Raw genomic sequence first — 56981 nt, 5'->3', positions numbered from 1 at the left:
TCAGGAAGTCAGAAGGGAGCGTGTCTGTACCAAGGAAGATGAATAAGGCTACGTGGGACAAAGATTATAGAGCAAAAGTTCTCTTTACATCAGCTTAACAAAGTACGTTCGCGCCCTTAGTGTCTACTGCGGTTTGTACTGCTGATCAGGGCAGTAACATAACCGACAAGCAAATTTGTTTTAATGGTGCCAATGGCCCTACATATCGAAACGCGATCTGTTCTGGTGATTCCGGAGGCCCGATTTATGTGAGCCGCTCAGGTGGGCCGCAAAGTCAAGTCGGTATTGCGAGCTTTGGTTATACCGTGTGTGGTTTAAATTCTACTAACACGACAACGTCAGTCTTTACTGAAGTTTATGACTACAAAGCTTGGATCGATAACGTCATTGCTGATAATGCAACGCCAGCTTACGAAGTTAAGCTTGTGAATGGTTCTCGGACGTTGATTAATAACAATACAGTAGCTCAAGATAGCTCAGGCGACTCAGGAGGCAGTTTTTCTGTCAATTCTTTGTTAAGTCTTTTGTTTGTATCTTTTTTGGTACGTTTGCGTCGCAAAGCAGCATTGGGTAAAAAGTAAACCTCTGAGTTCTCATAATTAAGATGTGCAATATAACGCCATGAAAATATTAAGTTTTCATGGCGTTTTTTATTTTATGTGATCTGAGGTTAGGTTGACTAATTGTATCTAAACGATAGTTTTAAATGACAACAACAAAGTTGAGCTGGAGAACGTAAAGAAATGACCAATAACGACACCTACCATATAACCTTACTGTCTGATGTCAGTATGCAATCGAAATTATTTAAAGATTCTTTAGAGCGAGGAATTCAACTCGATGTCGAAATAGTGTCGCTCGATGACTTGAGAAACGGGCGGGGTGATGAATCGAGTTTAGGTGATTTTGTTCTAATTGATTTTAGCTACTTAGATGATAGTAATTTTGAACTATATAACCAAGCTAAGTCTGTAAGCGGTTTGAATGCTAAAGAGATTGTCATCAACTGCCCGAAAGATGTTGCCTCTACCCATTTGTTCAAATGGCGCAATTTAGTCGGCGTATTTTATGTTGATGATGACATCAGCCTGCTACTGAAAGGCATGGAAAAAATCATGCAAGATGAGATGTGGCTGTCGCGCAAAGTGGCACAAGACTATATCGAGCATTTTCGCTGCGCCAACTCGGTGACCACATCACAGGTGTACGCAAATCTGACTAAGCGAGAAAAAGAGATCATGCGCTTGCTTGGTCATGGTGCATCAAACTTGCAAATCGCTGATGAGCTGTTTGTAAGTGAAAACACCGTAAAGACCCACCTACATAATATTTTTAAGAAAATTAACGCCAAAAATAGGCTACAAGCGCTGCTTTGGGCCAATAATAATATCGCGCTAGAAGAGCGCGTATAGGCACATTTTCCTATTCCAATAATTAGCTGTTGTTGTCACTAAAAAGGGAGCCTGATGGCTCCCTTGTTACTTTGGATTGATCTCACGACCAAAGACTATACGTTGAACTGGCCAAGCTTTTGTTTTTGCTCTTCTGCGAGGTTAGATAACTCTTGGCTTGCTGTAGCCGCTTGAGTAATACCAGTGACGTTTTGGCTAACCAATTCATAAATGTTGGTCAGGTTATTATTGATGTCAGCAGTCACTTGGCCTTGCTCTTCCGATGCAACTGCAACTTGAGCGTTGATAGAAGTGAGTTCAGAGATAGATAAACTAATCGCGCTAATGGCATCGCGCACGGTTTCGGCTTGCTCTTGTGTTTCAGAAAGCATAGCCAAGCTAGAGTTCATCCCCTCATTAGCGCTGTTTGATTGGCGCTGTAACTCTTCGATTATGGTTTGAATTTCTTTGGTCGACTCTTGGGTGCGAGCAGCTAACATGCGTACTTCATCAGCGACGACCGCAAAACCTCGACCACTTTCGCCTGCGCGTGCGGCTTCAATCGCGGCATTTAGCGCCAGCAGGTTGGTTTGCTCGGAGATACCTTCAATAACCTCAATCACTTTGCCAATCTGCTCCGATTGATCTTGTAGCGAGTTGACCATTTGCGCAGCGTTGGTCATTTGAATCGCCATCTTTTCACTTGATTGTTTGTTTTGCTCAAACATTTCAAGGCTCTGTTTTGCTAGCTTATCCGCTTCTAGGGATGCACCATCGGCACTGGTCGCGTTTTGGGTGACTTCTTTGGCTGTGCTTTCCAGTTCGTTGATTGCTGAGGCGACTTGCTCAACTTGATTGCGCTCTTGATCTGAGTTGGCACTGGACTGAGTCATAACCGCAGCAAGCTCGGTTGAGGCGGATGCCACGTCCACGCTGATTCTAACGAGTGCGCCCACCGTGCTTTGTAACTGAGTAACCGTGTCATTGAAGTCACGTGAAAGCGCAGTAATTTCGTTATTGCCTTCTTCTTTTACGTGCACAAGTAAATCACCCGTAGCGACCTTTTTCATCGCAATTTGGATTTCTTTTACTGGCTTGACGATGATTCCTGCCAACAACCAGCTAAACAGTGCCGCTAGTGACAACACCGCAGCTAAGCCGAGCATGCTGTTTGTGATCACCGATGAATGCACGTCACCGTTGTGTTTCACTTCATTGAGACTCAGTTGATTGAGCTGGCTCGTTAAATTTTCAATCGCCACTACCATCTTGTTGCCTGCTTCTCGGTACTCAATGGATGCTTTCGCATACTCCGCTTCAAATTGGTTGTCAGTGGTTGTGATTGAATGCTTGCGGTTTAGCAGCGGGATCATGACCTGTTGAGAGTAAGCAACGTAGCCCTCGATCGCGATACGCATGGCTTGAACTTCATCTTCAAGGCCAGAAATCTTGTTTAGAGAATCCAATAACACATCGGTTTCAGTCTGCTTTTCGATAAGCAACTCTGATAGTTGATCGACATCCTGAGGGTTAAATAGGCTGTAGATCGCTTTGATTCGCATACCGTAAGTATTGTCGATGATGTTTGTCACCATCTCTTTATGTTCAACCAAATTCTGGGTTGATTGGTCAACTTGGCTAAAGACGTCTTCTAAGGAGTTTTTACTGTAAGAGATACCTGCTATGAGCAATAAGATAGTGAAAAGCACAGGCACCATGACCTGTAACTTGATGGAAAGGCCATTGAGAAGTTGGCGCATTGTGAGTCCTCTTTTAACTACAAGTGAGAATGGTAATTATTATAATGATTGGTTGCTCAGGTTATTCTAGAGAGCAAAGGAGATAATTCAACAAGAAAATTAACAAATTTATCAATTTTTAGAAAGAGTGAAACCTGTTGAATTTGAGAGTGAATTCAAATAGTTAAGTTGAAGTTTATAAATTTATTAGTCCTTGGGCGAGTTCCAATGAGGCGGAGTTTAGAAGGGTGGTTATTTATAGAAAGAAAGGAAAAGTTCATCAAATTGAAATGTCATATAGGCTTCAAGTAAGTGAAACACAACTGTCATATTCGCCCCCTAAAGTAACCAGCGTTCAAGACACACAACGGCAATAAAGCCATTCAAAGGAAATTGTGATGAAAAAGACAGTTATCGGTGCACTTGCACTACTTGGCGCTCTAACAGTGAATACAGCTTCAGCTAAAGAAACTATCTCTGTAGTTGGCTCTAACAGTGCATCTCCACTGGTTGAAGTTTTTGCAGAAACATACATGAACAAAGGCGAACCAGTATTTATCGAAATCCAAGCACCGGGTTCTTCTGCTGGTATCAAGGCGGCAAAAAATGGAAGTGCTGACCTAGGTATCTCTTCTCGTAACCTTAAAGCATCTGAAAAGTCTTCAGACCTGAAAGAGCTAGTCATTGCTCGTGATGGTATCGCTGTGGTTGTAAACCCAAGCAACAAAGTAACTTCACTAACGGCTGACCAAATTACACGCATTTACAAAGGCGAAATCACCAACTGGAAAGAAGTTGGCGGTGAAAGCAAACCTATCGTAGCGATCACTCGTGATACCGCTTCTGGTACTCGTGGTGCATTTGAAGACATCATGAAACTAAAAATGAAAATCTCTGGCAAAAAAGTATCAGCGATTTCTCAACGTGCTCAAGTTGCAAACGGTAACGGTGCACTGAAAGTATCAGTAGCAAATAACCCGTACGCAATTGGCTTTATCTCACTAGGTACTGTTGATAACACGGTTCAAGCTCTAGAAATCGATGGCGCAGCAGCAACAGTTGAAAACGTGAAGAACGGCTCTTACAAAGTGGCTCGTCCATTCCTTGTTCTTTACAAAGATGGCGCTCCATCAGCTGAAACTCAAAAATTCCTAGACTGGATGGTTGCAGACGAAGCGCAAGCTATCTCAGCTAAGAAAGGTTACATCACAGTAAACTAATCTGTGACTTCAACAATGATTACCCTTGCTCAGCCCGCTTTGGGCTGAGCCTTTTCTCACGTTCTACGCGGTGAGTACGCTGCAAAGAATGGAAGAGTTTTTATGACCATCGCAACAAATAGTGAAAAGATTATGACAACGGAAACGACGCAACTGTCAAAGCCGAGCCTACGTGCTAAGAAAGCCGTAGACTGGAAAGAGCGTTTCTTTCACGGTTTATTCTTAACCAGTGCTGTTATCGGCATTGTTTCCCTAGCAGTCATTGCTTACTTTATTTTCAAAGAGTCTATCCCTGCGTTCCAAGAAGCTGGCGTTGTCGGCATTGTGACGGGTACACATTGGCTACCGCCGGCGCTATACGGTGTTGCAACCATGATTGTTGCTTCTATCGTTTCGACATTGGGTGCGGTTATCGTTGGTGTACCAGTTGGTGTGTTAACGGCAGTATTTATTGCTGAGATTGCGCCAAAGCGTGTGGCAGATATTATTCGCCCAGCAGTTGAACTGTTAGCGGGTATCCCATCAGTGGTGTACGGCTTCTTTGGCCTAGTGATTATCGTACCGCTTATTCAAAACGTATTTGAAGTGCCAGCGGGTAACACCATTCTTGCGGGTATCATCGTGCTTGGCGTGATGATTCTTCCAACGGTTATTACCGTATCGGAAACGTCTATTCGCGCAGTGCCAAGAACATATAAAGAAGGCTCTTTAGCATTAGGCGCATCAAAGATCTTCACCATCTTTAAACTGTTAGTTCCAGCTGCTCGAAGCGGCATAATGACCGGTGTCATCCTTGGTATTGGTCGTGCTTTAGGTGAGACAATGGCGATTATCATGGTAATGGGTAATGCCCCAGCGATGCCAAGTGGCATTCTTGATTCCGCTCGCACACTGACAGCGAACATTGCAATTGAAATGTCTTACGCAAGTGGCGTTCACGCTAATGCTCTATACGCAACGGGTGTGGTTCTTCTTGTCTTTATTATGATGTTGAATGCGGCGCTGCTGTATTTAAATCGCGTAAAAGCGAAATAATGTGAGTGGATGGGACTAACATGAATTACGCAAAACTTAAAAAATCTCGCCAAAACAAAGATAATATTCTCAATGCATTTGTTTGGGCGGCAGCGGCTCTAACCGTTGGCTTTCTATTCTGGATCATCTGGTACATCCTGTCTAACGGCCTACAGCACGTAGATTGGAATTTCATCACCGACAACTACACACGCACTGGTGAAGAGCACGGTATCTTCCCGATGATCATCGCAACCATTTATATGGTGATAGCTTCCATTGCAGTTGCGGCGCCATTAGGCATCATGACCGCGATTTACCTCACTGAGTATGCCAAAGTGGGCAGTCGTTTAGTGAAAGTGATTCGCTTCTGTACTGAATCTCTAGCGGGTATTCCATCGATCATCTTTGGTCTATTCGGTATGACTTTCTTCGTAGCAATTCTTGGCCTTGGCTTCTCGATACTATCGGGTGCATTGACGCTGAGTATTCTGATTCTTCCTGTGATTATTCGTACCACGGAAGAAGCACTGATGGCAGTACCTCAAGCTTATCGTGAAGGTTCTTATGCCCTAGGGTCTTCAAAAATTTACACTATCTGGCGCTTGATTCTGCCAAGTGCAATGCCAGGTATCTTAACTTCGGTCATTCTAAGTATTGGTCGTGTAATTGGTGAGTCAGCACCGGTATTTCTTACCGCAGGTATGGTGGCGCGTGTACCGGAATCTCTATTCGATTCGGGTCGTACGTTAACCGTTCACCTATATAAGCTGACAACAGAGCTCTTCACCATCGATGAGTGGAACCAAGCCTACGGTACAGCGACAGTGCTGATTGTAGTGGTACTTCTTATCAACATGGTGACCAAACTTATTGCTAAGCGTTTCAATACAGCAACTTACTAATTTGACTCATGCTGACGCATTAGCAACACGATTAAGAACAGAATTTAAGAGATTAAGAACATGAACAAATTTGATATTAAAGAACTAGACCTATTCTACGGTGAAAACCAAGCACTGAAATCGATCAACTTGCCTATTCCAACCAAGCAAGTAACAGCATTAATTGGCCCTTCTGGTTGCGGTAAATCAACGCTTTTGCGCTGTTTGAATCGCATGAATGACTTGATTGAAGGGGTGAAGATCACTGGTACTCTTGATATGGATGGCACAGACATTTATGGCAATATTGATGTTGCTGACCTTCGTATTAAGGTGGGCATGGTATTCCAAAAGCCAAACCCATTCCCAATGAGTATTTATGAAAACGTGGCCTATGGTCTGCGTGCTCAAGGCATCAAAGATAAAAAGCACATTGATGAAGTGGTAGAGCGCTCTCTACGTGGTGCTGCACTTTGGGATGAAGTAAAAGACCGTCTTAAATCTCATGCATTTGGCCTTTCAGGTGGTCAGCAGCAGCGTTTGTGTATTGCTCGTACTATCGCGATGGAGCCAGACGTTATCCTAATGGATGAGCCAACCTCAGCACTTGACCCAATTGCAACTCATAAAATCGAAGAGCTGATGGAAGAGCTAAAGAAAAACTACACCATTGTTATCGTAACTCACTCCATGCAGCAAGCACGCCGTATTTCGGATCGCACCGCATTCTTCCTGATGGGGGAGTTGGTTGAGCATGATGATACTCAAGTGATATTCAGCCAGCCAAAAGATGACCGCACTCAAGGCTACGTAAATGGTGACTTTGGTTAATTAATTTTACTGGCATAAGATTATAACTATAAGCGATGGTAACCTTTGCCCCTCATATTTGAGGGGCTTTTTTATGCCAGTAACTAAGCATTTAATATGTGTGTTAATTTCCCTTTATTTATAGTGGGATTTTAAGGGGAGGATATTCTAATCAAATCTGACTCAAAATTAATTAAACAACAGTACTGTAAATCAGTATTACATTCCTCCAGAGTTTAGAATAGCTATTAATACTTTGGTTTATAACCACAAAATAAAAGAGGAATAAAGTGCTAAGTTTATAGTTAGATACGTTGCCTTTTCTTTTAACTGTCTGTGTTATATGGCTTATTCGATATTCAAACTACGATCCCTATCACGCCCTTCTCATATCTAAGAAATATTGCATTCTCATATTATAGATCTCAGTAAATAAGCCTCTAATACTAGTTTGTTTTTAGCGAAAAAAAATTCAGACTATGTGCTCGCAGAAAGTAGTCGCACAAAAATAATTATTAGAAGTCAGCTCAGGTATCCAATTGGTGAAGGCCATTGGAGAAATTCATCGGCAAGGAAAGTCTGTCATGAGAGACATAGGATTAATCAAAAGTCACGGCGAAGAGTTTATTATTGCTTATCGCGTGCTCGACATCGTGATCATCGCGGCAACGGTTTTGATCGCAACGAGCTTATATGTAGGTGATTGGGGAATATATTACGTACTGGCAACCTGTGTGGCAGTTGTCTGTTTTAGCATAATGGCAGAGTTGCTTGGCGTTTATAATGCGGCGTTTGTCTCTTCATTTAGGCAAACATTTGCTCCCATTTTATTATCATGGTTTTGTGCGATTGGCTTAGTTCTAATACTGGCCTTTGGTTTAAAGATAACTGACCACTTTTCTCGTGTAGCGGTAACCATTTGGTTTGTAGCTACCCCTGTTTTCTTATCAGTGTATCGACTTGCTTCCAATAAAGTCCGCCACTCTGGCCGATCGAACTCCTATACGCAAAAAAGCATTATCATTGGTGCGACACCTGCGGGTTTAGCGTTAGCTGAAGAAATACGTTCAAGCCAACATCACGGCATGAGCTTGGTTGGTATTTTTGATGACCGTAGCAGTGATCGTTTACCAACCGAAGAGCTTTCTGATCCAGTATGTGGGTCAATCAATGATGCGCTGGCTATGGCGAAAGAGCGTAACTTCCGACATGTATACGTCGCGCTACCCATGCAGGCGTCTGAGCGAATCAAACAGGTGATCAATTACTTCTCTGATAGTACGGCGCGTGTCTATATTGTGCCTGACTTCTTTACCTATGATTTGATTCAATCACGTTGGCGCAACGTCGGTAGTGTACCGACATTAAGCATCCATGATACGCCGTTTTATGGCATGTCTACATTCGTAAAACGCCTGGAAGATATTGTTGTCGCTTCGCTAATTCTACTCATGATAAGCCCTGTGCTACTTGCTGTAGCCATAGGGGTTAAACTCTCTTCACCAGGGCCGATTATTTTCAAGCAAGATCGCTACGGCATGGATGGTAAGAAAATCAAAGTGTGGAAGTTCCGCTCGATGAAGGTGATGGATAACGGCGGTGTGGTTAAACAGGCCACCAAAGGCGATCCGCGAGTCACTAAATTTGGTAACTTCATTCGTCGTACTTCTCTGGATGAACTACCGCAGTTTTTCAATGTTATTCAAGGTCGAATGTCTATTGTTGGCCCGCGTCCACACGCCGTTTCGCACAACGAAGAATATCGCCAAATTGTCGATAAATACATGTTACGTCATAAGGTCAAACCGGGGATTACGGGCTGGGCGCAAATCAATGGCTACCGTGGAGAAACCGATACCCTAGATAAGATGGAAAAGCGCGTCGAGTACGATTTGAACTACATCCGTGATTGGTCACTTTGGTTAGACGTGAAGATTATCTTCTTAACCATATTCAAAGGCTTTGTCGGTAAAACGGCGTACTAGTTAGGCAAAATGGCAGGAAACGAAGTGAAAAAACAGATATTGAAAGTTGTACTGTTAGTAATGGCATTTTGGGTAACAAGCGCAGCACAAGCGAACCCTTTATACAAATTGGCCGCCGGTGATGTGATTAGCATTAAGGTCTATGGCGAAGAAAATCTCTCCATTGCAGAGCAAAAAATCGATAACCGTGAAGTGATTGATTATCCCTATCTCGGCGAAGTTAAACTCGGTGGAAAAACGCTTGAACAAGTGCAATCAGAATTGGTTGCAGGTTTGAAAGGGGACTATTTAGTTAACCCTAAAGTCAACGTTGCCATCGTTCGCTATCGCAATGTTTATATTAATGGCTTGGTGAATAAACCTGGTGGATACGAATATGAGCCGGGGCTGACGGTACAAAAAGCCATCTCTCTGGCAGGTGGGGTGATGAGTAAGTATCGCCGCAGCGCGAAAGCCTACAGAACCAAATCAAGTGAATCGAATAAATACCAAAATTTGACCGCAGATCAGTTATCACGAGAGTTCGAAAAAAACACTGAAATCGAAGCGGAGCTATATCAAGTGATTCAGCCTGGAGACACTATTCATGTAGTGGCTTCTTTTTGGTAACTGCGGTGTCAACGCACGAAGTATTGACGTTTAGGGATAATATGAAGTTATTAAGTGAAGAGCAGAACGCCGCAGCGAGCGAGTCTGTAGATTTTGGTAAGTATATTGTCTTACTGAAAAAGAACTGGTTGAAAATCGCTTTGTTTACCGGTTTGGCGACCATATTGTCAGTGTTGTTTGCGCTGTCGATTAAGCCGACCTATGAGGCGACAGCCACATTGCTGATTGAGTCCGAAGCCAGTAATGCTGTTTCTATTGATGAAGTGGTTGGAATCGATTCAACGCAAAAAGAGTACTATCAAACCCAATTTGAAATTCTCAAATCACGCACAATCGCAGAGCGAGTGGTTGATAGACTCAATCTAATCGAAGTACCTGAGTTTAACCCGTATCTAGAGCCAAAGCAGTCGCTGTTAGGTTCTTTGAAGCAAAGTATAAAATCGTTACCGATCTTTAAATCTGAAGAAGTGGTGGTGCAGCTTTCAGAGCAAGAGCAGGCAGTTAAAGTCAGACAGGCTGTGGTTAGAAAGTTTCAAGGTCGCTTGTCGATATCACCTATTCGTAAAACTCAGTTAGTACGAATTACTTTTGAATCCCTAGACGCGCAACTTGCGGCAGATGTTGCTAATGCGGTTGGCGAAGCTTATATCGATGCAGGTTTAGAGGCGAGACTAAGTGCAACTGAACATGCTTCGAGCTGGATCTCAGGTCGTATGCAGCAATTGCAAGAGCAGCTCAAACAATCTGAAAATGCGCTGATTGAATTTCTTGCTAAAGAAAAGTTAGTCGATGACAGTGGCATTGATGTGCAAGCCAGTACGGTGATCAATGACTTGATTCTACGCTTGAGTGAAGCTACCGATCGCCGAATTCAACTGGAATCCGCATACAGCACCTTAAGTAGTGGCGGATCGCTTGCTACCAGTGATGTTTCGTCTGTACCGGAAATCTCTAAACACCCACAAGTCGTTAATCTACGTAGTTTGTTAGCGGATGCGAACCGTGAGTTTACTGAATTTTCTAAAACCTACGGGCCAAAACATGAAAAGATGTTGGCGGTTTCGGCTAAGAAAAATAATATCACTCAGCAACTTGATCAATTGATCGCTCAACTTGTTGGTGGCATAGGTAAAGAGCTCCAAGCGGTTCGTTCGCAAGAGCGTTTAATCTCACGTGAGTTAGAAAAGCAGAAGCAGGCGTTCCAAAGCCTAACGGTTAAAAAACGCCAATATGAAGCGCTTGTGCGTGAAGAGGAGACCAACCGTAATATTCTTAATATCTTCTTGAATCGCCAAAAAGAGACCACAGCAACCAGCGATTTTGAATCGCGCAATGCTCGTTTTACTGACACCGCTATTGCTCCTCATAGCCCGAGTAAACCGCGTAAAAAACTGATTGTAGGTTTTGCCATGATTGCTTCCATGCTGGTCGCGGTTTCTGTGGTGCTTCTGCTCGATGTATTCAATAACACCATTATCTCAGTGAAACACTGTGAGGAGAAACTCGGTTTAATCCCACTTGGTGGCATTCCTAAGCTGAAAAAGTTTAAGAATAAATCGGTGAGTAGTGACGTCTTCTTCGATGATAAATATATGACGTTTAATGAATCGATACGTTCGGCGCGAACGACAATTGCACTTAATAATCGCGATTCTAAATTCGTTACGATCTCTTCTTCACTTCCAAATGAAGGCAAAACCACCTGCGCAGTTAACCTTGCAATGGCATTTGCTAAAGTCGGTAAGACCTTGCTGATTGATTGTGATTTACGTAAGTCTTCTGTGGCGGAGCGCTTTGGACATAAGCGGTATAAGCCGGGTTTGACCAACCATCTACTTATGAATACTGAGTTAGAAGATTGCTTGTTTGAAGATGAAAAGTCGGGTCTAACAGTACTAGCGGCTGGCATGCCGACACCAAATCCGCAAGAGCTTTTAAGCTCAGAGCGGTTTGAGAAACTGCTTCACCAATTAGCAGGCCAGTTTGATAAGGTGATCATCGATACGCCACCAGCTCTGTCTGTCAGTGATTGCATGATTGTCAGTAAGATCACAGGCAAGGTAGTGGTGGTACTTAAAGCGTCGAGTACGCGAGTGACGTCACTGCGCAACACCATCTCTCGTTTTATGACTCATGATGTTCAATTAGACGGCGTACTACTTAATCAGATTCTCGATAGCAAAGATCACCAAGAATATGTGTATGGCGATTACATCTACCATATCGATGATCATTCTGAATTAAAAAAGACAGCTTAGTGGGGCGTTCAGGATGAAATTCAAATATGGGATTGTCGTGCCGCACTTTAACAGCTTAGAGGGATTAACTCGGCTGCTTAACTCACTACCTGAACGATCAGATATTCAGGTAGTGATTGTCGATGATAAAAGTGCTCAGCCTCCGTGTGAAGAAACCTTGCATGCTGCTTTCCCTCATTTGGCTTTGCAGCTGTTTGATAACGACTCTGGCACGAAAGGAGCAGGGGCTGCACGTAACATTGCACTGCAATATATCGACGCGACTTACACCTTGTTTGCCGACGCGGATGATTTTTTTACTCAACAAGCCTTTGAGCAAATGGATGAGAAGCTAGCACAGCATGACATTACGTTTTTCTCTCCCATCAGCCAGTGCGATCTAACCGGTGAGCCTTCAGATAGACATCATTTGTACGCCAATCTGGTCAGTGAGTATTTAGCTAAGGGGGATGAGGAGATTCGCTATCATTTCTCAGTGCCATGGAGCAAAGTGTATCTCAGCGACTTTATTCGTCGTGAGTCGCTCTATTTTGATGCGGTCATTGCTTCGAATGATGTCATGTTCTCGCTCGTTGCGGGGTATAAGGCGCAATCTATTGCCGTACATCAGAACAGCATCTACTGCGTGACTCGTGGTCAAGGCACTTTAACGGTCAACTTTAATCCTAAAGTGACTCGCTCAAGGTTTGATGTCGCGATGCGTCGTATTGATTATCTATCGAATAAGCAGATTCAGACTGAAACCGCTTCGCTTTACAAATTAGTGCGAGATTTTCGCGCGGTGTTGGGCACGAGTGAGCTCAAGCATCTGTTCAAATTGTTGGTACAACGAAAAATCACTCTAATGCCGAAAAGAACGTGGTTTTACTTACGAAACCCGCAGCAAATCATCACTAAGTTGGCCAAGCGTAAACAGTCATTGAGCAGCGCCAAATATCAAGTCTAGTGGCGTACCAAAATCGGATTTTAAATTATTTAATATGGATTCAGTTATGAAAATTACCGTTGTAGGAACAGGTTACGTTGGCCTTTCAAATGCGATTTTATTGTCTCAGCAGCATGAAGTTGTGGCACTCGACATTGATGCGGATAAAGTAGCTAACATTAATCAGCGTATCTCACCAATTTCTGATCATGAAATCGAACTCTACCTTGCTGAGAAGTCATTAAATTTGACTGCAACGATCGATAAAACTCACGCCTATCAGGATGCTGATTTTGTAATTGTCGCGACGCCAACTAATTACGACCCCGTGACTAACTTCTTTGATACCAGTTCGGTAGAGTCAGTCATTCGCGATGTAAAACAGTTCACGCCAAGCAGCACGGTTATTATTAAATCAACTATCCCAGTGGGCTATACCGAGCGTGTTAAGCAGGAATTAGAGTTTGATAATATTGTCTTCTCTCCTGAGTTTTTACGAGAAGGCAAAGCCTTATACGATAACTTACACCCGTCTCGCATTATCGTCGGTGAGTACTCAGAGCGAGCTGAGACGTTTGCTCAATTGTTAGTGGAAGGCGCGGAAAAAACCGATATTCCGGTGCTATTCACCAATTCAACTGAAGCGGAAGCAGTAAAACTGTTTTCAAATACCTATTTGGCTATGCGCGTGGCCTACTTTAATGAGTTAGATTCTTACGCAGAAAGCCATGGCTTGGATTCGCGTCAGATTATTCAAGGGGTTGGCTTAGATCCTCGTATTGGCTCACACTATAACAATCCTTCGTTTGGTTACGGCGGTTACTGTTTGCCAAAAGACACCAAGCAGCTTTTAGCAAACTACCAAGATGTGCCGAACAACATCATTCGCGCGATTGTTGACTCAAATACCACCCGCAAAGACTTCATCGCTGATTCGATTATCGCTAAGCAGCCGAGAGTGGTGGGTGTTTATCGACTTATCATGAAGTCTGGCTCAGATAACTTTAGAGCCTCAAGTATTCAAGGCATCATGAAACGTATCAAGGCCAAAGGTATTCAGGTTGTGATCCACGAACCTTTGCTTGAAGATGCGACATTCTTTAATTCGGAAGTTGTTAACGACTTTGAAGCGTTTAAGCAGATTAGTGATGTGATCGTTAGCAACCGAATGGTCGAAGAGCTGCAAGACGTAGCGGATAAAGTGTACACCCGTGATTTGTTTGGTAGCGACTAACGTTTCAAGGAATAGTATCGATGAAATTAGTCACTATTAACCCGCAAAAATCGACCACTATGGGTGGGGTGGAAACCCTTATTCGTAGCTTGCATGGCTTGTTCCAATGTGAAAACTACGAATTGTATGAACATTCTCCAAGTAGCGAACATTATCCAGAGAGTGGGCATATCAACTATATCCAATACGGGCAGCCAGGTAAGTTGGCATCCAAGTTGAGCCAAATTAGCTCAGTGCGTAACTTGCATCTAAGCTCGCAAGATGTGGTGATCTTGTTTCACCCTAATGACCTACTGTACTTACCTTCTGAAGTACAAAAGAAAGCCAAAATTGTGCTGGTGCAAACTAATAAGTTTTCGGTGTTCTTTAAGCCGTTTTCTAAGTTGGTAATGACGCTACTGCATAGAAAGGTCGATGTCTTTACCGTCTATACCGAGCAAGATAAGCATGCATTGTCCGGATTGTTTCCTAAGCTAGCGCGTAAGATTAAGGTTATTCCTCGCGGTTGTAAGCTCGACACTGCCAATACACATAAGCAGGTTAGCAAGAAGCTAGTCACCATTGCCCGTATTGATGAAGGGCAGAAAAACTTTTCCGGCATGATGGACATTATGGCCAAGTTGCCTGCTGGCTACCATTTGGACATATACGGTGATGGAAGTGAGCAAGAACTCAGTGCTTTAAAGCAGCGCGTTAGCCAATTGAGTAATGTGACGTTTCAAGGGGCGACCAGTGATGTGGCAGCTACGTTGAAAAACTATGCTGTGTTTCTTATGACCTCGCGCTACGAAGGCTTTGGCCAAACCCTCATTGAAGCGCGCAGTCAAGGGCTGCCGATTATCGCCTATCACACCTTTGATGCACTTGCTTGGATTGTTGAAGAGGGCGTTAATGGTTACAAAATTGATGACGGTGATAGTGAACAGTTTGCTCAACGAATTATCCAACTTTGTGAAAATGAACAGCTGTACAGTTTGCTATCGACTAAAGCACTCGATAAAGCGCAAGAAACGGAATCTAGCGTGGTTAATCGTTTATGGCAGGAGGCCGTAGCATGAAGTACTCAGTGATCGTTCCGATTTATAATACCTTTGATTACGCGAAGAAAATCATTGAATGGTTTGAGGCTGAGCAATACCGCCGCGAGGCTGATGACATTGAGTTGTTGCTAATTGACGACGGCTCACAAACTGGCCCAGATTATCAAATTGCTTCTCCTTCGATACACATGTATCGCAAAGAGAACGGTGGCGTATCGAGTGCAAGAAATCATGGTATCGATAAAGCCAATGGCGACTACATTTTGTTTTTGGACTCCGATGATGCATATGAAGCGGGGCTATTTAGTCATCTAGATCAGTGCCTGGCGCAAAATGATATCGATTCGGTATTATTTTCATTTAAGAAAATCTCGGATCATCAAATTGATGAGGCACATAATCGAGCAGAAACAGTCAGCGGCCAAATGGCACTGTCTAAGTTTTTGACCAAAGATATTCGCGTTCATATTTGTAGCATGATGCTCTCTAAATCGGTTTTAGAAGCGCATCAATTGCGATTTGATGAATCATTGCACTTTAGTGAAGATGTTCTGTTTATTATTGATTACTTATCGGTAGCTAAGTCGAGCTATATCACCGATCTATTTTTGTATAACCATATTATGCGCAGCGGCAGTGCTATCAATAGTCCATTAACCGGTAAAGATACCACTCACATTGATGCGTTTGATCGGATATCTCTGCAAGCAAAGAAAGTGGCTGCGGATAAAGAAGTTAACTTTTTTATCTCTACTTGCTACATCAACCTCATTAAGTTTTTGATCAAAAACAAGACCCAAGATGAGCAAGTGTTTAGCAAGATCATCGCTCACCGCCATTTTTTGTTTGGTTCGATTGAGCCCAAGTTAAACAAATACTCTCTGATTGTCTTAATACTTCGCATGGCATTTAAGGTGGATGGCCTGATCAACTATCGCTTGCTGCGTAAATTGAGCGTGGTGGCTTAGGCATGAAATCACTCAATATTGCAGAAACCACCCAAGGCGGAATTGAAACGTACTTTGAGTCGCTATCTCGTTCAACATTAATGCAAAACGATTTCTTAGCGGTTAATTATCATCGTTCGCTATTACCTTTGGCAGCGAAAGGTTTTCGTCCACTGAATGTATTGATACTGCTCTACACCATCTATTTTAAGGTCGGTATTAGTCGCTATGATGTGATTTTTTTGCACAGTTCATTTGCCGGTTTACTGCGCCCATTTTTGTGGCCGCTTGCGAAATGGCACAAGATTAAATTGGTCTACTGTAGCCATGGTTGGGCGTTTGATATTCACTACAACCAAGCATGGAAAAATAGAGTCTATAAGTCGATCTACGTTTGGGCCGAAAAACTGCTGACCCTTTTCACCGACCAAGTGTATTGCATCTCAAAATATGAGTACTCATCGGGGCTCGCCATCGGTCTACCAGAGCGAAAACTCACCATGGTTTGGAATGGAGTTCAAGGCAGCGAGCTTGCGCGGGTTGATGCAAAGGAAGACGACAGCGTAATCCGGTTATTATTTGTCGGCCGTTTAGATAAGCAAAAAGGGCTGGATAAATTTCTGAGCGCACTGACTCAGTTGCCGAGCATTTCTACTCAAGTTGAGCTCTCCGTGATTGGTGAACCAGTCAGAAATGATTGCCCAGAATTAGCTGAATTGCTGACCAAGCCCATTACCAATGTTCGGGTTCGTTCTTTAGGGTGGGTTGCCAACAATCAACTCGACCAATACTTTGCTCAAGCGGATGTCGTTATCGTGCCGTCATTGTGGGAAGGGTTTGGTTTGATTGTGGCCGAATCTCTAAGAAATGGCACACCAGTTCTAGCATCTAATGTCGGTTCACTGTCTGATATGGTGACAGAGAAAACGGGTTGGATATTCGATTATCAACAAGCTAACTCGCTTGAGATGTTGCTTGATAACGTGATCAATCAAAGGCAGTACCAAACGATTGATCGTGCGGAGTGTATTAAGCACTTTGAACAGAACTTCCATGAAGATGTAATGAACGGACACTATTTTGATTCGTTAAGGCAGTTAGGGTAGGTAAGGTGAAAAAAGGACTGTTTCTCCTCTTTTGTTTTATGGTGCCGTTTGAAAATACCGCTCTGGCATCCATTGCTGGTGTGTTCACCGCGCCGCTTGGTATTACAGTTATTCCACTGCTTGGTTTGATGATCGTGCTGTCGTACGCCAATTTAAGCAAAGTTGAAATTGGGGCGCTTAAATTACTGTTTGGCTTTTTCGTCTACTCATTTGTGCTGCTAGCGCTTTTCTATGGTGATTATGACAAAACTTTCTTGCTTGATAGAGGGCTGAGATTTGTCTTGTTGATCATTCCTTTGATTGTGGTGTTCTTAACCGTTGCTCGACAGGATGAAAAGCTAGTCTATCAAGGTGCGATGGTCATTGCTGGCGTAGTGATTTTCGCCTTTGTGCTTAATTTGGCGGCGCGTGGTTTTATCAATAGCCCATCGTTCATTCAGCAAAATTCAGCCTTATCGCCACACCGAATGCGCGGCTTTACGTTGGAAGCCAGTACCTTTGGCTTTCAGTTTGTGTTGGCTGTGCTTATGCTCGCAGCGATCTTCCGTATCAATCTATTCTTCATTTCTTTGGCGGTTATCCCGTGCTTATTAATGATCACCTCCAAAGGAACGCTGGTTTGTTTCTTGATCACCCTGTTTTTGACCTTTGTGGTGTTTAGCCGAATAAACCTGTTCCACAAAGGGCTTGGCGCTGTGGTGTTGTTAGTCATAGGCTCCGCGTTTTTATATAGCTCGCTGGGAGATTCGGTCATCAACGATGTTGAACGATACAGCAGTATTGCTACTCGGGGAACTGCAATCATGACCGCTATATTCGCGGTTATTTATAATCCTTTAGGTGGTGGCTTCTTCGGTTATTTCCCTTCGATATACGAGTATGGCGCAGTAGCGTTGGAGTTTGTCGACAGTTTGGCGCCGGGCTTACTTAACTTTAGAGAGTTTTCCTTATATCTAGTGGTTGGGGAAACTAAAAATGTCTCGACTAAATCGTTCTTTTTCGATTGGCTGATTTATGGCGGGGTGTTTTTTTTGTTCATTTACGTGAAGTATATGGCTCGATTGTTCCGCAGTATGGTGGCGCATCGAATGCATTATGACTTCGCTCTATTGGTTTTTCTAATTTTAGGGACCACCTTCTTCATGTCGATAGAGGTGCGTTATATCGCGCCGTTTGTGTTGGGCTTTGTTTACCTTCGCTATCAAATAGTGTCGAAACGAGAAGCGAATACGTCACCGGTTAAGCAGAATAGGAAGTCGCTGAATGAACTCGCAATTTAAGCTTTATCTCTGTGCTGCTGCAATTTCGGTTCTACTGCTGCTATCTGTGGCTAAAGGGTTGGATGATATGGCTCAACTCTCTTTGCAAAATCAGCTAACAGAGATTAAGCGCAACACGGTAAAACATGGCCCAACGGATGCGAAGTTAAATCATCATTATCAACCTGTTTCAGCAACACCATTTGATGATAACAGCACCTTAGCGCTCTATTTTTCATGGCTTGCCTATCAAGAACGGTCTGATCAGATTCAATCACAACGCTTTTCTCAACGAGCGCAGGATTTATACACTGCGCAGTTAAAACTGAGACCATTAGACGCGAGTTTAGTTGTGCAGCGAGCGAATGAGAAATGGCGCTCAGGCGGCACGTTTGAAAGTACATTAGCGGATTTTCATCTTGCTCAAGAGTTAGGCCATTTCGAGCGTTTTACTCTAATGCACACATTGACCTATTTTCTTGCTCATTGGCCACAACTTAGTTTGGATGATAAGAAAACAGCGATTGCTTATCTGCTTGAGCATGATAAGTACGCGATGAAGTTGTGGCAGTATGATTCTTTGCTGCAAAAGCCAGTGGCAGGTGAGAGAGCGTGTTCGATCTTCAAGTTCAATGGCATTACGCCTTACTTTTGTCGTCGCTAAGTTGAGACTTAAAGAGATTTAATTAAGTAGATGATTGCTTCAATAAATAGCCTAGGCTAGCGTTGATGAAAAGCTCAACAAATATAGCTACTGAAGATATAAATAATTAAATTAGACGAAGAGAAAGATATGCGTAAACTACATCGTTGGATGCTCGCAGGAGCGATTTTCATCTCGCCTATAGCGGCAGCCGAAAGCCTAACCTCAGAGCAGTGGGGGGAGCTGTTTGCAAATTCAGAGACATCTGCGCAGTTGGTTGATGGTTTTGCTCAATATACTTTTGCCGACAACGTGGCGGAATTTTTAAGTGAAGTGGCACTAACTCGTCCTGAACAATTGCTCGAAGTACTCACATTGCTTTATCTCCAATTTCCAGATCAAGTGACTCTACTCACAGAGATCGCGCGTACGCTCGGGTTAGAAAACCAAGCCATTACGATTGCCGCCATCGAGGCTGGTATTGACCCTACCGCTATTGCTGAAGCGACCGCAGCAGGTGAAGAGAGTATTGCCGCTGCTGATCCCGTTCCAAATGCCCCCACCCGAAAAGATCCTGTTTCCGCCAACTAAGACTCTCAGGCCTTGATTAACAAGGCCTGATTTTATTTTATCAACTCGTAGCTAATGACATAAAGCAAATCGGTGCTTGGGTAGATTTTCCTGATTAGGGTTTTGAGCTCATCCAGTGGCAGATATTCTTGTTCTGCGTGGAACTGATTGATGTCGTTATAGTGCAATGGCTCAACCGACAGGATCTTTATGTCACATACTTTTTGATCTGTCTCTAGGGTGAACACTTCCACTTCTGTGCCGGGAACATAGTGATTTTCAGATTCATCACGAATGGTGATGGTTTTCTTTCCAGAAGCAATCAGCGGTGTTAACACCTCAAAGAAGGTGATTTTGGTTGGTGCGGAAGTCATGGTGTTTTGCCTCAAATAGCCAAGTTATGCTGTATAGGGTTCTACTCTGGCGAATAAGCGCATGCTCGGTCAAAGTTTTGCTAATTCTATACTCAGTTCACTATCGCGAGTAGCAGAATATTGGTTATAAAGAGCGAATAATTGGCTAAACGGTGAATCACATGACAATCAGCGAAAAACAAAAGATGTTAGCGGGCGAGCCTTACGACGCGTGGGATGAAGAGTTATATGCGGAGCGCATAGCTTGTCGAAAAATACTTCAACGGCTGAATAACGCCATTCCTAACTCGCCTGAATGGCAAAATGCACAGGCAGAGCTGATCCCTGATGCTGTCAATCCTCACTTAGAGCCGCCTTTTCGCTGTGATTACGGTAGCAACATCAAGTTAGGCAAGAACTTCTACGCCAATTTCAACTGTGTCATTTTGGATGTGGCTGAAGTGAAGATTGGCGATAACGTTCTATTTGGTCCAAGCGTTCAGTTGTATGCTGCCGGACATCCGTTAGACGTTGAATCTAGAGTGGAGCAGGGGATAGAGTTTGGAGCGCCGATTGTTATTGGTAATAATGTATGGATTGGTGGTGGCGCGATTGTGTGTCCTGGAGTGAAGATTGGTAACAACAGCGTGATCGGCGCAGGAAGCGTGGTGACGAAAGATGTTCCCGATAATGTCGTGGCGGCAGGTAACCCTTGCCGAGTCATTAAGTCGCTAGAGAAAGCGACAGATTAACGTAACGTGTAGTTAATGGTACAAATCTGGTTTCGGCCAGATTTTTTTGCTTTATACAACTGTTCGTCTGCAACGGTAAAGAGCGAAGCAAATGGGTGATCAGAATGACTGATATGAGTGAAGTTTGCTGCGCCAATGGATAGTGTCACGTATTGGTTGCACTGCGATAGAGGGTTTCTTAACGCAAGCTGTTTTACACCGTTACTTAGTTGCTGTAGCTTAGTCTCTAATTGCACTTGGCTTAGCCCTGAGCATAAGATCAAAAATTCATCGCCACCGTAGCGAAATAGGTAATTGTTCTCCTGAGAAAAAACTCTCGTCATCTGCTCTGCGACAGCTTGCAACGCAAGATCACCTTTATGGTGGCCGTGGAAGTCGTTGTAGCCTTTGTAATAATCGATATCCAACACGATAACCGCAAGGTTACTTTTTGCTTGAGTCGAGTGATCAATAAGCTCGGGCGTAATATGATCAAGTTGATAGCGGTTATACAAGCCAGTCAACGGATCGGTCTTCGACATGGTATCCAGTTTCAAATTGGCTTGCTGCAAGTGTTGGCGCTGTACGTGGTTTTCTAGTGCGATGGCAATAAAGCTCGCCAACTGCTCGAATAAGTTGCAATGGTACTGATGGTATTGATCGGTCAAATGGTGCTGCAGTGACAATACTCCGAGAACTTTATCTCCCAAGCATATTGGTGCGAGAATCAGCGATTGAATCTGCTTTTCAGGAATAAAGTGAACGCAGTCTTTTTCTTGTCGTTTATCAGCCGAAACAAACGCGTTAATTGACGATTCATCAATGCGATTGAGGTGCACGGTACGCTTGTGTTTGACTACGTAGCTGCCCATCGATTCTTCATGAGCACAATCGACTTTATAATTAGGTACAGGCCCATCGTAGTCGTAGAAATAACAGTAATCGAGCCACTGAGTTTCTTCATTGTACAGCGCAATACCAAACTCATCTGTTGGGAAAATAGAACAAACTTTTTCGTATATCACAGCCAAGTTGTCGGTCAGATTGGCTGAGGTCGCAATGTATTGGCCTACCTCGGTCACGACTCCCATATGTTGCTGGATTTTTTTCGCGACCAACTGATGATTATCGGTGGTGGCCTGCTCGATTTGCTTTAAGAACGTTAGGTTTTGTTTTTGCTTAATGGCGTTCAAATGAGCTTTGCTTGCTTGCAGGTATTGCTGCTGAACGTAACTGAGGCGCTGCCATGCTTGCTGCTGTTGTAGCAGACGTACTAAGCTTTCACATAGCTTGGCGTATAGTCCATAGTTATCGTCTGGTGCCAACTGTTCAAACCAATATTCTGCGCGGTTGAGCGCCAACTCTTGATTGCCGTGCTGGCTGATAAACTCGATGTAGTAAACTTGGTTTTCGCTGCGGTTATGGCTGTCGAATAGCGATTCATACAGGTGTTCCGCTTGTTCGAATAGGTCGATGATTTCTTGTGGGTTGCCACCCTCAAAGTGACTCGCTTTAATTTGCGCCATATAACCGTAGGCGATCGCCTGAACACGCACATAACCAAATTCTAAACCCAGTTCGAGCGCTTGCTGACAATGGGAAATGGCTTGCTGCTGCTGTTTCAAGTGACCAAGGGCATAGCCCATGTTTAATAGGCAAATTGCTTGATTAGCTCGATGAGATACCTTATCCGCGCACTCTGTGCCTAGGCGGCCGATTTCGAGGGCTTGTTGGTATTGCTCAAGGCAGAGGTGAAAATCACTGATGTTGGTATAAGCAAGAGAGCGATAGTTGTCGTCTAGGCAATGAATATTGTCCAATAACTCTTTATACACTTCGTGGGCGCGGTAGTATTCTTCGCGATCAGTGTAGAGAGAGCCTAGCAACGATAAGATGTGCAGCTTTTGCACCATGTCGTCGTCGCAATGGTCGATCGCCGCTTGAAATAGCTCAATGGCTCTTTCGAGTTGATCGTTGCGGTCACACTTGGTGGCTTGTAGGAAAAGTCGCTGAGCTGCGGGAAGGGTGTAATCAAACTCTTTACATACTAGAGCGATTTTTTGTTCAGCCGCTTCAATACCTTCAACCCCTTGAAATAGGGGCATTTGAGCAAGAATAGCTTTTATTTTTCTTTGGGCTTCTGAACTCATAACCTTCCCCTATAAACTGCAAATCATTATACAGCACGCCTTACGGTTCTGAAAAGAGAGCTAAGCCAAATATCGCATAAATTTGATAGTGTATTAGCTCTATTTTCGTGCGTATTTTTGCAAACTTATCTTATTTTTCAATAGGCTTAGAACTCGACATTCGCGTGGAATTTCAGATGCTTTTTACTGTATGGATGGTCAAACTCCAATTGCTCCGCATGTAGGTGGAGTCGATCACTTTTTTCACCATATAGGCCGTCGCCCACCATAGGTATATTTAGGCCTAGATGGTGCGCGCAGTGCACGCGCAATTGATGGGTGCGGCCTGTTCTTGGATACATATGAAGCTTACTTTTCCCATCCACGACTTGGATCAGTTCCCAATCTGTATGCGCAGGCTTACCATGTTCGTAGCAGACCAATTGGCGAGGTCTATCGTCTGGATCACCGCGCATCGGCAGCTCAATAGAGCCTTGCTGCTCTGTTACAATGCCGTCAATCAATGCCACGTAACGCTTTTGAACTTGGCGAGTAATAAACTGCTTTTGTAAGTGTTTATTGGCGCGGCGGGTAAGAGCAAACACAAGTAACCCCGAGGTCGCCATATCTAACCTGTGCAACACAAATGGGCCTTCAACGTCAGGGAAAAGCGTTTGCAAACGGGTATAGGCCGAGTCTTTGATTGTTTTGCCCGGAACGGACAGTAGCCCGGATGGTTTATTAACAACCACGATGGCTTCATCCTGATAGATGATTTCTAACGGTTTATTTTCACCCCAGTTATCTTCTAGCGGATTTGGTTCAACGTCTAAGCCTTGCAGCATATGGCCAAGGATGGGTTGGCATTTGCTATGGCAAGATGGGTAAAACTGTTTATGTTGGCGAATTTCTGATTTCGGCGAAGACCCCCACCAAAATTCAGCTAAAGCCAATGGTTGATACCCATGCAGGTAAGCGTAGTGCAGTAGCTTAGGCGCGGCACATTCGCCAGCACCCGCTGGTGGAGTAGGCGTTGATGTTTGGGCAAAAATGGCCTTGAGCGATTTGTTTTGACCATCGGCGTTTAAGAAGCAATATTGCTCAAAGAGCTTGTTTTGCAAGCGGTTTGAGAGTGTTTTTCGTTGCTGTTTCGCGTTGGTAATCTCATGGTTAATTGCGTTGAGTTGGGTTTCTAATGTCGCAATTTTTTCATCCCATTCAAGCTTGAGATATTTGAGTCGATTCTTATCGGCAACGCTCTGTTTGGCCAATTGGTCCAACACATTCTTTATTTGGTCACCACTGAATGTGCTATGTGCTGATTCTCGTTCTGATTTGCGTGCAGCGCGATTTTCAATCAGCTGCTGACGCAGGGTTTGTTCAAGATGTTTATATTCGGTTTTGCTCTGTTTAAGCTGCTCGCTTAACTGCGCTTTTTTCGGGTTTGCGCTTAGCGTTGATACTTGATGGTTTAGCTGGGTAATTTCATCCAGTTCTGTGCGAAAGAAGCATTCTTCGGCCAGCATGTCGAACACAGGCGGAACGAATCCAGCATGCAGGTTTTGATCGGCTATCTTGCCTGAGAACGCGCTGAAATAACCAATATCCCCCTGCGGTGAGCGAACCAGCAATACGCCAAACATCTTACCTGTGCCTGCGTGACTATCATCCAAACCAAAGTCATGCTGCCACTGAACATTGTTGGTCAATTGCTGTTGAAGTTGCTGTGCGGCCTCAACACAAAAAGGGTGCGGCTGATAATAAAAAGGGAAGGTAAACGCTTTTGGCAGTTGTTGGGGATTAACTGATAAAGGTTGAAACAGTTGTTCTGGCTTGTGCATGTAAATTCTAGCGAGCAGTGAGCGAAGCGGAGATTTTACCTGTTTGGTCAATGAATGCCACCATACAATAAGGTGGCATTGATGGGGTTGAGCTTTTTAGCGCTACTTTAAGTATCTTGCTTCTATGCTGATTAACCAATGTTCAAAAGTGCCGTCACTTTTTTCTATCCAAAGATCGTTACGAAAACTCTCGATACGTCCGTTAATGGTCAATGCGAGTGTGTTGTCTTTAACTGTTTTAATACGTAAGAACTGATCTGAGGTGGTTAAGAAAGGCTCTGCTTGCTTTACATCGCTGCCATTGGCAATCAGAAAGTATTGGTTGAGTTTGTCGAGCTTGCGCTCGGTCGAGTAACTTTTGAAGCCGACCAGAGTGAGGTTGTCTCCCACTGGTAACGACAATACCTGCTTACCTAGCGTGGTATGAACCGGGATAAATACGTAAGCTGCAACAGCAGAGCAGATAAGAATTAGGGCGATAAAAGCTATTTTAATTTTAGACATAATGACAAGCGATTTGTTAAACAGTCTATAGAATAGCACGCTCGCCCTAATATTCTCACGTGAAGATGATGTGGCTACGCGAATAAATGCTTAGCGTGAAAACGCAGATGATCTTCGATAAAGCTAGCGATGAAATAGTAGCTATGATCGTAACCAGGCTGCATGCGCAGCGTTAAGTTGGCTTGTTGTGACTCAGCGGCTTGCTGCAGCGTATTGGGCATTAGCTGCTCGTCCATAAAATTGTCAGCGTCCCCTTGGTCAACCAACATAGGTAAGTGACAAGCGCCTTTCTTTAGTAACAAGCAAGTATCATAATCTACCCAGTCTTCGCGGTTGCTGCCAAGATAAGCAGTGAAAGCCTTTTGTCCCCAAGGAGCTTGCGTTGGGTTACTGATAGGGCTGAAAGCTGAGATAGAGCGATAGCTATCAGCGTGCTTTAAACCAATGGTAAGTGCGCCGTGCCCACCCATACTGTGTCCAGAAATCGCCTTGATATTGGATACTGGGAAGTTAGCTTCGATCAGTTTTGGCAATTCTTGCTGCACGTAATCATACATGTGGTAATGCTTTGCCCAAGGTTGTTGAGTCGCATTTAAATAGAAGCCTGCGCCTTGGCCAAGGTCGTAGTTTTCATCGTCAGCGACACCTTCACCACGCGGGCTTGTATCTGGTGCAACAATAGCGATGCCAAGCTCAGCGGCAACTCGAAATGCGCCCGCTTTTTGCATGAAATTCTCATCGGTACAGGTTAAACCTGAAAGCCAATACAGCACAGGTACAGGGTTTGATGGTGTGGCGTTGGGTGGCAGAAAAATCGCAAAGCGCATAGTGCAATTAACGCTTGTTGAAACGTGGCTATATTGTTTGTGCCAACCGCCAAATGTTTTTGTTTGGCTCACTAATTCGAGGCTCATGGTTTTCCTTTCAATCAATCTTCGTTATTGCAAGCTGCCCACTTAAATTGACTCTAAGTGGGCATAGTTGTTAAGTGTGTATCGTTATTTTAAATGGACATTGCTAATTAGGCAGTGGATTAGTATTAGCGGTCCATGTGAATAACGGTACGGATACTTTCACCTTTGTGCATTAAATCGAAAGCTTCGTTTACTTCACCTAATGACATAGTGTGAGTAATGAACTCTTGTAAGCCAAATTCGCCCGCCATGTAGCGTTCTACGATTTCTGGTAGCTCTGAACGGCCTTTTACACCACCGAATGCAGAGCCACGCCATACGCGACCAGTAACCAATTGGAACGGACGAGTTGAGATCTCTTGGCCTGCACCTGCAACACCAATGATGACTGACTCACCCCAACCTTTATGGCAACACTCAAGCGCTTGACGCATTACGTTAACGTTACCGATACACTCGAATGAGTAATCCACGCCGCCATCTGTCATCTCAACAATCACTTCTTGGATTGGCTTATCGAATGTTTGTGGGTTGATGCAGTCAGTTGCGCCTAGCTGTTTTGCTAGTTCGAATTTGCTCTCATTGATATCAACACCGATGATGCGGCTAGCACCAGCCATGCGAGCGCCAATGATTGCAGATAGACCGATACCACCAAGGCCAAAGATTGCAACAGTATCACCTTGTTTCACTTTAGCAGTGTTAAGTACCGCACCCATACCAGTAGTAACGCCACAGCCTAGTAGGCATACTTCTTCAAGAGGCGCTTCTTTGCTTACTTTTGCTAATGAAATTTCTGGTAGCACTGTGTATTCAGAGAAAGTTGAGCAACCCATGTAGTGGAAGATCGGCTGACCATCTTTGTAAAAACGCGTTGTGCCATCTGGCATTAGGCCTTTACCCTGTGTTTCACGTACTGCTTGGCATAGGTTGGTTTTGCCTGATTTACAGAACTTACATTCGCCACATTCAGCTGTGTAAAGTGGGATAACGTGGTCGCCGACTTCAACGCTTGTTACGCCTTCGCCAACCATTTCTACAATACCACCACCTTCATGACCAAGGATTGAAGGGAAGATACCTTCTGGATCGTCACCTGATAGTGTGAATGCATCAGTGTGGCAAACGCCTGTCGCAACGATACGAACTAATACTTCACCTTTTTTTGGAAGTTGTACGTCCACTTCTTCCATTTTTAGAGGTTCGCCTGCTGCCCATGCGACAGCCGCTTTAGATTTGATAAATTCTTGACCAGGTTTGATTTCTAGTGCCATTGGATTGCCCTTTTTATTGCCTCGTATCGCTTCAGTGTACGAGTGTTTTTAATACCATTAAGCGTAGTCGTTATTGCTTGTTGAGCGAGTCGATTTACGCCGTTGTTTCGATGAGGTGTATTCTAGGTATTTCCCAAAAAATGATAATCCTGTTAAATTGAAAATGATTTTTACGTATTTGTAATAATGGCTAAGTTGGAAGAGGTAGCTAGTGGCAAGTTGGGAAGGGGTGACAGAGTTTGTGGCGGTGGCAGAAACCATGAGTTTTACTGCAGCCGCAAAAAGGTTGGATACGTCCGTGGCTCAAGTCAGCCGCAGAGTCTCCGCTCTTGAAGAAAGACTAGCGGTGAAGCTGCTAAATAGAACGACTCGAAAAGTCACCTTAAGCGAGGCTGGGCAGCTCTATTTTCAGCAATGTAAAGCATTGGTTGAAGGTTTAGAGCAGGCTGAACTGGCGGTGACGCAAATGCAGGCGGAGCCTAAAGGTAAGCTTAAAATTACCGCGCCAGTGACTTACGGTGAGATGCATATTGCTCCGTTACTGAATCAGTTTTTACTGCAATACCCTAAATTAGACTTGGAGCTAAGCTTAACCAACCAAACGGTTGATTTGATTGAAACAGGCTGCGATGTGGCTATTCGTTTAGGCCGATTGCAAGATTCAACTTTGATAGCAAAAAAGCTGTCTAGTAGACAACTGTTTGTCTGTGCCAGTGAGCACTATCTATCCCGTTTTGGTGTGCCCCATACGTTGTCTGAAATTCATCATCACCAATGTTTAGTCGGTTCTATTGATTACTGGCATTTCCGTGAGCAAGGCAAGGAGCGCTCGATTCGAGTATCAGGTCGGATTCGATGTAATTCGGGGTACGCGTTGCTCGATGCGGCAAAGCAGGGTTTAGGACTTGTTCAATTGCCCGATTATTATGTTCAACAAGCAATGCAGCAGGGAGAGTTAGTCGAAGTATTAGCGGATTATCGAGATGAGCGAGAAGGGATATGGGCGCTGTATCCGCAGAATCGAAACTTGTCGCCTAAGGTAAGATTGTTGATTGATTTCTTAGCTGAGAAATTAAACGAAGCCTAATAGTAAGGAGAGCCGAGGCTCTCCTTAATGATTGAATTAGCTATTTTCTTCAGCGTCTTGACGCTTAATGACTTTATGCCCGTCTTCCGAAACGCCTTTTTTCCAGTAACTGCTTAGATAAAGGTTATCTTTCAATACTTCTTTTTCATTGCGGAAGTATTGGCGAAGTTGTCGCATCGAATCAAATTCACACGCGCACCATACTGCAGCATGGCCTTCGTACCATTCTAAGCTACGTGCCTTATCCGCTAGCCCTTCAGTTATCCAATGGACCTCGATGCCATCAGGCGCCTGCAGTTTTTGTTTATCTTCAAGCGATTCAACTTGAATTACGGCGTAGCCTTTTGCGTTTTCGGGTAGCTGCTTAATTTTTGCTGACAGCGCAGGCAGTGAGGTCATATCTGCAGTGAGGAAAAACCAATCAGCCGCGGTGTTCAAGTTGGCAATAATTCCAGGGCCGCGCAGGCTAATGGTATTGCCAACTTGTGCGTTCATAGCCCAACGAGAAGCAAAACCACATTGGTTGTCTTGAGTAATATGACGCACAAAGTCAACTTCGATCGCCTGTTGCTCTGCTAAAAATCGACGAATGGTATAGGTACGCATTACTGGGCGATTATTCTCATCCAAGCCAGTTAAATCAGTACCACCAACCGCGTTGAAAAGCAGTTTGATATAGCCCCCTTCGCAATCGCTTGGAAATTCTGCTAGGCCTTGCCCTGCGAGAGTTAAGCGCTGCATATTGGGAGTGATCTGTTGAGTTGAGATAACCGAAACGGTTTGAAAGGCTGGTTTTTGCATGTGTCTACTCGATAAATATTATTCTTCTCATTTAGAAGTAAGACTATCAGCATATCTCTTTAGCAGATAGTCAATTTAACTAAATTTACAATTGATACTTAGAGCATTGTCCCTTTTAAAGAATAGGTATCTCTTAAAGTGTAGTTGTCTGTTAAAGCATCGGTATTGTTGACCCAACCAGCAATAATGCCATTGACCAATTAAACACGGTGATGCGTTTAGGGTTAGTTAGAAAGCGCTGTAATTGCTGGCCAGCGACAGTCCAAAAGGATGCAGAAGGGACATTAGATAGCGCATAGATGACAGCAATTGCGGCTAATCCGATTAAACTATTCGATGGGTTGTAAACAGAGACCGCCGTGAGTGCCATTGACCACCCCTTAGGGTTCACCCACTGAAAAGCCGCCGCGCCAATAAAGCTCATCGGCTGGTACTGCTCGGTGCGAGTGTCCGGTGATTTGCTGGTGGCGATTCGATAAGCAAGCCAGAGTAAATAGCTGAGGCTAGCGAATTTAAGAATTTGATGAATGATAGGGAAGGTGTCGAACACGCCTACCAATCCAAAACCAACGAGTAATACCATTAACGGGAAACCTAACGTGATGCCAAGCATATGTGGAATGGTTCTAATAAACCCGACGTTTGCTCCTGATGTCATCAGCATTAGGTTGTTTGGACCGGGGGTAAAAGTAGACACAAAGGCAAATAGTGCCAACGCCGTAAGTTGTTCCCATTGCATAGTAATATCCTCGTCATTTGTATTTGTTAGATGATGTTGGTGACCGGTCAATGACAGTTTACGTAGCAAATGATTAAATTTTATGCTTTTATTGAGCTAAATGAAATCAATATGGCAATAAAATTCACTTATGGATAAGTTTGACGAAAGAATATTGCGCGAGCTAAAGGTGGACGGCAGAATCTCCAATGTTGAGCTTGCTCAGCGAATAGGCCTTTCCCCCTCGGCAACACTGCGACGAGTGCAAGATCTAGAACGCGCGAATGTCATTACTGGCTACAGCGCCAAGCTCAATGCTAGTCAACTAGGTATTGGCTTTATCGCTTATGTCTCTATTGGTCTATCGAATCACAGAAAGCAGTCACAGCTTGAGTTTGAACAACATGTTCAGTTTATCGATGAGGTTGTGGAGTGTCATAACATCACAGGTTCAACCGAGTACCTGTTACGAGTAGAAACCAAAGATCTCATCAGCTATAAAAAGTTTCACGCCGATGTGCTGGGTGAATGTGCTCATGTCGATTCAATTACCACTATGGTGGTGATGGGGTCACCAAAAGATCAACGTTAGTGAATACTTACTGGCAACAATTCACTTGTGAATAAGCAGTATTTTGCCTGTATAGGTAATAATTGACCGAAATTTGCGCGTAAAACGGGTTTTTAGGGTAGGAACGCTTCTTGCTGCTAAGTTTGTGAGTCAGTGTCGCAAAACTGTGTCGCGATACTTAATGAGTTTGTAAAGTTAAGGAGATTTCATGGGTAATCGAGTTGTTGTTGGTGATATTGGCACGGCGCATGACGGTTTTCCACCTACACCAGTGGTTGCTGGTTCTGGCACTGTCAAAATGGATGGTATCCCTACAGCGCGAGTCGGTGATCCTTTAGTGGCTCATGCTAAACCTAAGCATCCACCTCATGGTCGCTCCATTGCCGTTGGCTCTGGCACGGTATTTGCCGATGGAAAACCAGTCGCTCGAACCGGTGATGCTGTCTCTTGTGGCGGTGTTGTGGTTGGTGGTGGCACGGTAAATGTAGGGTGATTCCTATGTGAAATTAATCTTAAGTTATTGATTTTTAGAAAACCTTCCTCTGTCTCACTTATGTTACAAAGCCGCATTAGTAAAGAGTGCTTTTGATCGGCTCACTTCAAACTTTTTTTTCGCGGCGAATGATTTATTAGCCCATCTCTCTAGACTGCATCCCATCAAATTAATCCCCCAAAGTTACATCGCAATGCACGATAGGGGGCTTACGTCAGAATGAATCTATTCGCGGTGAATTCCGCATGAAGTGAATCGTGGTTATGGCTTTCGCTATAGCGGCATTTTTTAACTATGGCATAGGTGATCGAGGACATTTGCATGTCAAAAGAAGGTAGTGTAGCGCCTAAAGAGCGTATTAATATCAAATATATCCCAGCAACGGGTGACCAGCAGGAAGAGGTCGAACTTCCACTGAAAACCCTAGTCGTTGGTGATTTTGTTGGTGGTGACAATGATCAACCGATTGAAGAGCGTGAAGCGGTTTCAATCAATAAAGATAATTTCGAATCCGTAATGGGCGAAAGCAATCTTCACATCACAACAAGTGTACCGAACAAACTGGGTGAACAAGAAGGCGTAGACTTACCTGTTGAGCTTAAATTTCAAACCCTAGCCGATTTTTCTCCTGATGCCATTGCAGAACAAGTGCCTGAACTGAAAAAGTTAGTTGAGCTGCGCGAAGCGCTAGTTGCACTTAAAGGCCCACTTGGCAACATCCCTGCATTTGGTGATCGCCTACAAAGCCTACTAGCGGATGATGAGTCACGTAAGAAGCTTCTCGAAGAGCTCGATCTTGTTGGTGACAAGAAATAATTTAGTAGAAATGTTGACTAATAACATTTGTTATTTTTTAAGGGAATGAAATCATGTCCACTACAGAAACCGTATTGGAGAAGCAATCCGCTGAGCAAGGTAACTTGCTTGATGAAATTATGGCGCAAACTCGCATGGCGCCAGCGGATGAAGGTTATGAAGTTGCAAAGCGTGGTGTGTCTGCGTTTATCGAAAATCTTGTTGGTTCAAGTCGTGAATCTCAACAAGTAAATAAAAGTCTGGTTGACCAAATGTTGGTTGAACTGGATAAAAAAATTAGTGCGCAGATGGATGAAATTCTGCACAACGATCAGTTCCAGAAGCTTGAGTCTTCTTGGCGTAGTTTAAAGCTACTCATTGATCGTACTGATTTCCGTGAGAACAACAAAATTGAATTGCTTCACGCAACTCAAGAAGAGTTGCTCGAAGATTTTGAGTACTCTCCAGAGATCTCTCAATCGGGTTTATATAAACACGTTTATTCTTCTGGCTACGGTCAATTTGGTGGTGAACCCGTTGGTGCGATCATTGGTAACTTTGCCTTTACGCCTTCTACGCCAGATATGAAGCTACTTCAGTATCTTGGTAATGTTGGTGCAATGGCTCACGCGCCATTCCTCTCTTCTGTTGGTCCAGAGTTCTTTGGTATCGATTCGTTTGAAGAACTGCCTTACGTTAAAGATCTCAAGTCGATTTTTGAAAGCCCGAAATACACTAAGTGGCGTAGCCTTCGCGAATCAGAAGATGCGCGTTACCTTGGTTTAACCGCACCACGTTTTCTTTTGCGTGTGCCTTATGACCCAACAGAAAACCCAATCAAGTCGTTTAACTATGAAGAACGCGTTAGTGCTTCTCATGACCACTACTTGTGGGGTAATACAGCGTTTGCATTTGCAACTCGTTTGACTGACAGTTTTGCGAAATACCGCTGGTGTCCGAACGTGATTGGCCCGCAAAGCGGTGGTGCAGTGGAAGACCTTCCTGTACACGTATTTGAGTCAATGGGTGCACTGCAAGCTAAGATCCCTACAGAGGTCTTAGTGACTGACCGTAAAGAGTTTGAATTGTCAGAAGAAGGTTTCATTGCACTTACTATGCGTAAAGGCAGTGATAACGCCGCATTCTTCTCGGCTAACTCGATTCAAAAGCCGAAAATCTTCCCTAACACTAAAGAAGGTAAGATGGCTGAGACCAACTACAAGCTTGGTACTCAAATCCCGTACATGATGATTGTTAACCGTCTAGCACACTACATCAAAGTGCTGCAGCGTGAGCAAATTGGTTCTTGGAAAGAGCGTCAAGATCTTGAGCGCGAGCTTAATGGTTGGATTCGTCAATACGTCGCTGACCAAGAGAACCCACCAGCGGACGTTCGTAGTCGACGCCCATTGCGCGCAGCGCGCATTGAAGTGAGTGATGTTGAAGGTAACCCTGGCTGGTACAAGGTTTCTATGGCAGTACGTCCTCACTTTAAATACATGGGTGCGAACTTTGAACTGTCACTAGTTGGCCGATTGGATCAAAGCTAATGACTTACATTGCTCCAGAAGAAAGCACTTTTGGAGTAAGTTTCTTTGAAAGATTGGGTTCGAGCGACAAAACCTTTTCAGTAACCCAAGGGCCTGATTTGGTGGACGTGCTCAACTCAATCAAGAGAAACGTATCCAATGTGCTTAATACGCGGATGGGTGAATCATTAAGCTCTCCAGAACTCGGACTTATCGATTTTAACGACGCGACATTAGAGTCTCTCGATCTATCACTCAAGATAAAAAGAGCGATTACTCATTGCCTAGAACGTTATGAACCTAGGCTAGCTAATGTCAGAGTGAACGTGATGCGTGAAAGCATCAGCACGCTTTCGTTGAAGTTTCAGATCGATGCTGAGCTCAATAGTGAAATGCTTCACCGTAAAGTCCAACTTCAGCTGATGCTGGATCAGAACAAGCAGTACAGGGTGTATTCTTAGATGGCTCAAGATAAGTATTTTCGGGAAGAGCTTTCGTTCTTAAAAGAACAAGGAAAGCAGTTTACCCAAATACATCCCCAGCTTTCACGCTATTTGCAGGGTCAGCATGCTGACCCTGACGTTGAGCGTCTACTTGAAGGCTTTGCGTTTTTAACTGCTCGCTTAAGGCAGAAAGTTGAAGACCAGTTCCCTGAGTTAACCCACTCGATGATCAACATGCTGTGGCCGAACTATTTGCGTCCTATCCCAAGTACAACGGTCATGCGCTTTACGCCCGACCGTAGCTTGAGTGAGCGCCAAGTGATTAAAAAAGGCACTCAGCTTGATAGCAATGCTGTTTTCGGTACTTCTTGTCACTTCCGTACTTGTCGTGATGTTGAGATTTATCCTCTCGTTTGCGAGGACGTGATTACCCATCGAAGTCGCAAAGCGACCACCATCAATATTGAGTTAAATCTTTTAGGTGGCGTTACTTTTGGTGAAGCGGGAATCGACAATCTAGGCTTTTATCTAGGTGGCGATGCGTTTAGCGCGCAAATGATCTACTTCTGGATCAATCACTACTTAGAATCGATTGAAGTGGACGTGCAAGGAACTAGCTTTAATATTCCTGTGCATGGTATGGGCGTGCTTGGCTTTGATTCGCAAGACAGTGTGCTTCCTTACACCAAAAATGCCCACGAAGGCTATCGAATTCTCCAAGAGTACTTGTCATACCCTGACTTGTTCAACTTTGTGAAAATCAATGGTCTAAGCAAGTCTGTGGCAAAAGGGGTCACTGGCAATTTTACCCTCAAGCTACATTTTAATAAGACGATCCCAAGCAATATTTATGTTTCTGATGAGCAGTTTCAGCTGTATTGCGTGCCTGCAATCAACTTGTTTGAACATGATGCTGATCCGATTGATTTGAGTGGTAAGAAAGCGGAATACAAGTTGATTCCATCAAGCCGCACACCTTCGCATTATGAAGTGTTTAGTGTCGACCAAGTGTTTAGTTGGCAAGACTCCAAAGATTCGAAGGCTCGTCATCGTGGTCAACGTAGAGATTACAAAGCATTTGAGAGTTTTCAACATGAGATTGAACGTGTGCAAAGCCGTCAGTCGCTTTACTACCGAGTGCGAGTAAAAGATTCGATCAGAAGTGATGGTTTTGACCATTTTATCTCATTCGTTCGCGCGGACGAGACATACGCGGTCGATATGGATGAATCAGTGTCGCTGAAGCTGACTTGTACCAATCGTCAACTACCGATGGAGTTGGGTATTGGTGATATTTGTCAGCCGACAGATACATCACCGCCGTATGCAACCTTTGAGAACATCACACGGCCAACGCAAACACTGCGCCCAATGCTTGATGGTAGTTTGCAGTGGATGCTGATCAGTAATTTATCGCTCAACTATCTATCACTGCAAAGTAAGGAAGCATTGAGCAGTATTTTGCAAGTGTACGATTTCAAAGCGCTGGTGGATAGACAAGCTGAAAAGGTTGCGAACTTACGTTTGGCGAGCATCTTAAAAGTCGAGTCTCAGCCTGTTGATCGAATTGTAAAAGGCTTATCTGTGCGCGGGCTTAAAACCATATTGGTGCTTGATCCTAAGTGCTTTGTCTCTGAGGGAGAGTTGTATCTATTTGGTACGGTGCTAAATCACTTTTTCGCACTGTACGCCAGTATTAACTCTTTCCATCAATTAGAGATTGTGAATTCGCAAAATCAAGAGAGATACACATGGGATATCCGTCAGGGTCAACAACCACTTCTGTAAACGGTGCGTTGGTCCAACAGGAGTGGCCAAGTAACGTTAAGGATTACAGCTTTTATCAGTTGGTTGAATTGTTACATCGCTTGGAGGGGATCAATCCTGAGTGTCATGAATGGGAAAAACGTTGTCAGTTGGTGTTTAGTGCCAATCCAAGCTTAGGTTTTTCACCTTCAGATATCTCAAGTATTGGCCGTAATCAAGCCAACAATCTGTATCTAGAAACCAATTTTTTTGGTTTGTGTGGCGCCGAGTCGCCATTACCTGGGTTTATGTTGGAGCAGATTGCCACGGAAGGCACTCAAGGGTTCAAGCGTCCGTTTCTTGATTTTTTTAACAATCGATTGATCAGCTTGGCGTATCGAGTGTGGCGAAAATATCGCTACTACATTCGTTTTCAAGAAGACGCGCAAGACAGTTTCTCAGCCCAGTTGTTTGCGCTAGTAGGTTTGGGCGATCCATACCTGCGAGGTGAGACACCAATCAACTGGTGCAAAATGCTGGCTTACTCAGGTTTGCTTGCCGGGAAAAGTCGCTCACCTCAAGTGGTGGCGGGGATCATTGCTCACTATTTTGATTTACCACAGGTGTCGATTAAGCAGTGGCAAGTGCGCAGAACTCCGATCGTCACTGAGCAACAACAGCAACTTGGTCAGCGTAATGCGCAGTTGGGTGTCGATACCATGCTCGGCAGCAAGATTCGAGATGCAAGCAGCAAGTTTGTCATTGTGATCTCTGGACTATCACGCCAGAGATATCGTGATTTCTTGCCATCAGGGGAAGAGTTTCACCCTCTGTGCAAACTGGTGGAACACGCACTCAGAGAGCAATTTGCATATGACATCGAGCTGTCAATGACGGAAGAAGAACGACCGCAGTTAACACTTTGTTCAGACAATTTAGTCGCGTTGGGGTGGGATTCATTTTTAGGTGAAACGCCAGTGAAAGATAGCGTCACTATTCAAGTGAGGCAGTAAGGTCAGATAAGGCAGTAGGGATTAGAGGTAAGGCCGTAGGTATGAATACCATTCAATTTTCTGTATCGAACCCGTTTCAATTGAAACCTGGCGTTCATGTTCAACATCAGTTTACTCGTAGTGGGGGAACCATAGGTTCGACTGCCAATGCGGGGTGGCTGCTTAATGATATGGCTAACAGTATCGAGCCGATTCATTGCGAAATTATTTGGGTTTCTCAGCAGTTTTGTTTGCGAGATAGCAGTAACCAAACGCGCATTAATGGCAATAAAGTGCCATTAGGTAGCAGCCGTTTGATCGCATTGAACGATCTTGACGAAATTCAGTTAGGTGAAGTGAACATTCGTGTTCATTTTAGCTTCGCGACCATGTGGCAGTTTAGAGACGAAAACCTTACTCTGATTGATTCCTATGAAGGGCAAGGGACACCACATCAAGAGGAAGCGGTCTCATTTCAGATAGAGCCGGTTGATCAATTGATAGAAAACCGTGACCACAGTTTGTTGGAAAATCCGGTCGTCTCGACGACAAATAATGGAGCAGCACAGCAAGCCTTGATTAAAGGCGATTGCTCAGACTCAAGAATTTCAGAATCCGAGTTTATGGAAGATACGCAGTATATGGAGCTGCCCAATGTGCCTAAGCCTACACATTCAACAAACGAACAAGGTGAGAAACACAACGATCACATTCTAACGGGGCCAATGTTTCAAGGCTTAGGCGTCGAGTTAGATCAGAGCAAGAATGTTGACCAATTACATTTGCTATCTCAAGAGCTCGGCCAATGTATGCAAAATGCCATTCGAGGCCTGCAAGATGTGCATCAGCAGCTTAATCAAGGACGCTTTAAGGTCGCCAGCCGAAACCTGCGTCCAATTGAAGATAACCCGATCAAACTCGGGCTCGATTATTCCGAAACAGTTAAAACGCTGTTCGATAGTCAAAAGAGTTTTGTTCATTTATCGGCGCCAGCTGCGGTTGAGGAAAGCTTACAAAATGTCATTGAGCATAACGACGCAACGCAACATGCCATTTCAGAGGCTTTGTCGCAGCTGTTAGTCGCTTTATCACCACCAGTGCTTCATCGCCGCTTTCAGCGTTACCAAGGTGGTAAGTATCAACACGATAATCAGTTAGGTGATAACGCGGCCGATGCTTGGTCTTGGCAGATGTATCAGCACTACCACCAAGAGTTAACCGCCAACCATCAACAAGGTTTTGAAAAACTGTTTTGGGAAATATTTGAACAAGCGTACGACAAAAAAATCCGTACCCAACAAGTGGAGAGTAAATTGTGAAAGGATATCTATTAATTTTGGCTAGCGCGCTCGCGCTTGTTGGTTGTTCATCTTCAGAGCCGGTCGCGCCGCATGAAGGGCCAACGACGGTCAGCTTTAGCCTTGTTAGCGATGATGGCGTGAACCCTAATGTAATGGGAGAAGCCGCACCCATCGAAGTGCGAGTGTTTGAACTAGAAGATGACTCAATGTTTATGTCTGCTGACTATGACCTTATCTCTCGTAGTCCATCTAAAGCGCTAAAAAGTAACTACGTAGAAAACTACGATTACATGCTTGTTCCAGGGCAGTTCAAATTTATCAATTCGTTTGAAATCAGCGAAGACACCAATTACATCGGTGTGATGGCCCATTTCTCCGAGCCAGAACTGAGTGATTGGAAGAAAGTGGTCAAAGTGGTGAAAACCGGGCGTCAATATCACCTATTGATGTTGTTCAAAGATTATGACGTTAAGTTAGAACGAGTGGAGTAACCGATGTTTGGTCGTAGTCGCGTAGTTTGGAATGAAGGACTGTTCATTAAGCCACAGCATTTCCAGCAGCAACAGCGCTTTCTTGAATATCATATTGAAGAGCGAATTGCCTCAGGAAACCCATTTCAATATGGGTTAACAGAGCTGTCTATTAATCTTGAGTACTTAGCCTTTGGACGCATTGCCATTGAAAGGGCAACGGGTGTTATGCCTGATGGTTCGGTATTCCGAATTCCTCAAGAAGACACCATGCCAGAGCCTCTTGATATAGAAGATGCGTCGTTGGTCAATCAGATCATCTATTTGGCGGTTCCGCTTCGCAGTCATGCTTTAAGAGAAGTGGATTGGCCAAGTGAGCCAGGTACGTCTCGTTTTGAATCACATCGATTAGAAGTACGTGATGTTCACACTTTAGAGGGTGATAGCGCACAGATTGATGTCTCGCCCTTGAAAATGCAATTACTGCTAGAGCGAGAAGATCGCAGCGCATTTGCGTCGGTAGCCATTGCCAAAATTATAGAGAAGCGACCTGACGGTAGCATCGTGCTAGATGAAGAGTTCATTCCTTGTATGTTGGATGTTGGTTGTCATGGCTCACTGCACCGCTTTGTCAATGAAATTGCAGGCTTGATGAGTGAGCGAGCAAAAAACATTGCGCAGAGAATGGCAGCGCCCGCGCAAGGCGGGGTCGCTGAAGTGTCAGACTTTATGTTGTTACAAGCACTCAATCGCTGGCAACCCAAATTGAAGCACTTGTCTGAGATGCGACGCCTTCACCCAGAGCGTCTATTCGAAAACCTGATCAGTCTGAGCGGCGAGTTGACCACGTTTACAGATGAAAGCCGCTTACCCGTGACGATGCCGAACTATGACCATGCTCACCCTAATTTGGCGTTTGGTCCGGTCATTCGCGTACTGCGCCAAAGCTTGTCAATTGTGTTGCAGCCAAAAGCGATCTCGATTCAGTTGGACGTACAGAAGTATGGCTTACGTGTCGCACCTATTTTGGACTCGCAATTGATCAAAGAAGCGGAGTTCATTGTCGCAGTCAAAGCAAAAATGCCAAGCGAAGAGTTGCAACGTCTCTTTATTCAGCAGACCAAAGTCTCTTCGGCGGAAAAAATTCGCGATTTGGTTTCATTGCAGCTACCGGGTGTTCCGCTATTGCCTATTCCGGTTGCGCCGAGGCAACTGCCTTATCACGCAGGGTTTAGTTATTACAAGCTGGATAAAAACAGCCCAGCGTGGGAGCAATTATCCGGTGCTAGCGGTTTAGCGTTCCACATCGCGGGTGAATTTGAAGGTTTAGATATGCAGTTCTGGGCAATTAGGAGTTAATCATGAGTTCGTTTGATTCAACACAACACTACCAAGATTTGCTGTTCGATAGCGTTGAAAGCATAGAGCAAGACCAACAATATTGGTTTCAAATCAATGGCGATCATCCTAACAGTCTGATTGATGCCGCAATCCCTTTGTTAGGGCTTGCGACCCGTGTTCGTACTTTATCGGATTGTTATAACGTCGATGACGTTTATCAGCAGGTGGTAGAAGAAATCCAAGCGATTGATGCCGAGCTTGAAGGTAAATATGAAGAGGCTCAGTTAAACGCCTATCGCTATGTCTTGTGCGCCACATTAGATGAGTCGATTTTAAGTACCCCTTGGGGTGGCCATAGCTGTTGGTCGCAACAATCGTTGCTTGCCAAGTTTTTTAACGAAACATGGAGTGGCGAAAAGGTTTACCAGATTCTTGAACGCCTCTCTAGTGAGCCTGAAAAATACCGCACATTACTTGAGTTTATCCACCTCTGTTTAGCGCTTGGCTTTGAAGGTAAATATCGAGTCATAGAAAACGGCCAAGCAGAGCGCGATAAAGTGATCGCTCATCTACACAAGCTACTGGGCTTTGATGAGTTGCAACACAGCTTATCGCCGTTGGTTGCAAACCCGAAACACAGTGCAAATGTGCCGATCAAATTGAAGCGCCGTCTCTCAACATGGCAAGTGTTGTTCTTAATTGGCGGCGTTGTATCTGCGGCGTATGTGACGTACTCACATCTACTCGCGATGAACACAGACCACGTATTACAACAACTTCAACAATTACTTTAATTAGCTAGGTGACTATCGTGATTCGTATTGAATTACCCACATTGATTTCAAAACTGAACGAGCAGAGCAAGCTTGCGCTTGAGCAAGCAGCTTCGCTTTGTATTGAGCAGCAGCAGCCAGAAGTAACGCTCGCTCATTACATGGATGTATTGCTTGATAATCCTCTGTCTGATCTGCGTACCATTCTTCAACATGCCAATATCGACCACAATGCTCTCAAAGCGGCGATTAAAGAAGACTATACTCGCGAACATACACTAGACACATACCCACCATTCTCTCCATTGTTGGTAGAAGCGCTGCAAGAAGCGTGGCTGATTTCAACTACAGAGCTAAATCAGCATGAGCTGCGTTCTGGCGCCATTTTTGTTATTGCGCTCGCAAGCAAAGAGCGTTACCTCAATCTTGCCGTTAGACGTTTACTTGAGCCACTAACCGCGGAAGCGCTTAAGCGTGAGTTCGAGCTTGTGGTGGCCAATTCATCGGAAACGCCAGTCGTATCTGATGATAAATCAGTCAAGCAGCCGATATTGGCAAGTGGTCAGCAATCTCTAGAGAAGTACTGTAAAAACATTACTCAAGATGCGGAGCAAGGAGAACTTGACCCAGTTCTGTGCCGAGATAACGAAATCAATTTAATGATTGATATTTTATGCCGTCGCCGTAAAAACAACCCTATTGTTGTTGGTGAAGCTGGGGTAGGTAAAAGTGCGCTAATTGAAGGATTAGCTCAGCGTATCGTAAGTGACAATGTGCCAGAAAGGCTCAAAAAAGTGACGATTATGTCGCTTGACCTTGGGTTACTGCAAGCTGGTGCATCGGTGAAAGGCGAGTTTGAGAAACGCCTAAAAGGAGTGATTGAAGAGGTGAAACAATCACCTCAACCGATCATCTTGTTTATCGATGAAGCGCATAGTTTAGTCGGTGCTGGTGGAGACAATGATGCAGCGAACTTACTCAAGCCAGCCTTAGCTCGTGGTGAAATTAGCACAATCGCGGCGACGACATGGAAAGAATACAAAAAATACTTTGAAAAAGATGCCGCGTTAACGCGCCGTTTTGAAGTCGTGAAAGTGGATGAACCATCGGTTGAACAAACCATTGATATTTTGCGCGGCCTGCATCATGTATATGAAAAATCTCATACAGTTCTAATTTCTGAAACTGCGCTACAAGCAGCTTCACAGTTATCAGCGCGTTACCTTTCAGGCCGTCAACTTCCAGATAAAGCGATTGATGTACTTGATACAGCATGTGCTCGAATTGCGATTAACCTTTCATCTCCACCCAAGCGTTTAGCGCAGTTGGAAACTCAAAGTGTTCAGCGTCAACGAGAAATCGATATGTTGGAGCGCGCTAAGCTGCTCGGTGAAGATGTTGATGGTGTTCGCTTAGATGAATTGCAAACATTGCACGATGTTGAAAGCGACGAATATCAATCGCTTCATGACGCATGGCTGCATCAACAAGAGATGGTACAAGGCATCATTGAAGCGCGACAAACTATCTTAGGTTTTGATAGTGATACTGACGAAGAAGAAACGCTGTTAGAAGCCCAGCAGACATTGCGTGATTTAACCCATGAGTTTGAAGTGCTGTCGGCCAAAGAGACTTTGATTCACCCACAGGTGGATGAAGAACAAATCGCCGAAGTCATCGTTGACTGGACGGGTGTCCCGATTGATCAGATGAAGTCTGATGAACTCAATAAAATTACCCAACTGGCTGATACCCTGCGTGAAACCATCAAAGGTCAAGACATCGCGATTGAGCGTGTACATAAAAACCTACTTACTGCGCGAGCAGATCTACGCCGTGCTGGTCGCCCTAAAGGGGCGTTCTTATTGGTGGGTCCAAGCGGCGTCGGTAAAACCGAGACGGTTGTTCAGCTTGCGAATCAACTGTATGGCGGCAAGCAGTTCCTGACCACGATCAACATGTCTGAATACCAAGAGAAACACACGGTATCGCGTTTAATCGGCTCGCCTCCAGGTTACGTCGGTTACGGTGAAGGTGGTGTGCTAACGGAGGCCATTCGTAAAAAGCCTTATTCAGTGGTGTTATTGGATGAGGTTGAAAAAGCTCACCCAGAAGTTCTGAACTTGTTCTATCAAGCTTTTGATAAAGGCGAGTTAGCCGATGGTGAAGGCCGTCTAATTGACTGCCAAAACATCGTGTTCTTCTTAACCTCTAACTTGGGTTATCAAGCCATTGTTCAGCACAGCGAACAGCCAGAAGTGCTGGATGAAGCGCTCTACCCGATCCTTGCTGATTTCTTCAAACCTGCGCTTTTGGCGCGTATGGAGACCATTCCATATCTACCATTAGACAAGGGCGTTCTGGCAGAAATTGTTGCTGGCAAACTATCGCGTCTCGAACAGATTTTCAGCCAGCGTTATGGCGCAGAAGTGATTATCGAAGAGAGTGTTATTGAATTGATTCTTCAGCGAGCAAATCGCTCAGAAAATGGCGCTCGTATGCTTGAAGCGATCATTGATGGCCAAGTGTTACCGCCTATCTCATTGGCATTGTTGACGCGCTTGGCAAACCAAGAGTTGGTCAATCAAGTCACGATTCGTGTCGAAGATGATGAATTTGTCGGAGAGGTGAAATAGATGAAAGGCTGGATGGAACACAGTGTAGAGATTGTAGCAAAGCGAGACCGTCAGACTCTGACTGCCAGCTTTTTAGATTCGATTTCTCAGCAACTAGCGCTTGAAAAAGCGTTTGTACTGACTCCCAATGCGGAAGGGCGTACTTTGTCTTCCACCGGCCTTAATCCACCTTTGGTTTGGTCGGTGAATGATTTCAACGTTCCTTTTAGCCATGTGATCAATAAATCCGAAGTAAAAATACTGACCAGTGATGAACTTATCTATTGGCAAAATGATGCTCAGTTTAGTCAGCTAGCACAAAACGTTGGCATGTTCTCTAGTATGGCGATTTACCCCCTACCGCTGAAAGAGAACAAGGTCGCCAATCTATTGGTGATGGTCGGAGATAGCGACAAGCTTATGGCTTTGCGCTCCGACCGAGCTTTTCTCCAATATTTAGATTTGTTCTCAAATCAGTTTGCCCTTCTTGATGAGATGGCATCAAGTAAGCTCAATCAGCAGGTGCTGTCTGATTCACTGCAGCAAGCAGAGACGCGCTGTCAGCGTCAACGTATGCAAACAGACATCAGTAAAAATCTCGTTGGGGCAAGTGGCGCTATGCAGCGCCTGCGTGAAAAAATCGTCAGTGCTGCAAGCTCACATTTGGCAGTGATGGTGCAGGGCGAGACAGGCACGGGCAAAGAGCTTGTCGCGCAGGCTATTCACCAAGCATCAAATCGCAGCAATGAAGCGTTGATTGCCATTAACTGTGCCGCGATCCCGGAAAATCTACTGGAAAGCGAACTGTTTGGTTACTGCAAAGGTGCGTTTTCTGGCGCGGATGGAGATCGCAAAGGACTCATTGCTCAAGCGGATGGCGGCACATTATTTTTGGACGAAATCGGCGATATGCCGCTAGGCTTGCAGGCCAAATTGTTGCGAGTACTAGAGACTAAAAAGTTTCGACCTCTAGGCGGAAAAGAAGAGCAATATTCTGATTTTCGCCTTGTATGCGCCACGCACGTCAATCTCATTCAGCAAGTGAGAGAGCGACAGTTCCGACAAGACTTGTACTATCGTTTATGTCAGTTCCCATTATCAATCCCAACGCTTAGTCAGCGCATTGAAGATGTGGATGAACTGGCTCATGGCTTTATTAGGCAATACAACCGAGAGCATCACGCCAATATTGCGGGAATCGACTCGTTGGCGATTGATCGCTTAAAACAGTATGCCTTCCCCGGTAATGTTCGCGAGTTAAAGCATTTAATTGAGTTTGGTTGTGCGCAAACCATGCATGGTCAGCCGATTTCGCTCAATAGTGTTAAAGACAGGCTGCATATTTTAGCCAATCTTGGTGAGCCAACCTTCCCATCAGCCACCCTTAATGAGCATACGCCATCGACCACTCAAGAAATTGAAGCGATTGATGACCTCAAGCATGCCATCCGCTGTTATGAAGCGTCCATTATTCAAGCTCGTTTAGATAAATATCGTGGTGATCGCGCCAAAGCAGCGCGTAGCTTAGGCATTCCTAAACGCACGTTGGCGTATAAGTGTCAGAAGTTGGAGCTAATAGGATGAAACTATCACTCTTGGGCTTGTTAATTGGCTTAGTTGCTTTGCCAAGTTATGCCAGTGATCAACTACGAGACGCGTATCAATGCGCTGAAATTACCACTGCAAACCAAAGACTGACTTGCTTTGATCGTGTGTTTGATTCAGCCAAAATTAGCTCGGGTGAAAAGCCTTTGTCCTGGCTGTTAGTCAATCAAATCGAGCAGCAACGTATTGCCGGCGATGTTGCGCCGCGAGTGGAAGTCGATGAAGAAAATAAGCGTGCGCTAATTACTTTGCCATCACAGCAAAAAGGTAAAGTATTGGTGATGAGTTGTATCGACAACATTTCGCGTGTTGAGCTTTACCTGCCCGCTCCCGTTCCTGCGGCTCGAGTATCGATTTCTATGTTAAATGGTGAACGTCAGGCGTGGCGAAGTGATGATTCTGGAATGATCTTTGAGGCATCTCGAGGGCTCCCCGCGATTTCACTAATGAAGCGCTTAATGAGCCGAGACAGTATTACGCTGCGTTCAAGCGCACGTGGGTTTGATGGATTAAGGTTTGATACTAGTCAGGTTGCCGGTGTGATTGATGCACTGCGCGATCCGTGTCGTTGGTAGGAGCAGATAATGGATATTGCGGATTTTCGTCAAAAAGTTACTTCTGCGATCAGTGAGCAATCACCCGCAGGCGTTCGACTCGAAGACGATGCAGAGTTCGAGTTCATCGAACAAGAGATGATGAAGTATGGCACGCTTAATCACACTGACATTAAGTGGAGTGACGTAGAGAGCTTATGTCTCAATATTTTAGCTACGAAGAGTAAAGATATTCGTGTGTTGGGTTTTCTACAGCTTTGTTTGCAAAATCATGCAGGGCTTGATCACTACCTTATTTCGATGCGGGTTTGGGTCGATTTTGTCAGCCATTTTTGGGAAAGTTGCTTTCCCGCGCCAGGCGGAAAAGGTAAGCGTATTCGATCTAAGTATGCGCAATTGCAACTGCAGCGCTTTGAGCAGGCCATTGATAAGCTTAACTTTGATGAGCTAAATGAATCGCGTCATCATAATTTTACTCACGCCCTTGAGCCTTGGGGACAAGCATTAGAAACGATAGAGCTTGCTGAACAAGATAAAGTGACGCCGCTGCTTAAAAGTCGTTTGAACCAATGGCAAGAAAGAAAAGCAGCGGAAAGCGAACAGAAAACTCAACCAATTCCTAAGCCGCTCACTACTTCATCTGCTCGTTCGGGTGACAAGAATTTAAAGCAAACGCTACAAGAGATTGCCGAAGAAGTCGCCCAGCAAGAGATGGGCGCTTTGTTGGCTATTTCGATGCGTCGCTATGCCGTTTGGCATGGGATTACGTCTGCGCCAGATCATGATGGTGAAGGGGCAACAGCGCTGCGCTTTATGTCAACGGAGCGAGCTCAAGAATATCAAGAGCGAATGAGCGCCCCAGATTTAGCACTTTGGCAGCAAGTTGAAAATAGCTTGTTGATTGCCCCTTATTGGTTTGAAGGACATTACATGAGTGCGCAAATCGCCCTCAAACTAGGCCATCGAGATTGGGCAGATTGTATCGCCAGAGAAGCGAACGCTTTTTTGGAGCGATTACCCATTATCAGTGACTTGTCGTTTAAATCTGGAGAGCCATTTGTCCCAACTAAGGTTCAGCAGTGGTTGCAAAGCGCCAATACTTCTACTTCTGGAAATACCGCCAATACATCGATTGCGCAGTCAGTGACTGAAAATGATGATTTTGAGCTTGCTATGGCTGAGCTTGATAAAGGCTTAGCGTCGGCAAGAGAGCTTAGAGAGCAATCATATTGGCGCTATCAAATGGCGGAGCTACTTAGCCGGTCAAAACTTTCTTCTTTGGCTCGGTCCCATAGTCAGGATCTGGTCGAAAAAATAAAACACGTGACGGTAGAAGAATGGGAGCCGTCATTGATTAAAAAACTACAAAACTTATCAACGTCGTAGGACAAAGGAAAAACACATGTTGACGTCACTAAGTCGAATTTTAATGCCGATCAGAATGTTGTGGTCAGCGTCAAAACCTACTTTATTCTTGTTATTGTTTCTGTTTCCCATCTTTGCCGTTTGGTGGTGGGGGCCAGAATGGACACTCGATGGCGAGCAGCCGCTAAAAACGACTACGTCGCGAATCTTTTGCACGGTAGCCTATTTATTATCGTGGATTTTAGTCTTCTGGGCATGGCAGTGGCGAAAACTGCGCGTCACCATGCAAGCGGATCAGCCCGCTAAACCCGATCCGAAAGAGATAAAAAAAGCGGAGCAAGAGCAGCAGCGTTGGTATGAGCGTTTCCATTTTCAACTTGATGGTGCAATGGAGTCTGTGCGCTCTTCTTCAAAACAGAGCCAGTTCCCATATCAGACGCCTTGGTATTTATGTCTTGGCGCTTCTGAATCAGGCAAAAGTAGTTTGGTAAATCGCAGTGGCGAAACCTTTAAGCGCCAGAGAATTACGACTGACGGCCATGAGGTAGATCTTGATTGTTGGGTGGGTGAAAACTCAATGATTTGGGAGCCGAGCAGTGATTTACTCAACGCAGAGTTAGAGAATAACGGCGCGGAAGAAAAGGGGACGCAGCAAATTTGGCAAAGCTATTTGCAGTGGCTAGCACAATATCGTCAGCGTCAGCCTCTTAATGGTGTCATTATTGGTGTTGATGCTGCCAGTCTGATTACCCGTTCAGAAACAGAGCGCAAGGCGCAAGCGGCACTTATTCAAGCGCGTTTAGTTGAAATCAATCAAACGCTTTCTAGCCGTGTACCTGTCTATTTAGTCGTGACAAAACTCGATTTACTAGAAGGCTTTGAACATACGTTCGCTTCTTTGTCAGCGAAAGAGCGTGCTGATGCGCTAGGCTTTAGCGTCGATATTTCATCTCAAGATGCGAAAACGACCATAGCTTCGATTGAGTCTCAGTTTGACCACTGGGCGAAAGATCTCGCTTATCGCGCCAGTGCCGGAATGGGCGAGTCGCGTATTGCAGAGCGTGGTCAACAACTGTTTGCCTTCAGCCGTCAAATGAAAGGCCTGAATGAAATGGTGATGAGGCTGCTCAGCGAAACCTTTACTGGTGAGGTAGCGCCAACAGACCTGGGTTTGCGTGGGGTATTTCTAACCTCCGCTTTTCAGCAAGGGGTGATGGTTAATGCGTTTTCTGATGCAACGTCGCGCCGCTACGAAATTGATAATCCGATTGGTAAAACGGTTCGCAGTAAATTGTCACAAGCGTACTTCATTGAGCAACTGTTTCAATCGGTACTCTATAAAGAGGCCGGTTTAGCGTCAGGAAATCTAAGTTCATTGAAAAAGGCGAGCCGTAAAACCCGAGTGATTGGCGGGTTAGGTATCGCAGCGGCAGCAGCCATGATAGGCATTTGGCATATTAACTATCAGCAAAATATTGAGCGCTCTAACAGCGTAGTGGCAAGAGCAAATACGTACCAACAGATCAATCAAGTTTCATCATCCACTTCGCTTCGTTTCACCATCCAAGCGCTTAATGAGTTACGCGACTCAGCTAAAGTGTTTGGCGACTACAAAGGCGACATGGCCGCGGTAAAAGATTTTGCGCTCTACCAAGGCCATAAAATTGCGCCAGAAATTGAGCAGACTTATCACGAAGTATTGCAGAAGCGTTTTGTACCACTGCTGCTTGAGCAAGTGGTCTACGAACTCAAACATGCGAAAAACGATGAGCAAAAACTCGAAGCCCTTCGCGTGTATAAGATGGTAGTTGATAGAAGCGGCCGCATTACGCCAATGGTAGAAGAGTATTTCTCGCAGCTATGGCAGGAATATTACGTGGGCCGCGCTGCGATGCAAAACGATCTGATGGATCACTTGCTGGTGGCAATGGAAACTTCAGATCTTGAAACGGCCAAAGGTGACGCCGACGTTGATGCCATTATGGCGCTCTACCCGCATGATGTGACCATTAAACATGCTCAGTATCAGCTTGGTAAATTACCGATTGAACAGAGGGTGTATCAAGGCTTGCGCCGAAATTCTCAATTTGTTCTAGGGCCAGCGCTTCATCTTGATAACCTTATCGGGCCAAGTTTTGCGTTGGTGTTTGATGAGCAGCGCGCTGCCAATCGAGTCTTTACTGTGCCGCAACTGTTTACCCCGAAAGGTTTAAATGAATATTTTATTCCTAAATTGGAAAGTGTCTCTGAGCTGGCTTTAATCGACAGTTGGGTTTTAGGAGAGACGGAATCAACCCAGTTTAGTGACGCAGACGTGCAAGCGCTGCGTGGTATGTTGCTTGACCTCTACATTACGGATTACGCCCGCTCATGGACAGATGTGCTTGATAAGCTCGATATGCGTTACTTCACTACTCTGAGTGAAAGCACCCAAGTGCTCGAAAATCTAGTGGCCAATGCAGAACCACTGATGCGTTTACTGCGTGTTGTCGAAGAGAACACCCAAATTGGCGGTGATAATCTGATTGACCAAGCGGTATCCATCACATGGCAAGCGCAATCGCGTGAGAAGGTGAATCTAGGGTTGAAACGCCATTTTGGTGAGCTTAACGATATGCTCACGCCAGTTGGTGAAAAGCCGCCGTATGTTCACCAAGTGATCGATTCAATCGATACTTTGCATCAATATTTGGTTGCGATGGAGAAAGCACCAAGCCAAGGTGGCGCAGCATTGGATGCAATCAAAGACAAGCTCTTGTCTCAACGTGACGATCCAATTGATGCGCTTGCGCGCATCGCAGAGGGGCTACCTGCTCCTTTAAACCGATTGATTGGTAAAGTCGCTGAGGAGTCGTGGTATGTGGTTAAGCAAGAGGCGACAGCTCATTTAGGCAAAAAGTGGTATCAAGATGTTTACTTGCAGTTTGAGCAGAAGTTGAAAGGGCGTTATCCATTTAATCCGCATGCGAGAAAAGAAGCGTCGCTACAAGACTTTGAAGCCTTCTTTGCACCAAATGGCACATTGGATGCGTTCTATGCGAGCCATTTGAAGCCTCTGATTGTCGCGAGCCGCAATAAAGATGATAGCTCGTTTAATCTGCCGATTAACCCGTATGTACTGCATCAAATCAATCAGTCACATAAAATTCAACAGGCCTTCTTTAATAAAAAGGGCATCTTGGATGTGAGTTTCTCAATTGAGCCGCGTAAGTTGACAAGTAATAAGCGCCGAGGCGTGTTAAACATCGATGGTCAGTATTTGGCTTATAGCCATGGTCGCCGAGACAGTGTTGAGCTTATTTGGCCGAACAGTTTAAAAGAGAGTGCGGAATCTAAAGTGACGTTGGTCCCGATTCAGGCCAACTCATCTCCGCGCAGTGTGGTGTTACGCGGGCCTTGGGCATTCTTTAGGTTGCTAGACCAAGGGGAAGTGGTTCGAGCGAGCGCGACCTCTATCGATTATCGTTTCTCATTTGATAATGGTGCAGTGACTTATCGCGTAGCCTCGGATGAAGATGATAATCCGTTTACTCAGGATGTTTTTAAGTCGTTTAAGCTAACACGCAATCTTTACTAGGCAACAGTTCAGCCTTGACTCCAAGCGGTCCTCGTTTTTACGATGGCCGCTTTGTTATTTGAGCGTTCAACTAAGCAACAGATTCCGCTGTATGTTTGCGCAAAAATGAATGGCGCTTGTTATATGGAACTTAATATTGTTTGTTTTCAGATAGTTGCTCTAACCGTCATTGCTTCGACTGTCTCTGTCGAAAAAATGGCACTCAATAATTACAAAATTATCTTAAAATTAATAGTTTATCAGGGGTAGACAGCTATTCATATTTTGTAATAAACTCCGCGCTTAACAAAAGGTTGGGACTATTCCCATAGCATGGATGCGAATAAACATTAACTTAGTTGAGGCATACATGCAGTTTTCCCTGAAAAACTTCTCTATCCGCACACAGGTACTCATCCCTGTGCTGTTTATCTCTGTTGCTCTGTTTATCGCACTTTGGGTCACTAAAAATAATTTAGAAGCAGAACAAGAATTGGTTGCTTCAAATACTGACTCGCTAGTGTTTTACAAAGATTCTTTAGCCAATATCTCTGATACCGTTTACCCGCTGCGTATAAGCGCGGTATATGCGATCTACGATCCTGAGCGTCGTGATTCATTTATCACTGAACTTCAACAAGGCGTTAAGAAAATTCATGCTGATCTCGACAAGATTAACGAGCGCGGTACGTTTAGAAGTGAAGCGACCAAAGTAAAACGCGCAATTGATGATTACGTAAGCTATTCAACCAATGCGGTAAGCTTCTTCGAGCGTCGTGATCAGGGCTTAGTGAGCCCGAAAGAATACAACGACTTTATCTCTCAATACCGTAAAACCGGTAATGTTATGGTCGCGGCCATTAACGAACTTTCTCAGCGCGTGAATACTATTTCAAGCGCAGCCATGGAAGAGAGCAACCAAGCGGCCGCTAAAGTACAAAGCCTTGCTAGTTGGACTGTGTTAAGCGTGTTTGCTGTATCTCTTGTAGTTGCTTGGGTTCTATCGGGTATGATCGTTAAGCCAGTACAAAAACTGCAAGCGGTAATGCGTAAAGTGGCACAAGGTAACCTTTCTGTTCGCGCTGATGCAGACGGCGACAATGAAATCGCTCAGCTAAGCAATGACGTAAACGTGACAGTTGAGCAGCTACATTCAACTGTTGATCAGCTAATCCGCATTAGTGAAGAAGTCGCGTCTGCTTCAACAGAGCTTGCAGCTGTAATGACTCAAGCAGAAAACAATGCACAGCAAGAGCTGGCTGAAATTGAACAAGTGGCTTCAGCGGTTAACGAGCTTTCAAGTACAGCAGACAACGTAAGTGACAACGCCCAGCTTGCTGACACAACAGCGCGCGATGCTGATCAACTAGCGCAATCTGCACTGGCAACGTTTAATGAAAGTAGCGAAGCAAGCGAACAGATGAACCATGCCTTAAATGATGCGGCAGTAGTGGTTACTAAGCTTAAAGAGCAATCTGAGCAAATTAATAACGTGATCGAAGTGATCAGCGGTATTTCTGAACAGACCAACCTACTAGCACTAAACGCGGCGATTGAAGCGGCACGCGCAGGTGAGTCAGGCCGAGGTTTCGCGGTAGTAGCGGATGAAGTTCGTATGCTTGCAGCCCGTACTCAAGAGTCAACAGGTGAAATCAAAACAATTATCGAAGAGCTGCAAAAACAATCTGGCCTCGCAAACGACGGCATGCAGCTTAGCTTAGATATGCTGAACAAAAACAACGAGCTTGCAAAACAAGCGAATGAAGCACTGATGGGTATCACCGAGTCGGTGGCCAACATCAATGATACCAATACTCAAGTTGCGACTGCAGCCGAGCAGCAATCGCAAGTGACGCAAGACATTAACCGAAACGTGGTAAACATGTCTGAACTAGTGAACCAAAACGTTACAGGTATTAGCCAAAGCGCCAGCGCAAGTACTGAGTTATCTCAGCTGGCCGAGAAACAAAAAGCACAGCTTTCTTTCTTTACCCTGTAAGCGCTAAGTCATACCCCCAATCAAATGCCGCTAGGAGCCTATTCCTAGCGGCATTTTTATTTCCTGTCGTTTGCTTTTCGTGTTTTGTTTGCAGTAATTGTGTGACTTTGATTGTTATTTTACTTGGTTGGGTTACAATGTGCGCTTGTCCAACCTGTGCATCCGTACTTGCGCAGAACGGACAACTAACTTTCATTTACTCGCTTAATGCCGCAGTTTATGCGTGCAATAAGTAAAAATGCATGTGTTGCTTGGTATGCAACACCACTGTAAAGGAAATTACATGCCTATTATTACACTTCCTGACGGCAGTCAGCGTCAATTTGACAACCCAGTTTCTACTCTTGAAGTCGCTCAATCTATCGGTCCTGGTCTTGCTAAAGCAACCATCGCTGGCCGTGTTGATGGCGTTCGCGTAGATGCGTGTGACCTAATCGAGCAAGATGCAAGCCTTGAAATCATCACAGTGAAAGATGAAGTTGACGGTCTAGAAATCGTTCGTCACTCTTGTGCTCACCTTCTTGGTCACGCAGTTAAGCAGCTTTTCCCTGATGCGAAAATGGCGATCGGTCCAACCATCGACAACGGCTTCTACTACGATATCGATCTAGAGCAATCTCTAACGCAAGAAGATCTTGAAAAGATTGAAAAGCGTATGAAAGAACTTGCTAAGACCAAATATCAAGTTATTAAGAAAAAGGTAAGCTGGCAGGAAGCGCGTGATGCGTTCGAATCACGTGGCGAAACTTACAAAATGGAAATCCTAGACGAAAACGTATCTCGTGATGATCGTCCGGGTCTTTACCACCATGAAGAATACATCGATATGTGTCGTGGCCCTCACGTTCCACATATGGGCTTCTGTCAGCACTTTACGCTGCTAAACGTAGCAGGCGCATACTGGCGTGGTAACAGCGATAACAAGATGCTTCAACGTATCTACGGTACAGCTTTCCACGATAAGAAAGCGCTTAAGGCTCACCTAACTCGCCTAGAAGAAGCGGCAAAGCGTGACCACCGTAAGATCGGTAAGCAACTAGACCTATTCCACATGCAGCAAGAAGCACCGGGTATGGTGTTCTGGCATCACAATGGTTGGTCTATCTTCCGTGATCTAGAAGTATTCATTCGTCAAAAACTGACTGAATACGATTACCAAGAAGTAAAAGGTCCACTAATCATGGATCGCGTACTTTGGGAACGTTCTGGTCACTGGGACAAATACGCAGACGCAATGTTCACTACGGCTTCTGAAAACCGCGATTACGCGCTTAAGCCAATGAACTGCCCAGGTCACGTACAGATCTTCAACCAAGGTTTGAAATCTTACCGCGATCTACCGTTACGTATGGCTGAGTTTGGCTCATGTCACCGTAACGAACCATCAGGCGCACTACACGGTATCATGCGTGTACGCGGCTTCACTCAGGATGATGCACACATCTTCTGTACTGAAAGCCAAATCCAAGACGAAGTAACGTCTTGCATTAAGATGGTGTACGACACGTACCAAACATTCGGTTTTGATAATATCGTAGTGAAACTGTCTACTCGCCCTGAGAAGCGTGTAGGTTCAGATGAAATCTGGGATCAATCTGAAGAAGCGCTAAAACAATCTCTTGAAGCGATGAACATCGAATACGAAATTCAAGAAGGTGAGGGTGCATTCTACGGTCCTAAGATCGAATTTACGCTACACGATTGTCTAGACCGTGCATGGCAATGTGGTACAGTTCAGCTAGACTTCAACCTACCTGGTCGTCTAGGTGCAACATACGTAGATGAAAACAACGAGCGTCAAGTGCCGGTAATGATTCACCGTGCAATCCTTGGTTCTCTTGAGCGTTTCATCGGTATTCTGATTGAAGAATACTACGGCTTCTTCCCAACTTGGTTGGCGCCAGAGCAAGCAGTAATCATGAACATTACTGATAAGCAGTCTGATTACGCGAAAGAAGTTGCACAAAAACTACAAAAATGTGGAATTAGAGCCAAAGCGGACTTGAGAAATGAGAAGATTGGCTTTAAAATCCGCGAACACACTTTGAAGCGTGTACCGTATATGCTGGTTTGTGGTGACCAAGAAATGGAAGCCGGTGAAATCGCAGTACGTACTCGTAAAGGTAAAGATCTTGGCAAGTTTAAAGTGGATGACTTTATTGCATACATCCAAGACGAGATCTCTACCCGTAAGCTCAATCTGGAGGAATAAGCTATTAAAGGCGGAAGACGCGGCCAAATACCGGCCAAACAAAATGCTCATCGTTTAAACGGTGAAATTCGTGGCGTTCGTGAAGTTCGTTTAACTGGTGCTGATGGCGAGTCTGTTGGTGTTGTTTCTATTCAAGAAGCCGTTGCAGCAGCTGAAGAAGCGGGCATGGATCTAGTAGAAATCAGCCCTAACGCTGAGCCACCTGTATGCCGTGTTATGGACTACGGTAAATTCCTCTTTGAGAAGAGCAAATCTGCGAAAGAGCAGAAGAAAAAGCAAAAACAGGTTCAGATTAAGGAAGTAAAATTCCGTCCTGGAACTGATATTGGAGACTATCAGGTAAAACTACGCAACCTGACGCGTTTCCTTGAAGACGGCAACAAAGTGAAGGTAACAATTCGCTTCCGTGGCCGCGAAATGGCTCACCAAGACATCGGTGTTGACGTTCTTAATCGTCTGAAAGAGGACACTGTTGATTTAGCAGTAGTAGAATCTTTCCCTAAGAAGATTGAAGGTCGTCAGATGATCATGGTACTGGCCCCTAAGAAGAAGTAATTAACGGCTTTACAAGTAAGAAAACCTAGCCGTCTTCCTTAATAAGGTAAGTGGCTGGGTTTTGTTCGCCCTAATTACTAATGTTTAACAACTCAACAATGCGGAGTTATTCATCATGCCTAAGATGAAAACCAACAAAGGTGCTGCTAAGCGTTTTAAGAAAACTGCTGGTGGTATTAAGTTTAAGCACGCTACTAAACGTCACATTCTGACTAAGCGTACTACTAAGAACAAGCGTCAACTACGTCCAAACGCAATCCTTCCTAAATGTGAAGTGGCTGCAGTTGTTCGTATGTTGCCATACGCTTAATTCTTTTTAGTTATCAATCGTTTAGTTTAGGAGAAGCATAATGCCTCGCGTAAAACGTGGTGTACAAGCTCGTGCACGTCATAAGAAAGTTCTAAAACAAGCTAAAGGTTACTACGGTGCACGTTCACGTGTTTACCGCGTAGCTTTCCAAGCAGTTACTAAAGCTGGTCAATACGCTTACCGTGACCGTCGCAACAAGAAACGTCAATTCCGTCAACTATGGATTGCACGTATCAACGCTGCATCTCGTCAAAATGGTCTATCTTACAGCCGTTTCATCAACGGTCTTAAGAAAGCATCTATCGAGATCGACCGTAAGATCCTTGCTGACATCGCGGTATTCGACAAAGCTGCATTCGCAGTTCTAGTTGAAAAAGCGAAAGCTGCTCTTTAATTAGAGTCAGTTATTAGGATTAAGGAAAGGAGAGCTTAGGCTCTCCTTTTTTATTGTCTATCTAATGGCGTTAATAGCTTATAAACTTGAAAGTGGGCTCAACACGCCGCTCGCGCCCCTATCTATCACATGAGTATATATTTGCGTGGTTCTCACATCGCTGTGGCCTAACTGCTCTTGAACCGTTCGTATATCCGCCCCACCTTCTAACAAATGAGTTGCGAAGCTATGCCTTAGAGTATGGCACGAGACACTTTTCTCAATACCTGCTAGTAGCGCTGTCTTCTTTACACTGCGCTGAAGCGCTGTTTCATTTATATGATGACGTTTGTACAAGTCCGATTCATCATCTCTACTAAGTTTTGCCGAAGGAAATAGGTAATGCCAACCAAACTCAAACTGTGCATTAGGGTATTTCGCCTTCCGAGCTTGATTCATTGATACGCCGCCATAGCCATTGCTTAGCATATCTCTATCGTAGTATCGTTTTGCAATAGCAATTTGAGCTTCAAGTAGAGGGTGGAGTTCTTTCGCTAATGTCACGGTGCGATTCTTACCCCCTTTTCCTTGCCAAATCCGCACTGCGCCGTAATCAAAATCGATATCTTGAACGCGCAACCTAACGCACTCCATTAGCCTTAATCCGCTACCGTACATAAGCATCAAATGAAGCTGAAATTTAGGGTCTATCTGTTCTACAAAGCGGCGCATTTCAGTCTTTGTGAGTACAACCGGAAGTTTTCGATCTGATAGTGATTTTTGAAAGCGCATATCGGGCTTGATTGGTATTTTAAGATAGTCGCGATACATAAACTGGACAGCATTTAACGCCAATGCCTGTGTTTTGACTGCTACCTTATGAGTTATTGCTAAATCACTGAGAAACGCCTCAACATCCTGCGTATCAAGCTTGCTCGGGTGTTGAAGATCGTGAAAACGGATATAACGCGATATCCAAACCAGATAGGCTTCAATGGTTTTGTTAGCATAGTGACGACTCTGCATATACTCTTTCAAACTGAGCAAAAATTGACTCTTCATGATTTGTTTTGATACTGTTTATCTATACATGAATATAAATATAGCAACACTAACGGAATTAACAGGCAAGTTTCAGTATAACTGCGCTATGCTCAACTCTAATTCAGACTAAATCACCCAGGATTTCATTAGTTTGTGTGATTTTGCTCAATCAAGCTAAATCACAAAACATGGCAGTATGTGAGTAGGAAAAAGGCTTTTGGTTGTATAGAAAGCGTTATATTTCTGGGGGGGACATGAGTAAAATTCGAGAGCAAGCTAAGGACAATTTGTATGCATGCCCCTGTTGTGGTTACGCGACGATTGGAGTACCTGCTGAGTATGAAATATGTGAA

At 44.5% G+C, this 56981-nt stretch carries 50 protein-coding genes; 40 read left to right on the top strand and 10 right to left on the bottom strand.

Annotation, left to right across the window (positions count from 1 at the left end; all coding sequences use genetic code 11):
- Window positions 1-119 precede the first annotated feature (119 nt).
- Window positions 120-581 carry a trypsin-like serine protease gene (locus tag MU515_RS18975; RefSeq protein WP_260261970.1) on the top strand — a complete coding sequence of 154 codons (462 nt, stop codon included), beginning with the start codon at window positions 120-122 and terminating at the stop codon, window positions 579-581.
- 162 nt (window positions 582-743) lie between these two features.
- A complete protein-coding gene (locus MU515_RS18970; protein ID WP_260261969.1) occupies window positions 744-1412 on the top strand; it encodes a LuxR C-terminal-related transcriptional regulator in 669 nt (222 codons plus the stop codon).
- A 95-nt stretch (window positions 1413-1507) separates the two neighbouring features.
- Here MU515_RS18970 and MU515_RS18965 read toward each other — a convergent pair whose 3' ends face one another.
- On the bottom strand, window positions 1508-3151 hold the full coding sequence (locus MU515_RS18965) for a methyl-accepting chemotaxis protein (protein WP_260261968.1): 1644 nt from the start codon (window positions 3149-3151) through the stop codon (window positions 1508-1510).
- Window positions 3152-3528: 377 nt separating this feature from the next.
- Between MU515_RS18965 and MU515_RS18960 the strand changes: the two genes are divergently transcribed.
- The 15 genes from MU515_RS18960 to MU515_RS18890 all read left to right on the top strand — a co-directional run bounded on the left by MU515_RS18960 (window position 3529) and on the right by MU515_RS18890 (window position 19655).
- Complete coding sequence (locus MU515_RS18960) at window positions 3529-4350, top strand: phosphate ABC transporter substrate-binding protein (protein ID WP_260261967.1); 822 nt, start codon at window positions 3529-3531, stop codon at window positions 4348-4350.
- A gap of 102 nt (window positions 4351-4452) precedes the next feature.
- Window positions 4453-5385, top strand: a complete 933-nt coding sequence (gene pstC / locus MU515_RS18955) for a phosphate ABC transporter permease subunit PstC (RefSeq protein WP_260261966.1) — start codon at window positions 4453-4455, stop codon at window positions 5383-5385.
- 20 nt (window positions 5386-5405) lie between these two features.
- Window positions 5406-6269 carry a phosphate ABC transporter permease PstA gene (gene pstA / locus MU515_RS18950; RefSeq protein ID WP_260261965.1) on the top strand — a complete coding sequence of 288 codons (864 nt, stop codon included), beginning with the start codon at window positions 5406-5408 and terminating at the stop codon, window positions 6267-6269.
- Window positions 6270-6329: 60 nt separating this feature from the next.
- On the top strand, window positions 6330-7079 hold the full coding sequence (gene pstB / locus MU515_RS18945) for a phosphate ABC transporter ATP-binding protein PstB (RefSeq protein ID WP_260261964.1): 750 nt from the start codon (window positions 6330-6332) through the stop codon (window positions 7077-7079).
- Window positions 7080-7642: 563 nt separating this feature from the next.
- Complete coding sequence (locus MU515_RS18940; protein ID WP_260261963.1) at window positions 7643-9043, top strand: undecaprenyl-phosphate glucose phosphotransferase; 1401 nt, start codon at window positions 7643-7645, stop codon at window positions 9041-9043.
- Window positions 9044-9067: 24 nt separating this feature from the next.
- Window positions 9068-9652 carry a polysaccharide biosynthesis/export family protein gene (locus tag MU515_RS18935; RefSeq protein WP_260261962.1) on the top strand — a complete coding sequence of 195 codons (585 nt, stop codon included), beginning with the start codon at window positions 9068-9070 and terminating at the stop codon, window positions 9650-9652.
- Between the two features lie 41 nt (window positions 9653-9693).
- A complete protein-coding gene (locus tag MU515_RS18930; RefSeq protein WP_260261961.1) occupies window positions 9694-11910 on the top strand; it encodes a GumC family protein in 2217 nt (738 codons plus the stop codon).
- A 13-nt stretch (window positions 11911-11923) separates the two neighbouring features.
- Window positions 11924-12856 (top strand): glycosyltransferase family 2 protein, encoded by a 933-nt coding sequence (locus MU515_RS18925; RefSeq protein WP_260261960.1) that lies wholly within the window; start codon window positions 11924-11926, stop codon window positions 12854-12856.
- A gap of 46 nt (window positions 12857-12902) precedes the next feature.
- Window positions 12903-14069, top strand: a complete 1167-nt coding sequence (locus MU515_RS18920) for a nucleotide sugar dehydrogenase (protein WP_260261959.1) — start codon at window positions 12903-12905, stop codon at window positions 14067-14069.
- A gap of 20 nt (window positions 14070-14089) precedes the next feature.
- The gene (locus MU515_RS18915) at window positions 14090-15127 is read left to right on the top strand and encodes a glycosyltransferase (RefSeq protein WP_260261958.1); all 1038 of its coding nucleotides are present in this window, start codon (window positions 14090-14092) and stop codon (window positions 15125-15127) included.
- A complete protein-coding gene (locus tag MU515_RS18910) occupies window positions 15124-16077 on the top strand; it encodes a glycosyltransferase family 2 protein (protein ID WP_260261957.1) in 954 nt (317 codons plus the stop codon). The genes MU515_RS18915 and MU515_RS18910 overlap by 4 nt, the downstream gene beginning before the upstream one ends.
- Before the next feature lie 2 nt (window positions 16078-16079).
- Window positions 16080-17162, top strand: coding sequence for a glycosyltransferase family 4 protein (locus MU515_RS18905; protein ID WP_260261956.1), 1083 nt, complete (start codon window positions 16080-16082; stop codon window positions 17160-17162).
- A 5-nt stretch (window positions 17163-17167) separates the two neighbouring features.
- Window positions 17168-18442, top strand: a complete 1275-nt coding sequence (locus MU515_RS18900; RefSeq protein ID WP_260261955.1) for a hypothetical protein — start codon at window positions 17168-17170, stop codon at window positions 18440-18442.
- Window positions 18426-19085: a hypothetical protein gene (locus tag MU515_RS18895; RefSeq protein ID WP_260261954.1), complete on the top strand. Its 660-nt coding sequence runs from the start codon at window positions 18426-18428 to the stop codon at window positions 19083-19085. The genes MU515_RS18900 and MU515_RS18895 overlap by 17 nt, the downstream gene beginning before the upstream one ends.
- Before the next feature lie 129 nt (window positions 19086-19214).
- Entirely contained in the window at window positions 19215-19655 is a 441-nt protein-coding gene (locus MU515_RS18890) for a hypothetical protein (RefSeq protein ID WP_260261953.1), read from the top strand.
- Window positions 19656-19687: 32 nt separating this feature from the next.
- Here the strand turns inward: MU515_RS18890 and yqfB are convergent, their stop codons facing one another.
- Window positions 19688-20008, bottom strand: a complete 321-nt coding sequence (yqfB, locus tag MU515_RS18885; RefSeq protein ID WP_260261952.1) for a N(4)-acetylcytidine aminohydrolase — start codon at window positions 20006-20008, stop codon at window positions 19688-19690.
- Window positions 20009-20169: 161 nt separating this feature from the next.
- Here yqfB and MU515_RS18880 point away from each other — a divergent pair, with 161 nt between their 5' ends.
- Window positions 20170-20739 (top strand): sugar O-acetyltransferase, encoded by a 570-nt coding sequence (locus MU515_RS18880; protein ID WP_260261951.1) that lies wholly within the window; start codon window positions 20170-20172, stop codon window positions 20737-20739.
- Here the strand turns inward: MU515_RS18880 and MU515_RS18875 are convergent.
- The 5 genes from MU515_RS18875 to MU515_RS18855 form a co-directional block, all read right to left on the bottom strand.
- On the bottom strand, window positions 20736-22868 hold the full coding sequence (locus MU515_RS18875; protein ID WP_260261950.1) for a sensor domain-containing diguanylate cyclase: 2133 nt from the start codon (window positions 22866-22868) through the stop codon (window positions 20736-20738). The genes MU515_RS18880 and MU515_RS18875 overlap by 4 nt on opposite strands.
- Before the next feature lie 146 nt (window positions 22869-23014).
- Window positions 23015-24688: an RluA family pseudouridine synthase gene (locus MU515_RS18870; RefSeq protein ID WP_260261972.1), complete on the bottom strand. Its 1674-nt coding sequence runs from the start codon at window positions 24686-24688 to the stop codon at window positions 23015-23017.
- Window positions 24689-24790: 102 nt separating this feature from the next.
- Window positions 24791-25192 carry a hypothetical protein gene (locus MU515_RS18865; protein WP_260261949.1) on the bottom strand — a complete coding sequence of 134 codons (402 nt, stop codon included), beginning with the start codon at window positions 25190-25192 and terminating at the stop codon, window positions 24791-24793.
- Between the two features lie 74 nt (window positions 25193-25266).
- Window positions 25267-26106 carry an S-formylglutathione hydrolase gene (fghA, locus tag MU515_RS18860; RefSeq protein ID WP_260261948.1) on the bottom strand — a complete coding sequence of 280 codons (840 nt, stop codon included), beginning with the start codon at window positions 26104-26106 and terminating at the stop codon, window positions 25267-25269.
- A 125-nt stretch (window positions 26107-26231) separates the two neighbouring features.
- Window positions 26232-27380, bottom strand: a complete 1149-nt coding sequence (locus MU515_RS18855) for an S-(hydroxymethyl)glutathione dehydrogenase/class III alcohol dehydrogenase (RefSeq protein ID WP_260261947.1) — start codon at window positions 27378-27380, stop codon at window positions 26232-26234.
- A gap of 211 nt (window positions 27381-27591) precedes the next feature.
- On the opposite strand from MU515_RS18855, the gene MU515_RS18850 reads away from it, so the two are divergent.
- A complete protein-coding gene (locus MU515_RS18850; protein ID WP_260261946.1) occupies window positions 27592-28467 on the top strand; it encodes a LysR family transcriptional regulator in 876 nt (291 codons plus the stop codon).
- A 36-nt stretch (window positions 28468-28503) separates the two neighbouring features.
- On the opposite strand, the gene MU515_RS18845 is transcribed toward MU515_RS18850, so the two are convergent.
- The gene (locus MU515_RS18845) at window positions 28504-29268 is read right to left on the bottom strand and encodes a siderophore-interacting protein (RefSeq protein ID WP_260261945.1); all 765 of its coding nucleotides are present in this window, start codon (window positions 29266-29268) and stop codon (window positions 28504-28506) included.
- 151 nt (window positions 29269-29419) lie between these two features.
- Window positions 29420-30007, bottom strand: coding sequence for a LysE family translocator (locus tag MU515_RS18840; RefSeq protein WP_260261944.1), 588 nt, complete (start codon window positions 30005-30007; stop codon window positions 29420-29422).
- Window positions 30008-30137: 130 nt separating this feature from the next.
- Between MU515_RS18840 and MU515_RS18835 the strand changes: the two genes are divergently transcribed.
- The 21 genes from MU515_RS18835 (at window position 30138) to rplT (ending at window position 55605) form a co-directional block, all read left to right on the top strand.
- Entirely contained in the window at window positions 30138-30578 is a 441-nt protein-coding gene (locus MU515_RS18835; protein ID WP_260261943.1) for an Lrp/AsnC family transcriptional regulator, read from the top strand.
- A gap of 187 nt (window positions 30579-30765) precedes the next feature.
- Window positions 30766-31050: a type VI secretion system PAAR protein gene (locus MU515_RS18830; protein ID WP_260261942.1), complete on the top strand. Its 285-nt coding sequence runs from the start codon at window positions 30766-30768 to the stop codon at window positions 31048-31050.
- Between the two features lie 321 nt (window positions 31051-31371).
- Window positions 31372-31866 carry a type VI secretion system contractile sheath small subunit gene (gene tssB, locus MU515_RS18825; RefSeq protein ID WP_260261941.1) on the top strand — a complete coding sequence of 165 codons (495 nt, stop codon included), beginning with the start codon at window positions 31372-31374 and terminating at the stop codon, window positions 31864-31866.
- A 53-nt stretch (window positions 31867-31919) separates the two neighbouring features.
- The gene (tssC, locus tag MU515_RS18820) at window positions 31920-33395 is read left to right on the top strand and encodes a type VI secretion system contractile sheath large subunit (protein ID WP_260261940.1); all 1476 of its coding nucleotides are present in this window, start codon (window positions 31920-31922) and stop codon (window positions 33393-33395) included.
- Window positions 33395-33835, top strand: a complete 441-nt coding sequence (tssE, locus tag MU515_RS18815) for a type VI secretion system baseplate subunit TssE (protein WP_260261939.1) — start codon at window positions 33395-33397, stop codon at window positions 33833-33835. The genes tssC and tssE overlap by 1 nt, the downstream gene beginning before the upstream one ends.
- On the top strand, window positions 33836-35605 hold the full coding sequence (tssF, locus tag MU515_RS18810) for a type VI secretion system baseplate subunit TssF (protein ID WP_260261938.1): 1770 nt from the start codon (window positions 33836-33838) through the stop codon (window positions 35603-35605). It begins immediately after the preceding gene.
- Window positions 35569-36576, top strand: a complete 1008-nt coding sequence (gene tssG, locus MU515_RS18805; protein WP_260261937.1) for a type VI secretion system baseplate subunit TssG — start codon at window positions 35569-35571, stop codon at window positions 36574-36576. Before tssF ends, tssG begins: the two co-directional genes overlap by 37 nt.
- A 41-nt stretch (window positions 36577-36617) precedes the next feature.
- Window positions 36618-37874 carry a type VI secretion system-associated FHA domain protein TagH gene (gene tagH, locus MU515_RS18800; protein ID WP_260261936.1) on the top strand — a complete coding sequence of 419 codons (1257 nt, stop codon included), beginning with the start codon at window positions 36618-36620 and terminating at the stop codon, window positions 37872-37874.
- Complete coding sequence (gene tssJ / locus MU515_RS18795; protein ID WP_260261935.1) at window positions 37871-38347, top strand: type VI secretion system lipoprotein TssJ; 477 nt, start codon at window positions 37871-37873, stop codon at window positions 38345-38347. The genes tagH and tssJ overlap by 4 nt, the downstream gene beginning before the upstream one ends.
- 3 nt (window positions 38348-38350) lie before the next feature.
- Window positions 38351-39685, top strand: coding sequence for a type VI secretion system baseplate subunit TssK (gene tssK, locus MU515_RS18790; RefSeq protein ID WP_260261934.1), 1335 nt, complete (start codon window positions 38351-38353; stop codon window positions 39683-39685).
- 2 nt (window positions 39686-39687) lie between these two features.
- On the top strand, window positions 39688-40461 hold the full coding sequence (gene icmH, locus MU515_RS18785) for a type IVB secretion system protein IcmH/DotU (protein ID WP_260261933.1): 774 nt from the start codon (window positions 39688-39690) through the stop codon (window positions 40459-40461).
- Window positions 40462-40478: 17 nt separating this feature from the next.
- A complete protein-coding gene (tssH, locus tag MU515_RS18780) occupies window positions 40479-43076 on the top strand; it encodes a type VI secretion system ATPase TssH (RefSeq protein ID WP_260261932.1) in 2598 nt (865 codons plus the stop codon).
- Window positions 43077-44639 carry a sigma-54 interaction domain-containing protein gene (locus MU515_RS18775; protein WP_260261931.1) on the top strand — a complete coding sequence of 521 codons (1563 nt, stop codon included), beginning with the start codon at window positions 43077-43079 and terminating at the stop codon, window positions 44637-44639.
- Window positions 44636-45235, top strand: a complete 600-nt coding sequence (gene vasI / locus MU515_RS18770; RefSeq protein WP_260261930.1) for a type VI secretion system-associated protein VasI — start codon at window positions 44636-44638, stop codon at window positions 45233-45235. Before MU515_RS18775 ends, vasI begins: the two co-directional genes overlap by 4 nt.
- Before the next feature lie 9 nt (window positions 45236-45244).
- Window positions 45245-46600 (top strand): type VI secretion system protein TssA, encoded by a 1356-nt coding sequence (gene tssA / locus MU515_RS18765; protein WP_260261929.1) that lies wholly within the window; start codon window positions 45245-45247, stop codon window positions 46598-46600.
- A gap of 16 nt (window positions 46601-46616) precedes the next feature.
- Window positions 46617-50156, top strand: coding sequence for a type VI secretion system membrane subunit TssM (tssM, locus tag MU515_RS18760; RefSeq protein WP_260261927.1), 3540 nt, complete (start codon window positions 46617-46619; stop codon window positions 50154-50156).
- A 349-nt stretch (window positions 50157-50505) separates the two neighbouring features.
- A complete protein-coding gene (locus tag MU515_RS18755) occupies window positions 50506-52134 on the top strand; it encodes a methyl-accepting chemotaxis protein (protein ID WP_260261926.1) in 1629 nt (542 codons plus the stop codon).
- 283 nt (window positions 52135-52417) lie between these two features.
- Window positions 52418-54346, top strand: a complete 1929-nt coding sequence (gene thrS, locus MU515_RS18750) for a threonine--tRNA ligase (protein ID WP_260261925.1) — start codon at window positions 52418-52420, stop codon at window positions 54344-54346.
- A gap of 3 nt (window positions 54347-54349) precedes the next feature.
- Window positions 54350-54901 (top strand): translation initiation factor IF-3, encoded by a 552-nt coding sequence (gene infC / locus MU515_RS18745; RefSeq protein WP_260261971.1) that lies wholly within the window; start codon window positions 54350-54352, stop codon window positions 54899-54901.
- 115 nt (window positions 54902-55016) lie between these two features.
- On the top strand, window positions 55017-55211 hold the full coding sequence (gene rpmI / locus MU515_RS18740; RefSeq protein ID WP_076590127.1) for a 50S ribosomal protein L35: 195 nt from the start codon (window positions 55017-55019) through the stop codon (window positions 55209-55211).
- 40 nt (window positions 55212-55251) lie between these two features.
- Window positions 55252-55605 (top strand): 50S ribosomal protein L20, encoded by a 354-nt coding sequence (rplT, locus tag MU515_RS18735; RefSeq protein ID WP_004401084.1) that lies wholly within the window; start codon window positions 55252-55254, stop codon window positions 55603-55605.
- Between the two features lie 78 nt (window positions 55606-55683).
- Here rplT and MU515_RS18730 read toward each other — a convergent pair whose 3' ends face one another.
- Window positions 55684-56646, bottom strand: coding sequence for an integron integrase (locus MU515_RS18730; RefSeq protein ID WP_260261924.1), 963 nt, complete (start codon window positions 56644-56646; stop codon window positions 55684-55686).
- Window positions 56647-56981: the final 335 nt, after the last annotated feature.

It is taken from the genome of Vibrio intestinalis, from assembly GCF_025195085.2.
GTDB lineage: Bacteria > Pseudomonadota > Gammaproteobacteria > Enterobacterales > Vibrionaceae > Vibrio > Vibrio intestinalis.
This window is presented reverse-complemented; position numbering and strand designations above follow the sequence as displayed.

Bases quoted from the DNA above. Each gene is read 5' to 3' on its own strand.
- MU515_RS18915 (WP_260261958.1), top strand. From the start codon at position 14,090: ATGAAATTAGTCACTATTAACCCGCAAAAATCGACCACTATGGGTGGG.
- tssM (WP_260261927.1), top strand. From the start codon at position 46,617: ATGTTGACGTCACTAAGTCGAATTTTAATGCCGATCAGAATGTTGTGG.
- vasI (WP_260261930.1), top strand. From the start codon at position 44,636: ATGAAACTATCACTCTTGGGCTTGTTAATTGGCTTAGTTGCTTTGCCA.
- tagH (WP_260261936.1), top strand. From the start codon at position 36,618: ATGAATACCATTCAATTTTCTGTATCGAACCCGTTTCAATTGAAACCT.
- MU515_RS18965 (WP_260261968.1), bottom strand. From the start codon at position 3,151: ATGCGCCAACTTCTCAATGGCCTTTCCATCAAGTTACAGGTCATGGTG.
- pstA (WP_260261965.1), top strand. From the start codon at position 5,406: ATGAATTACGCAAAACTTAAAAAATCTCGCCAAAACAAAGATAATATT.
- MU515_RS18920 (WP_260261959.1), top strand. From the start codon at position 12,903: ATGAAAATTACCGTTGTAGGAACAGGTTACGTTGGCCTTTCAAATGCG.
- MU515_RS18910 (WP_260261957.1), top strand. From the start codon at position 15,124: ATGAAGTACTCAGTGATCGTTCCGATTTATAATACCTTTGATTACGCG.
- MU515_RS18875 (WP_260261950.1), bottom strand. From the start codon at position 22,868: ATGAGTTCAGAAGCCCAAAGAAAAATAAAAGCTATTCTTGCTCAAATG.
- MU515_RS18855 (WP_260261947.1), bottom strand. From the start codon at position 27,380: ATGGCACTAGAAATCAAACCTGGTCAAGAATTTATCAAATCTAAAGCG.
- thrS (WP_260261925.1), top strand. From the start codon at position 52,418: ATGCCTATTATTACACTTCCTGACGGCAGTCAGCGTCAATTTGACAAC.
- MU515_RS18890 (WP_260261953.1), top strand. From the start codon at position 19,215: ATGCGTAAACTACATCGTTGGATGCTCGCAGGAGCGATTTTCATCTCG.
- MU515_RS18835 (WP_260261943.1), top strand. From the start codon at position 30,138: ATGGATAAGTTTGACGAAAGAATATTGCGCGAGCTAAAGGTGGACGGC.
- tssK (WP_260261934.1), top strand. From the start codon at position 38,351: ATGTTTGGTCGTAGTCGCGTAGTTTGGAATGAAGGACTGTTCATTAAG.
- yqfB (WP_260261952.1), bottom strand. From the start codon at position 20,008: ATGACTTCCGCACCAACCAAAATCACCTTCTTTGAGGTGTTAACACCG.
- MU515_RS18870 (WP_260261972.1), bottom strand. From the start codon at position 24,688: ATGCACAAGCCAGAACAACTGTTTCAACCTTTATCAGTTAATCCCCAA.
- tssF (WP_260261938.1), top strand. From the start codon at position 33,836: ATGGCTCAAGATAAGTATTTTCGGGAAGAGCTTTCGTTCTTAAAAGAA.
- icmH (WP_260261933.1), top strand. From the start codon at position 39,688: ATGAGTTCGTTTGATTCAACACAACACTACCAAGATTTGCTGTTCGAT.
- MU515_RS18970 (WP_260261969.1), top strand. From the start codon at position 744: ATGACCAATAACGACACCTACCATATAACCTTACTGTCTGATGTCAGT.
- rplT (WP_004401084.1), top strand. From the start codon at position 55,252: ATGCCTCGCGTAAAACGTGGTGTACAAGCTCGTGCACGTCATAAGAAA.
- MU515_RS18930 (WP_260261961.1), top strand. From the start codon at position 9,694: ATGAAGTTATTAAGTGAAGAGCAGAACGCCGCAGCGAGCGAGTCTGTA.
- tssE (WP_260261939.1), top strand. From the start codon at position 33,395: ATGACTTACATTGCTCCAGAAGAAAGCACTTTTGGAGTAAGTTTCTTT.
- tssG (WP_260261937.1), top strand. From the start codon at position 35,569: ATGGGATATCCGTCAGGGTCAACAACCACTTCTGTAAACGGTGCGTTG.
- pstC (WP_260261966.1), top strand. From the start codon at position 4,453: ATGACCATCGCAACAAATAGTGAAAAGATTATGACAACGGAAACGACG.
- pstB (WP_260261964.1), top strand. From the start codon at position 6,330: ATGAACAAATTTGATATTAAAGAACTAGACCTATTCTACGGTGAAAAC.
- MU515_RS18865 (WP_260261949.1), bottom strand. From the start codon at position 25,192: ATGTCTAAAATTAAAATAGCTTTTATCGCCCTAATTCTTATCTGCTCT.
- tssA (WP_260261929.1), top strand. From the start codon at position 45,245: ATGGATATTGCGGATTTTCGTCAAAAAGTTACTTCTGCGATCAGTGAG.
- MU515_RS18925 (WP_260261960.1), top strand. From the start codon at position 11,924: ATGAAATTCAAATATGGGATTGTCGTGCCGCACTTTAACAGCTTAGAG.
- MU515_RS18940 (WP_260261963.1), top strand. From the start codon at position 7,643: ATGAGAGACATAGGATTAATCAAAAGTCACGGCGAAGAGTTTATTATT.
- MU515_RS18830 (WP_260261942.1), top strand. From the start codon at position 30,766: ATGGGTAATCGAGTTGTTGTTGGTGATATTGGCACGGCGCATGACGGT.
- MU515_RS18960 (WP_260261967.1), top strand. From the start codon at position 3,529: ATGAAAAAGACAGTTATCGGTGCACTTGCACTACTTGGCGCTCTAACA.
- MU515_RS18775 (WP_260261931.1), top strand. From the start codon at position 43,077: ATGAAAGGCTGGATGGAACACAGTGTAGAGATTGTAGCAAAGCGAGAC.
- tssC (WP_260261940.1), top strand. From the start codon at position 31,920: ATGTCCACTACAGAAACCGTATTGGAGAAGCAATCCGCTGAGCAAGGT.
- MU515_RS18845 (WP_260261945.1), bottom strand. From the start codon at position 29,268: ATGCAAAAACCAGCCTTTCAAACCGTTTCGGTTATCTCAACTCAACAG.
- MU515_RS18840 (WP_260261944.1), bottom strand. From the start codon at position 30,007: ATGCAATGGGAACAACTTACGGCGTTGGCACTATTTGCCTTTGTGTCT.
- MU515_RS18755 (WP_260261926.1), top strand. From the start codon at position 50,506: ATGCAGTTTTCCCTGAAAAACTTCTCTATCCGCACACAGGTACTCATC.
- tssB (WP_260261941.1), top strand. From the start codon at position 31,372: ATGTCAAAAGAAGGTAGTGTAGCGCCTAAAGAGCGTATTAATATCAAA.
- fghA (WP_260261948.1), bottom strand. From the start codon at position 26,106: ATGAGCCTCGAATTAGTGAGCCAAACAAAAACATTTGGCGGTTGGCAC.
- MU515_RS18905 (WP_260261956.1), top strand. From the start codon at position 16,080: ATGAAATCACTCAATATTGCAGAAACCACCCAAGGCGGAATTGAAACG.
- MU515_RS18880 (WP_260261951.1), top strand. From the start codon at position 20,170: ATGACAATCAGCGAAAAACAAAAGATGTTAGCGGGCGAGCCTTACGAC.
- rpmI (WP_076590127.1), top strand. From the start codon at position 55,017: ATGCCTAAGATGAAAACCAACAAAGGTGCTGCTAAGCGTTTTAAGAAA.
- MU515_RS18895 (WP_260261954.1), top strand. From the start codon at position 18,426: ATGAACTCGCAATTTAAGCTTTATCTCTGTGCTGCTGCAATTTCGGTT.
- MU515_RS18730 (WP_260261924.1), bottom strand. From the start codon at position 56,646: ATGAAGAGTCAATTTTTGCTCAGTTTGAAAGAGTATATGCAGAGTCGT.